The organism is Brachybacterium sp. HMSC06H03, from assembly GCF_001807385.1.
GTDB lineage: Bacteria > Actinomycetota > Actinomycetes > Actinomycetales > Dermabacteraceae > Brachybacterium > Brachybacterium conglomeratum.
In genome coordinates, this window is record NZ_KV788678.1 from 1 (window position 1) to 41,577 (window position 41,577).

The following is a 41,577-nucleotide window of genomic DNA, read 5'->3' on the forward strand; positions in this document are numbered from 1 at the left end:
GCACGCCGCTTGACATAGGAGATACCCATGAGCGTCATCGCCGAGGAGCTGCTGCCCGACTCCCTGCTGGAGACCTTCCGCGAGCGCGCGGTGGTCCACGACCGGGAGAACACCTTCCCCGACCAGGACCTCGCCGACCTGCGCGAGCGCGGATACCTGCGCCTGCTGGTCCCCCGCGAGCTCGGCGGACTCGGCGGGAGCCTGCTGGAGGCCGCGCGCGTCCAGCGCCGCCTGGCCGGCGCCGCCCCCGCCACGGCGCTGTCGATGAACATGCACCTCGTCGTCACCGGCGCCGCGCTGCACGCCCACCGCCTCGGCGCGGAGCCCGTGCGCAGCATCCTCGAGGACGCCGCCGCGGAGAAGCTGTTCGCCTTCGGGATCTCCGAAGCGGGCAACGACGCGATGCTCTTCGACTCCGCCACCCGCGCCGTCCCCGACGGCGACGGCTTCCGCCTCACCGGCACCAAGATCTTCACCTCCCTCGCCCCCGTCTGGGACCGCCTGGTCGTGCACGGCCGGGTCGCCGTCGCGCGGGAGGACGACCCCCGGCTCGTGTTCGGGGTGATCGAGCGCGACGAGCACGTCGAGACCCTCGACGACTGGGACACCCACGGCATGCGCCCCTCCCAGTCCCGCACGACGCGTCTGGACGGCGCGGCCGTCACGGAGGAGCGGGTGCTGACCACCACCCCCGTCGGCCCGAACACCGACCCCTTCGTGATGGGGATCTTCGGCGCCTTCGAGCTGCTGATCGCCTCGGTGTACACCGGGGTCGCGCAGCGCGCCGTGGAGGTGGGCAGCTCGATCGCGACCACCCGCCGCAACGCCACCAAGGGCATCGTCCACGCCGACGACCCCGACATCCGCTGGCGCCTCGCCGACGCCGCGATCCGCCTCGACGGCGCGGTGCTGCAGGCCGAGAAGGTCCTCGCCGACCTCGACGCGCTCGGGACCGGGGAGAGCGGCCCGGGCACGAGCGACCACGGGCCGCGCTGGTTCCTGCACTTCTCCGGGGTGAAATCCCGCGCCACCGAGGCCGCGATCGCCGCGGTCGACCAGGTGCTGCGCGCCAGCGGCGGCGCCCAGTACTTCCGCCGCAGCGAGCTCGAGCGCCTCTCCCGCGACGTGCGCGCCGGGCTCTACCATCCCTCCGACGAGGAATCCGTCCATGCCGCCTACGCCAAGGCGCTGCTGGGGGAGATCGGCTCCCCGCGCTGACTGTCAAGGTCCGCTGGAACGGCGACTCGAGGACGGTGCCGACCGCGATTGCCTCTGACCCGCGCCCGACCGTCCGTGACAGGCGGCGGCTCAGCCGAAGAGCACCTCGGCCTCGTGCCAGCGCGACTCCGGCACCGTCTTCAGGCTGTCGATCGCCTCGGTCAGCGGCACGTCCACGATGTCGGTGCCGCGCAGCGCGACCATCCGTCCGAAGCCGCCGCCGTGCACCAGGTCGACCGCCGCGGTGCCCAGACGGGTAGCGAGTACCCGGTCGTAGCCGGTCGGCTCGCCGCCGCGCTGGATGTGCCCCAGCACCGTCGCGCGCGACTCGATGCCCAGCCGCTCCTCGATCAGCGGCGCGAGCGCCGCGGCGACCCCGCCGAAGCGCGGCCGTCCGAACTCGTCGAGGTCGTAGTCCATGAAGCCCTCGGGCGCGTCGGAGGGCACGAACCCCTCGGCGACCACCACCAGCGGGGCGCGACCGCGATCGTGGGCCGCCTTCACGTAGCCGCAGATCTCCTCGATGCTCAGCGGGAACTCGGGCAGGCAGATCACGTGCGCGCCGGCGGCCATGCCCGAGTGCAGCGCGATCCACCCCACCGAGCGGCCCATCACCTCCGCCACCATGCAGCGGTGGTGGGAGTCGCCCGTCATCCGCAGCCGGTCGAGCGACTCGGTCGCGATCTCGACCGCCGTGTGGAAGCCGAAGGTGTAGTCGGTCGCGTCGAGGTCGTTGTCGACCGTCTTGGGCACGCCGACCACCGGGACCCCCGCCTCGGACAAACGGTTAGCGGTGAACAGCGTGCCGTCGCCGCCGATCGCGATGATCGCGTCGACCTCCTGCTCGTCCATGTGGCGCCGGACGATCTCGGCGCCGTCGGCCCCGTCGTGGAAGGGGTTCGCGCGGGAGGTGCCCAGGATCGTGCCGCCGATCCGGCCGATGCCGCGCACGCGACGGCGGGGGAGGGTCATCCAGTCCCCCTCGATCACGCCGCGCCAGCCGTCCCGGTAGCCGATGAACTCGTCCTCGAAGAGGCGATCGCCCTTGATCACCGCTCCGCGGATCACGGCGTTCAGGCCGGGGCAGTCGCCGCCGGAGGTCAGGATTCCGATCTTCATGACGGGCTGGCTCTCTTCTCTCGGGCGTCGGGGCGGAGCCGCTCCTCGGCGTGCTCCGCCTCCACCCTAGGCGGGCCGGGAAGCTTCTGCGCGGGTCCTCGGTCCCCGGATCGTCGCAGCTGGACGACGGATGAACGGTGTCCTGACGGGGGATGACGCAGCGGCGCCCCGCCTCCTCCGCAGAGGGGACGGGGCGCCGCAGAGGCGGGGGAGAGGCCTCAGGCCTCGCCCTCTGCCTCGTCGGCGGTGGGGTCCGCGGCGGGGGAGAGGCCCTCGCCACGGGTCTGCTCGGACTGCTCGCGCACCGCGCGACCGCCCTCGGCGGCCCGCTGGAGCGTGTCCTGGAAGTCCACGCCGGTGGTGGACTTGACCATGTCGAGCACCTGGGCGAGGCCCACGGAGATGTTCTGCCCGATCTTCGCCTCGCCGTCGGTGGAGAACACCGAGAGGTTGGAGATGTTCGAGTACGGGGAGGCGAGCTCGCCGGCGACCTCCGGCAGCACCTCGAGCACCTGGGCCAGGACCGCGGCGTCGTTGAACTGCTTGTACGCCTCGGCGCGGGCACGGGTGGTCTCCGCCTCGGCGTCGCCCTTGGCACGGATCGCCGCCGCCTCGGCCTCGCCCTTGGCGCGCAGCGAGTCGGCCTCGGCCTGGCCCTCGAGCCGGACCGCCTCGGCGTCCTTCGAGCGGCGCTGAAGCTCGACCTCGGCCTCGGCCCGACCGCGGGCCTCGATCGCGTGCGCCTCGGCGTCCGCGGTGACCTTGCGGGACTCGGCGCGGTTGCGCTCGTCGGTCAGCTGCGCCTCGGAGTCCGCGACACGGGCGTACTTCTTGGAGTCCGCGTCCTGCTGCTCGGCGTAGCGCTTGGCCTCGGCCGGCTTGTGGACCTCGGCGATGAGCTGCTTCTCGCGCAGGTCGTTGTTGCGGACCGCGATGAGCTCCTCCTGCTCGATGATCTTCTGCTGCTGCGCGGCGCGGGCGAGGGGACCGGCGGCGTCGGCGACGGCCTGACGCGCATCGGTCTCCTCCTTGATCTCCGCGTTGCGGATGTCGAAGGCCTGCTTCGACTCCGCCTCCTGCTGGAGGTTGAGATTCTTCGCCTGGGTCGACTCGCGGTTCGCGTCCGACTCGGCGATCGCGGCGCGCTTGGCGACCAGCGCCGCCTCGGGACGGCCCCAGTCGCGCAGGTAGGAGCCGTCGTCCTCGATGGCCGAGATCTGGAAGGTGTCGATCACCAGGCCCTGGTTGTTCATCGAGTGCTCGGCCTCGGCCTGCACCTGCGAGGCGAAGGAGGCGCGGTCGCGGATGATCTGCTCCACCGTCAGCGTGCCGACGACGGCGCGCAGGGTGCCCGAGAGGATCTCCTGGGTGTAGTGGTCGATCTGCTGCTGCTGATCGAGGAAGCGCTGCGAGGCCTTGCGGACGTCCTCGACGTTGCCGCCCACCTTCACCTGCGCCACCCCGCGCAGACGGAGGAAGATGCCGTTCATCGAGTAGCCCTCGACCTCGACCGGGATCTGGCGCGAGGACAGGCTGAGCACGAAGGCGCGGTCCACGATCGGACGCACGATCGCGCGCCCGCCGATCACGACCCGGGCGCTGCCCGACTCCAGGTCGATGTCCCCGGTGGGGCTCGCCTTCGCGTTGCGGCCCGTGATGATCAGGGCCTCGTTCGGTGCGGCGATGCGGTAGCTGCGCAGCAGCACCAGCAGCAGGATGAGCAGGACGACCACCACGACGACGCCGCCGCCGATGATCGGTGTCAAGGCTTCCATGGGTTCCCCTCGGTCAGTTCAGGCATGCCGTCGATGATTCTTCCATCGACGGCCGTCGCAAGGGAGGCCGATCTGCCACCGGAGACCCGCTCGTGACCGGCGGCGAGCGGCACCCGCCAGCGCAAGCGTGATCTCAGGATCCGGCCTGAGGGTCCGCATGGTGGACCTCCGGGTCTAGGGTCGCCCGTCGTGAACACCGTCCCCGCCCCGACCTCCTCCACCGCCCCGCCGCCGGCCGCACCGGCCAACACCCGCGGCCGGGTCATCACGGCCTCGATGGTGGGCACCACCATCGAGTTCTTCGACTTCTACGCCTACGCGACCGCCGCCTCGCTCGTGTTCCCGGCGCTGTTCTTCCCCACGCAGACCCCGGCGAACCAGCTGCTGAGCTCCTTTGCGGTGTTCGGTGTCGCCTTCGTCGCGAGGCCGCTGGGCTCGCTGATCTTCGGCCACTACGGCGACCGCGTGGGCCGCAAGGCCACGCTCGTGGCGAGCCTGCTGGTGATGGGCATCGCCACCTTCCTCATCGGCGTGCTGCCCACCGCCTCGACCCCGGGCTTCTCGTTCATCGCCCCCGCGATCCTGGTGCTGCTGCGCTTCTGCCAGGGCATCGGACTGGGCGGCGAATGGTCCGGCGCCGCGCTGCTGGCGACCGAGAACGCCCCGCCCGGCAAGCGCGCCCTGTACGGCACCTTCCCGCAGCTCGGCGCGCCCGTCGGCTTCATCCTCTCGAACCTGCTGTTCGTGCTGCTGAGCGTGCAGCTCACACCGGAGCAGTTCATGGCCTGGGGCTGGCGCGTGCCCTTCCTGCTGTCCTCGGTCCTGGTGGTCGTGGGGCTGTGGGTGCGGCTGAAGCTCATGGAGTCCCCGGCCTTCCAGAAGGTGCTGGACGAGCAGCGGGTCGCCTCCGTGCCGATCGCGCGCGTGTTCCGCACTGCGTGGAAGCCGCTGGTCCTCGCGACCGTCGCGATGGTCGCCACCTACGTCCTCTTCTACCTCATGACCGCCTTCCTCATGGTGGTGGGCACCACCGCGGCCGACGAGGCCTCCGCCCGCGCCGCCGCCGAGGCGGCCGGCAAGGCGTTCGATCCGGCGACCTTCGCCCCGGGCCTCGGGTACGAGCGCACCGACTTCCTCACGATGCTGATCATCGGCGTGGTCTTCTTCGGGATCTTCACCGTGGTCTCCGGTCCGCTCGCCGACCGGCTGGGCCGCAGGCGCCTGCTGCTCGGCGTGACCGCGGGGATCGGCGTGTTCGGGCTGGTGCTCGATGTGCTGATGCATGCCGGGACGGTCGGGGTGATGGCCGCGCTGATCCTCGGCTTCACCCTGATGGGCATGACGTTCGGGCCGATGGCCGCGTTCCTGCCGGAGATGTTCACGGCCGACGTGCGCTACACCGGCAGCGCCGTCAGCTACAACATGGCCTCGGTGATCGGCGCGGCCCCGGCCCCCTACGCGATGATCGCGCTGTGGCAGGCGCAGGGCGGCTCGCTGCTGCTGGTGGGCGGCTATCTCGCCGTCGCCGCGGTCGTCACGATCCTCGCCCTCGTCCTCGGCGGCGAGACCAAGGACGTGGACTACCTGGCCTGATCGACGTGCTGCGAGGGACGAGCGGCAGGAGATCGGGCGGTGGAGTGCTGCCTGATCGACGTGCTGCGAGGGACGAGCGGCAGGAGATCGGGCGGGAGGGTGCTGTCCTGATCAGGCGGAGGGCACCCGCAGAAAGGGGACGTGAGCGGCACGGCGGAGCGCTGAGCTCCGCGGCGTGCCGCTCACGTCCCCTTCCTGCAGGCGCATGAGCGGAGGGCGCTGATCAGCCCTCGCGGTGCTCGCGGTAGTAGCGGATCAGGCCCTCGGTCGAGGCGTCCTCCGCGGAGATCTTCTCCTCGTCGCCCGCGACGGCGCCGGCGAGGTCCTTCGCCAGCTGCTTGCCGAGCTCCACGCCCCACTGGTCGAAGGAGTTGATGCCCCACACGACGCCCTGCACGAAGGTGATGTGCTCGTACAGCGCGATCAGCTGGCCCAGCACCGACGGGGTCAGCTTCGGGGCCATGATCGAGGTGGTGGGCCGGTCCCCGGAGAACTCGCGGGCGGCGACGAGCGCGCCCTCGGTCCCCTCGGCGCGGACCTCCTCGGCGGTCTTGCCGAAGGCGAGCGCCTTGGTCTGGGCGAAGAAGTTCGCCAGGAACAGCTCGTGCACGTCCTGCTCCCCGTCGACCAGCGCGTGGTCCGGGGTGGCGAAGGCGATGAAGTCCGCCGGGATCACGCGGGTGCCCTGGTGGATCAGCTGGTAGAAGGCGTGCTGGCCGTTGGTGCCGGGCTCGCCCCAGAACACCTCGCCGGTCTCGGTGGTCGCGAGCGAGCCGTCCCAGCGCACGCCCTTGCCGTTGGACTCCATGGTGAGCTGCTGGAGGTAGGCGGGGAAGCGGTGGAGGTACTGGGAGTAGGGGAGGACCGCATGGGTCTCCGCCTCCAGGAAGTTCACGTTCCAGATGTTCAGCAGCCCCATCAGCAGCGGCACGTTCTGCTCCGCGGGCGCGGTGGCGAAGTGCTCGTCCATCGCGCGGAAGCCGGCCAGGAACTCCTCGAACACGTCCGGGCCCAGCACGGTGGCGAGCACGGTGCCGATCGCGGAGTCGACGCTGTAGCGGCCGCCCACCCAGTTCCAGAAGCCGAAGGCGTTCCGGGGATCGATCCCGAACTCCTCGACCTTGTCCAGCGCGGTGGAGACGGCCACGAAGTGCTTCGCGACGGCCTCCTTCTCCTGCTCGGCGGTCAGGCCCGCGCTCTCGCGCAGCCCCTCCAGCAGCCAGCTGCGCACCAGGCGCGCGTTGGTGAGGGTCTCCAGGGTGGTGAAGGTCTTCGAGGCGACGATGACGAGCGTCGTCTCGGGGTCGAGACCGCGCGTGGTCTCGTACGCGTCGGTGGGATCGATGTTGGACAGGAAGCGGGCCTCGAGGCCGTCCTGGGCGAGGGGCTTCAGCGCCTCGTACACCATGACGGGGCCGAGGTCGCTGCCGCCGATGCCGATGTTCACGACGGTCTCGATGCGCTTGCCGGTCACGCCGGTCCACTCGCCGGAGCGGACCTTCTCGGCGAACTCGTAGACGCGGTGGAGCGTGCCGCGCACGTCCTCGTCGATGTTCTGCCCGTCCACGGCCAGGGCGGGGGAGGAGCCGGCGGGGCGGCGCAGCGCGGTGTGCAGCACGGCGCGGTCCTCGGTGGTGTTGATGTGGGCGCCGGCGTACATCGCGTCGCGGCGCTCCTCGACCCCGACCTCGCGGGCCAGCTTCAGCAGCAGGCGCATGGTCTCGGGGGTCAGGAGGTTCTTCGAGAGGTCGACGTGGAGGTCGGCGGCGTCGTGCGTGAAGCGGGCGGCGCGCTCGGGATCCGCGGCGAACCATTCGCGCAGGGAGCCCTCGAGCGCGAGGTCGTGCGCCTCGAGCTCGGCCCAGGCCGCGGTCGTGGTGGGGTCGACAGGAGCAGTGGTGGGATCGAGAGAAGTCATATGGCCATTCAACACCCAGGCACGCTGGGAGGGGACTTCCTGCCACGGGTTCCGCCCCTGGTCCGTCCCGGGTTCGCTCATGGTTGAAAAATCGTCGAGACCGAAGCGTTACCGACAGATGGAATGCAGTTGACATCGGAGGGTGCACACTAGGTGCGGTACCGCACAACGATGGTGCGGTGCACGACCACGAGCCATCCAGGAGAACCCATGGCCATCTCGCGCCGATCCATGATGCTGGGCACCGCCGCCGGAGGCGCGGCCGCCCTCACCCTCGCCGCCTGCGGCGGAGACGAAGGCGGCGCCGGAGCCGGCGGCAGCGATGCCGGCGGCGGCACCGGAGAGCCGATCTACGCGAACACCACCGAGCCCGAGAACCCCCTGCTGCCCGCCAACACCGGCGAGGTCGGCGGCGGCCGCATCATCACGATGATCTTCGCGGGCCTGGTCTACTACAAGGCCGACGGCAGCATCGAGAACGACATCGCCGAGTCGATCGAGTCCGAGGACAACCAGAACTGGACCATCAAGATCCGTTCGGGCCTCACCTACTCCGACGGCTCCACCCCGATCACCGCGCAGGACTTCGTCGACTCCTGGAACTACGGCGCGAACGCCGCCAACGCTCAGATCGGCCAGTACTTCTTCGAGCCCTTCGAGGGCTACGAGGAGCTCTCGGCCGAGGACGTCGCCCCCGACGCGACCCTCTCCGGCCTCGAGGTCGTCGACGAGACCACCTTCACCGCGCGCCTGGTCACCCCTCAGTCGGACTTCCCGACCCGCCTGGGCTACTCGGCCTACATGCCGATGCCGCCCTCGGCCTTCGACGACATGGAGGCCTACGGCGAGGCGCCGCTGGCGAACGGCCCGTACAAGCTCGAGACCTGGACCCACGACCAGGAACTGGTGCTGGTCCCCAATGAGTCCTACGACGGTCCCCGCACCCCGAAGAACTCCGGCATCACCTTCACGGTCTACCAGGACCCGGAGACGATGTACCTCGACCTGCAGTCGGACAACGTCGACGTCGTCGACCAGCTGCCCGGCTCGGCGCTGGCGACCTTCGAGGACGACCTCGGCGAGCGGGCCGTCAACGCCCCCGGCGCCGTGTTCCAGTCGATCACCCTGCCCGGCTACGACCCGAACTTCGAGGGCGAGGCCGGAGCGATCCGTCGCAGGGCGCTCTCGCGCGCGATCGACCGCCAGTCGATCTGCGACAACCTCTTCTTCGGCACCCGCACCCCGGCCACGGACTTCGTCTCCCCGGTGATCCCCGGCGGCGGCGCGACCGACATCCCCGGCGCCGAGGTGCTCGAGTTCGACGAGGCCGAGGCGAAGAAGCTGTGGGAGGAGGCCGAGGCGATCACCCCGTTCAAGGGCCCGCTCACCCTCGCCTACAACGCCGACGGTCCGCACGCGGACTGGGTCGAGGCGGTCTGCAACTCGCTCGCGAACGTGCTCGGCATCGAGGCGAAGCCCACGCCGTTCCCGGCCTTCGGCGAGATGCGCGAGCAGATCCGCGCCCGTGACCTCATGGGCACCTGGCGCTCCGGCTGGCAGGCGGACTACCCGTCGGCCTACAACTTCCTCGGCCCGCTCTACGGCTCCTCCGCGGCCGACGGCAACGGCTCCAACGACGGCGACTACAAGAACCCCGAGTTCGACCAGCTCCTGGCCGACGGCCTCGCCGCCGAGACCGAGGAGGACGCCATCAAGATCTGGAAGGAGGCGGAGGCCCTGCTCATGCGCGACCTCCCCGTCCTCCCGCTCTGGTACCAGAACACCATCGGCGGCTACTCGACGCTCGTCTCCGACGTGGAGTACGGCTGGGACACCGTGCCGCTGTACCACAACATCACCAAGTGATCTGCTGATCTCCCCGTGACAGCGGGAACCGGCTGCGTCCGGTTCCCGCTGTTCCACGCCCGGCCCCCGGCCGGGCCGTTCCACCGGGCCGCAAGGCCCCTCCTCCATCGAAAGGGAACGACGTGCTCTGGTACATCGGGCGGCGACTGCTGCAGATGGTCCCCGTCTTCCTCGGCGCCACCCTGATCGTCTACCTGCTGGCGTTCTACACCTCCGGCGACCCGATCCTCACCCTGGCCGGTGACAAGCCGATCTCCCCGGCGGTCGAGCAGCGGCTGCGCGAGCAGTACAACCTCGACCAGCCCGTGCTCGTCCAGTGGCTGCTCTACCTCAAGAGCGTGCTGACCTTCGACCTGGGCGTCGGCTTCAACGGCCGCCCCCTGTGGGACCAGATCGCCGCGGCCTTCCCGACCACGTTCCGCCTCGCGATCATCGCCGTGGTCGTCGAGACGGTCTTCGGCGTCGCCGCCGGCGTGATCTCGGGCCTGCGCAAGGGCAAGCTGATCGACACCACGCTGCTGATGCTCTCGCTGCTGCTGATCGCCACGCCCACCTTCGTGCTGGGCTTCCTCGCGCAGTTCGTCTTCGGCCTGCAGCTGGGGATCGCGCCGATCAACGTGGGCCGCGACCCCTCCTGGCAGAACCTGATGCTGCCCGGCTTCGTGCTCGGCGGCGTCTCCTTCGCCTATGTGCTGCGCCTTACCCGCACCTCGATCGCGGAGACGGCGGGCGCCGACCACGTGCGCACCGCGACCGCGAAGGGCCTCTCCCGCGGCGGCGTGGTCTCCAAGCACGTCCTGCGCAACTCCCTGATCCCCGTGGTCACCTTCATCGGCGCGGACCTGGGCGCCCTGATGGGCGGCGCGATCGTCACCGAGCGCGTCTTCAACGTCCCGGGCATCGGCACGCTGCTGTTCAACTCGATCAATGCCGGCGAGGCCCCGATGATCGTGTCGCTGGTGACGCTGCTGGTGATCATCTTCCTGCTCTCCAACCTCGTCGTGGACCTGCTCTACGGCGTGCTCGACCCGAGGATCCGCTATGCGAAGTGATGCTCAGAACTCCCGCCGGCCCCGTACGGAGCACTGGGTCGCGCCGCTCGCGGAGACCCCGCTGCAGGAGGTCGACGCGGTCGACACCTCCGGCACCCCGCGCTCGCTGTGGGCCGAGGCCGGGCGCAGCCTGGTCCGCAACCCCGTGTTCGTGATCTCCGCGCTGCTGATCCTGTTCGTGCTCTTCGTCGCCGCCTTCCCGCAGGTGTTCACCTCGCAGGACCCGGGCTTCGGCGACCTCGGCCGCGCCAACCAGCCGCCCGGTCCCGAGCACCCCTTCGGCACCTCCCGCCAGGGCTACGACATCATGGCCCGGACCTTCTGGGGCGCCCGCACCTCGGTGATCATCGGCTTCTTCGCCATGATCGGCTCGACGCTCATCGGCGGAACGATCGGCGCCCTCGCGGGCTACATCGGCGGCTGGTTCGACGAGGTCATCTCCCGCGTCACCGACATCTTCTTCGCGGTGCCGATGATCCTCGGCGCGATCGTGGTCGCGACCCGCGTGGGCGAGATGAGCATGTGGACCGTGATCGCGGTGCTGAGCATCTTCGGCTGGACCAACGTGGCCCGCATCATGCGCGGTGCCGTGATCTCCACGAAGAGCCAGGACTACGTCACCTCCTCGGTCGCGCTCGGTGCCGGGAGCGGGACGGTGCTGCTGAAGCACGTGCTCCCCAACGCGATCGCCCCGGTGATCGTCACCGCAACCGTCAACCTCGGCGTGTTCATCGTCGCCGAAGCGACGCTGTCCTTCCTCGGCGTGGGACTGCCCACCTCCGCCGTCTCCTGGGGCGGGGACATCTCCGACGCCCGTGACGCGCTGCGCACGCAGCCGTCCATGCTGTTCTACCCGTCCCTGGCGCTGGCCATCACCGTGCTGAGCTTCATCATGCTCGGCGACGCGGTGCGCGACGCGCTGGACCCGAAGGCGAGGAAGCGATGACCACGACCTCCGTGAACCCCACCCCGGCCGCCTCCCCGGCCGGCTCCGCGCAGCCGCTGCTGGAGATCAAGGACCTCGAGATCACGTTCACCACCTCGAGCGGACCGGTCAAGGGCGTGCGCAATGCGAACCTCGAGGTGTACCCCGGGGAGACCGTCGCGATCGTGGGCGAGTCCGGCTCGGGCAAGTCCACGACCGCCATGGCGATCGCGCACCTGCTGGCCAAGAACGGCTCGATCACCGGCGGGCAGATCCTCTTCGAGGGCCGCGACATCACCCACGTCTCCGAGAAGGAGATCCGGGTGCTGCGCGGCGACCAGGTGGGACTGGTCCCGCAGGACCCGATGAGCAACCTCAACCCCATGTGGAAGGTCGGCGCCCAGATCCGCGAGACCCTCGCCGCCAACGGCGTCGCCAAGGGCGCCGAGGCGAGGAAGCGCACCGTCCAGCTGCTCGAGGAGGCGGGGCTCTCCGACGCGGAGCGCCGCGCCGAGCAGTTCCCGCACGAGTTCTCCGGCGGCATGAAGCAGCGCGCCCTGATCGCGATGGGCCTGGCCGCCCGGCCGAAGCTGCTGGTCGCGGACGAGCCGACCAGCGCCCTGGACGTCACCGTCCAGCAGCAGATCCTCGACCACCTCGACCACCTCACCGGTGAGCTCGGCGTGGCGGTGCTGCTGATCACCCACGACCTGGGCCTGGCCGCCGAGCGCGCCCAGCACCTGGTGGTGATGTACAAGGGTCAGGTCGTCGAGTCCGGTCCTGCGCTGCAGCTGCTGCAGGACCCGCAGCACCCGTACACCAAGCGGCTCATCAGCGCCGCGCCGTCGCTCGCCTCGCGGCGCCTGGTCTCCTCCTCCCAGCGGGCGGAGATCCGGGAGCAGGCGCAGGAGAACGCGCCGGTGCACGCCGAGGACCGCCTCACCTCCCCGGCGCCGGTGCCCGACACGATGGCGCCCGAGTTCGGCTACGCCGAGCCGGACGCCGACGCGGTGATCGAGGTGCAGAGCCTGACGAAGTCCTTCCCGATCCGCGGGAAGGTGCCGTGGAGGTCGACCCCGTTCCTCGCGGTCGACGAGGTCTCCTTCGCGCTGCGCCGCGGCACCACCACGGCGATCGTGGGGGAGTCCGGCTCGGGCAAGTCCACCGTCGCCCAGATGGTGCTGAAGCTGCTCGAGCCCACCTCGGGCCGGGTGCTCTTCGAGGGGGAGGACGTGGCGGACCTGCGGGGCGGCCGGCTGAAGGCGCTGCGCCGTCGCGTGCAGCCGATCTTCCAGAACCCCTACGGCACCCTCGACCCGATGTACTCGATCTTCCGCACGATCGAGGAGCCGATGCGCCTGCACGGCATCGGGGATCCGAAGAGCCGCGAGGCGAAGGTCCGCGACCTGCTGGACAAGGTCGCGCTGCCCGCGGCGATGATGCGTCGCTACCCCAACGAGCTCTCGGGCGGCCAGCGCCAGCGCGTCGCGATCGCCCGCGCGCTCGCGCTGGACCCCGAGGTCGTGATCTGCGACGAGGCCGTCTCGGCGCTGGACGTGCTGGTCCAGGCCCAGGTGCTCGAGCTGCTCAACGACCTGCAGGCCGAGCTGGGGCTGAGCTACCTGTTCATCACCCACGACCTCGCCGTGGTGCGGCAGATCGCGGACCACACCCTCGTGATGGAGAAGGGGAAGGTCGTCGAGCAGGGCACCACCGACGACGTCTTCCACGCCCCGCAGCAGGACTACACCAAGCGCCTGCTCGCCGCGATCCCCGGCGGCTCCATCCCACTGGCGGGCTCGGAGACGATCGACGTCGAGGCCCCGGAGGGTTCGGCCGACGAGACCGGCGGCGAGGGCGACGGCGGGCCGGACGACATCATCGATCCCTTCGCCCAGGCCGGGCACGTCTGAGCCGGTGGCCGGGGGCCGATGACGTCGGACCGATGACAGGGGCGAGGCCCGCGCGGAGAGGATCCGTGCGGGTCTCGCCCTCGTCGATCCGAGAGGTGACGCCTCGCCTCGGCCCTCCCCGCCGGGAACAGCGCGTCGAAGCTCTCATCCCCGCACCCGTCGCAGAGCGCCCCGGCCCGATAGACTCGGCGCGGCCCTGGAGCGGGTCGCACCCGCCGTGCGACCGGGCGCTGCTCGGTCCTCGCCCCGCCGCGCTATCTGAATCGAGCACCTGCGTATGACCATCCAGCACCGCACCGACCTGCGAAACGTCGCCATCGTCGCCCACGTGGACCACGGCAAGACCACCCTGGTCGACGCCATGCTCACCCAGGGCGGAGCCTTCGGCGACCGTGACAAGCACGACGAGCGGGCGATGGACTCCGGCGAGCTCGAGCGCGAGAAGGGCATCACGATCCTCGCCAAGAACACGGCGATCCGCTACGTCGGCCCCTCGGCCGCGGCGGTCGGCGAGCCCGACGGCATCACCATCAACGTCATCGACACCCCCGGCCACGCCGACTTCGGCGGAGAGGTCGAGCGCGGCCTGTCGATGGTCGACGGCGTCGTGCTGCTGGTGGACTCCTCCGAGGGCCCGCTGCCGCAGACCCGCTTCGTGCTGCGCAAGGCGCTGGCCGCGAAGCTGCCCGTCATCCTCGTGGTCAACAAGGTCGACCGCCCCGACGCCCGCATCGAGGAGGTCGTCGGCGAGGCCACCGACCTGCTGCTGGGCCTGGCCTCCGACCTCGCCGAGGAGATCGACGACATCGACCTCGACGCGGTGCTGGACGTGCCGGTCGTCTACGCCTCCGGCAAGGCGGGCCGCGCCTCCACCACCCAGCCCGCCGACGGCACCCTCCCCGAGGAGGAGACCGTCGAGCCGCTGTTCAGGACCATCCTCGAGTCGATCCCGGCCCCGAGCTACGACGACGAGGTGCCGCTGCAGGCCCACGTCACGAACCTCGACGCCTCCCCGTTCCTGGGCCGTCTCGCGCTGCTGCGCATCAAGAACGGCGAGCTCACCAAGGGCCAGCAGGTCGCCTGGTGCACCCAGGACGGCACCACGAAGACGGTGAAGATCACCGAGCTGCTGGAGACCAAGGGCCTGTCCCGCGAGCCGATGACCCGCGCCGCCCGCCCGGGCGACATCGTCGCCGTCGCCGGCATCCCGGAGATCATGATCGGCGAGACCCTCGCCGACGTGAACGATCCGCGCCCGCTGCCGCTGATCACCATCGACGACCCCGCGATCTCGATGACCATCGGCATCAACACCTCGCCGCTCGCGGGCAAGAACGGCAAGGGCCACAAGCTCACCGCCCGCCAGGTGAAGGACCGCCTGGACTCCGAGCTGGTCGGCAACGTGTCCCTGAAGGTGTTGCCCACCGAGCGCCCCGACGCCTGGGAGGTGCAGGGCCGCGGCGAGCTGGCTCTGTCGATCCTGGTCGAGCAGATGCGCCGCGAGGGCTTCGAGCTCACCGTCGGCAAGCCGAAGGTCCTCACCCGCGAGATCGACGGCAAGGTCCACGAGCCCGTCGAGCGGATGACCATCGACGTGCCCGACGAGTACCTCGGCACCGTCACCCAGCTGATGGCCTCGCGCAAGGGCCGCATGGAGACCATGAGCAACCACGGCTCGGGCTGGGTGCGCATGGAGTTCGTGGTCCCCTCCCGCGGCCTGATCGGCTTCCGCACCCGGTTCATGAACGAGACCCGCGGCAACGGCATCGCCTCCTCCTACGCCGACGGCTTCGAGCCGTGGATGGGCGAGATCGAGTTCCGCGCGACCGGCTCGCTGGTCGCCGACCGCCCCGGGAACGTCACGCCCTTCGCGATGATCAACCTGCAGGAGCGCGGCTCCTTCTTCGTCGAGCCGACCTCGGAGGTGTACGCCGGCCAGATCGTGGGGGAGAACTCCCGCAACGAGGACATGGACGTGAACATCACCAAGGAGAAGAAGCTGACGAACATGCGCGCGGCGTCGTCGGACTCCTTCGAGAACCTGGTGCCGCCGCGGAAGCTGACCCTCGAGGAGTCCCTCGAGTTCACCGGCGAGGACGAGTGCGTCGAGGTGACCCCGGAGATCGTGCGCATCCGCAAGGTGATCCTGGACGCGACCGAGCGCCGTCGCGCCCAGTCCAAGGCGAAGTCCGGGAAGTGACGCGGTGACCAGCACGCAGCGGAGGCCGACGACGGTCGACACGACCTCCCTCGCCGCCCGGCTCGGCCAGGCCGCGATGGCGATCGTGCTCGCGATCGTCTCGGTGCTGCTGCTGGTCACCACCCACCGGTTCGAGCTGACCGTGCTCGGCGCCGACCTCCCGGCCGGGCTCCTGTTCGGCGCCGTCTTCCAGGCCGTGGTGTGCCTGTTCCTGTGGTCCGCGACGGGGACCCGCTTCCCGCTCCTGGTGCTTGGCTCGCTCTGGGGCCTGCTGGCCGGGCCTTTCCTCGGCGAGGGGGCGGGAGGCGGCGTGCTCCTGCCCGCCGAGATCGCCGGGCAGGCGCAGTTCTCCGGCTGGATCGTCCAGGGGATCGGGATCCTGATCCCCTTCGCCCTCGCCCTGGTGATCACGGTCGCGGGACGTGGCCGGTCCCGGGCGCGCTGAGGCCATGAGCGCCGCCGACCGCCCCGACTGGGCGACGATCCCGAACCTCGTCACCCTCGTCCGTCTCGCGCTGCTGTTGCCGGTGTGCCTGCGCCTGGCGGACGGGCCGGACACCCTCGGCGTGGTGCTGCTGCTCGTCTGGGCCTCGACCGACTGGATCGACGGGATGCTCGCCCGCGCCCTGGACCAGACCAGCCGCACCGGCCAGATCATGGACCCGATCGCGGACCGTCTGGGCCTCGTCGCGATCGTGCTGACCCTGGCCCTCGCCGACCTGCTGCCCTGGGCGGCGCTCGCCGTGATCGTCGTCGTCGACGCGGCGATGGCCGTCCTCGCCACGCGCGCCGCGCTCGGCGGGCGGATCTCGGTCTCCTGGCTCGGCAAGATCCGCACCTTCGTGCTGATGGCCTCGGTGTTCCTGCTGGTCGCCGTCGCCGCGTGGGCGCCCTCGCTGGTGCCGGCCGCGCAGGCGCTGGTGTGGGTCGGGGCCGTGCTGCACGTCGGCTCCGGCGTGGACTACATCGTCAGGGCGCGGCGGGCCCCTGCCGCCGCACCGGCGGAGGCGGGACCTCCTTCGCGGCGATGACCAGGGCCCGCGGCACGCGCACCTCGCCGCGCCGCGTCATCACCTGCACCACCGCCTCGTCGACCAGCGTGATCGTGCCCAGCGCATCGGTCATCGACTCGCCGTGCGGGGAGCGCTCGCGGTCGATCGCATAGCGCAGCACCACCCGTCGCCCCTCCGCGAGGAAGGGCGCCCAGCCTGCGCGGACCCGGTGACCCTCGTGCATCGTCATCCGGGCAGGCTATCCCCGTGCCCGTCGGCCCGGCGCGGGGGCCGCCCCAGGCAGGCTGTGCATCCTGTCACCTCCTGCTCCGGCACGTCCCGGCGGCGCTCCCGGGCGGGGCCGGGATGAGATGATGGAGGGCGCCCCGGACGGAAGGAAGCCGCACATGACGTACGTCATCGCCCTGCCCTGCGTCGACGTGAAGGATCGTGCCTGCGTCGACGAGTGCCCCGTGGACTGCATCTACGAGGGCAATCGGATGCTGTACATCCAGCCCGACGAGTGCGTGGACTGCGGCGCGTGCGAGCCCGTCTGCCCCGTCGAGGCGATCTTCTACGAGGACGACACCCCCGACGAGTGGGCCGACTACTACAAGGCCAACGTCGAGTTCTTCGACGAGCTCGGCGCACCGGGCGGCGCCGCGAAGATGGGCGTGATCGACAAGGACCACCCCCTCGTCGAGGCCCTGCCCCCGCAAGAGAACCCCCTGGCCTGAGCCGTGGCGCCGACGCACTCCGCCACCCGCCCCATCGCGCGCGAGGGCCTCGCCGCGCGCCTGCCCGCCTTCCCCTGGGACGCGATCGTGCCCGCCCGCGAGCGGGCCGCGCAGCACCCGGACGGGCTCGTCGACCTCTCCGTCGGCACCCCCGTGGACCCGACGCCCGCCACTGTGCAGCAGGCGCTGGCCGACGCGGCCGACAGCTCCGGCTACCCGACCACGGTCGGCACGCCCGCCCTGCGCGAGGCGCTGGTGGACTTCGTCCGCCGCCACCGTGCGGCCCCCGCCGTGCTGGGCGTCGACGCGGTGCTGCCCACCGTCGGCTCGAAGGAGCTCGTCGCGCATCTGCCCTTCCAGCTGGGCCTCGGCGCGGGCGACGCGATCGCGTTCCCGCACATCGCCTATCCGACCTACGACATGGGTGCCCGCTTCGTCGGCGCGAGGCCGCTGCCGGTGGACATGGCGCGCCTGGCCGCCGAGGGCGACGCCGCGCTGCCGGACCCGTCCGCCGCGAGCAGGATCCGGCTGCTGTGGCTGAACTCCCCCTCGAACCCGACCGGCGAGGTGTTGGATGTCGACCAGCTCGCCGCGCTGCTGGCCTGGGCACGCGAGCGCGGTATCGTCGTCGCCTCCGACGAGTGCTACGCGCTGCTGCCCTGGACCGTGGACGAGGTCCCCTCGATCCTGGACCCGCGGGTGAACGGCGGCTCCCTCGAGGGTCTGCTGTGCGTGTACTCCCTGTCCAAGCAGTCCAACCTCGCCGGCTACCGCGCCGCCTTCGTCGCCGGGGACCCGTCGCTCGTGGCCGAGCTCGTCGCGGTGCGCAAGCAGGCCGGGATGATGCTGCCCGGCCCCGTCCAGGCGGCCTTCGCCGCAGCGCTCGCCGATGACGCGGCCCCCGCCGCGCAGCGGGAGGTCTACCGGGCCCGTCGCGCGCAGCTAGCCCCCGCGCTCGAGTCCGCGGGCGGCACGATCCACGGTTCGCAGGCGGGCCTGTACCTGTGGACCACCTTCGGCGAGGACTCGATGGTCACGGTCGATCGCTTCGCAGACCTCGGTGTGCTGGTCGCACCAGGGATGTTCTATGGTGAGGGGGGAGCGCGGTTCGTGCGCGTCGCCCTCACCGCGACCGACGAGCGGATCGCCGCCGCCGCCCAGCGCCTCGAGCGCTCCTGACACCTCCGGCCCCGCGCCGGGACCGATCCGACCACGCACAACGGAGAGCCCATGGATCACGCCACGACGTCTGCCCACCTCACCCTCGGGGAGAAGTCCCTCGACCTTCCGGTCGTCCCTGCCGTGGAGGGCAACTCCGGCATCACGATCGGTCCGCTCCGCAAGGAGACCGGCCAGGTCACCTACGACCCCGGCTTCATGAACACCGCGAACGCGAAGTCCTCGATCACCTACATCGACGGCGACGAGGGCATCCTGCGCTACCGCGGCTACCCCATCGAGCAGCTCGCGGAGAAGTCCAGCTACCTCGAGGTGGCCTACCTCCTGATCAACGGCGAGCTGCCCACCAAGGGCCAGCTCGACAACTTCGAGGCCCAGGTCGAGCGCCGCACCCTGCTCGACGAGCGCTTCAAGCACCTCTTCGACGGCTACCCGCGCGACGCCCACCCGATGGCGGTGCTGCAGGCCGGGGTGTCGGGCCTGTCGACCTTCTACCAGGACTCCCTGGACCCCTTCGACGAGGAGCAGGTGCGGATCTCCTCCGTGCGCCTGCTGGCGAAGATGCCGACGATGGCCGCCTACGCGCACCGCATCGCGCAGGGCCATGCGCTGCTCTACCCCGACAACCGGCTCTCCCTCATCGAGAACTTCCTGCGCCTGACCTTCGGCTTCCCGGTCGAGGAGTTCATCGCGGACCCGGTGATCGTGCGCGCGATGGAGCAGCTGCTGATCCTCCACGCCGACCACGAGCAGAACTGCTCCACCTCCGCGGTGCGCCTGGTCGGCTCCGCGCAGGCGAACCTGTTCACCTCGATCTCCGCCGGCATCGGCGCCCTCTCCGGCCCCGCCCACGGCGGCGCGAACGCCGCCGTGATGGAGATGCTCGACGAGATCCAGGCCCGCGACATGGATCCCCGCGACTTCATGGAGAAGGTGAAGAACAAGGAGGACGGGATCCGCCTGATGGGCTTCGGCCACCGGGTGTACAAGAACTACGATCCCCGCGCCCGCATCGTCAAGAAGATCGCCGACGACGTCCTCGAGCGCCTCGGCGTGCAGGACGAGCGGCTCGAGCTCGCGATGAAGCTCGAGGAGATCGCGCTGAAGGACGACTACTTCGTCGAGCGCAAGCTCTACCCGAACGTCGACTTCTACACCGGCATCATCTACAAGGCCATCGGCTTCCCCACCGAGATGTTCACGGTGCTCTTCGCCATCGGCCGCCTCCCGGGCTGGATCGCCCAGTGGCAGGAGATGATCCACGACCCGGAGACGAAGATCGGCCGCCCGCGCCAGATCTACACCGGCGAGGCCGAGCGCCCGTACACCGCGATGCAGGACCGCACCGGCACCAGCGAGCTGCGCCTCGCGGAGCTGAAGGCGGAGATGGACAAGCAGCGCAGCTGAGCGCTCCGGCGGCCCGTCGGCACCGTCCTGAGGACCCGCGAGGGCCCGTGCGATCACCGATCGTGCGGGCCCTCCGTCATGCCGGCGGGGTCGTGTCAGGCGGGAACCCCGCCGCGTCGCTCGGGCCCGCTGTCGCGTCCGGCAGGTCCGGTGCTCCGTCCGGCGGGCTCGATGCCGCGGTCGGCAGGCCCTTGGTCCCGGCGGCGATGGACCGACGTCCTGCGGCGGGCCGGCTCGGATCGTGCGGGGACCTTCGACCCCGGTCGGGGGCCTCGGCGGTGCCTAGCGTGGAGTCATCCACGAAGGGCCCCGCGCCGCGGGCCCGCGCCGCGAACAGGAGCCGCCATGAGCACCGCCACCACCGACCGTCCCGCCGCCGCGACCGCCCCGGGCGACGCCTGGGCCGGGTTCGCCCCCGGCCCGTGGCAGGAGACGATCGACGTGCGCGACTTCATCCTGCGCAACTACACCCCCTACTCGGGCGACGCCTCCTTCCTCGCCGGCCCCACCGAGAAGACCCTCCGTCTCTGGGACCACCTCGAGCGCACCTACCTCTCGGAGGAGCGCAGGCGGCGCGTCTACGACGTCGACACCGAGACCCCCGCCGACATCGACGCCTTCCCCGCCGGGTACATCAGCGAGGACGACGACGTGATCGTCGGCCTCCAGACCGACGTGCCGCTCAAGCGCGCCATGATGCCCAACGGTGGCTGGCGGATGGTCGAGACCGCGATCCGGGAGGCGGGCAAGGAGCCCGATCCGCGGATCAAGGAGATCTTCACCAAGCACCGCAAGACCCACAACGACGGCGTCTTCGACATCTACACCCCGCGGATCCGCGCCGCCCGCTCCAGCCACATCATCACCGGCCTGCCCGACGCCTACGGCCGCGGTCGCATCATCGGCGACTACCGCCGCCTCGCCCTCTACGGCGCGGACTTCCTGATCGCCGAGAAGAAGGCCGCGAAGGACGCCATCGCGGACCAGGGGTTCTCCGAGCACTGGGCGCGCTATCGGGAGGAGCACGCCGAGCAGATCAAGGCGCTGGCGAAGCTCGTGCGGCTCGGCGAGATCTACGAGCTGGACCTGCGCCGCCCGGCCGCGACCGCACAGGAGGCCGTGCAGTGGACCTACATGGCCTATCTCGCCTCGGTGAAGAGCCAGGACGGCGCCGCGATGTCCATCGGCCGCCTCTCGGGCTTCCTGGACGTGTACATCCAACGGGACCTCGCCGCCGGCACCCTCACCGAGTCCGAGGCGCAGGAGATCATCGACGCGCTCGTGATCAAGCTGCGGATCGTCCGCTTCCTGCGCACCGTCGACTACGACCAGATCTTCTCCGGCGACCCCTACTGGGCGACCTGGTCCGATGCCGGCTTCGCCGAGGACGGCCGGCCGCTGGTCACCAGGACCTCCTTCCGCCTGCTGCAGACCCTGCGGAACCTCGGCCCCGCCCCGGAGCCGAACATCACGATCTTCTGGGACCCGGAGCTGCCCGAGGGCTACAAGGAGTTCTGCTCCGCGATCTCGATCGAGACCTCCTCGATCCAGTACGAGTCCGACGCGCAGATCCGTGAGCGCTGGGGCGACGACGCCGCGATCGCCTGCTGCGTCTCCCCGATGCGGGTGGGCAAGCAGATGCAGTTCTTCGGCGCCCGCGTCAACGCCGCCAAGGCGCTGCTCTACGCGATCAACGGCGGCCGCGACGAGGTCACCGGGAAGCAGGTCACCGAGCCCGGGCTGCACACCCCGATCACGGGCGAGGGCCCGCTGGACTTCGACGAGGTCTGGCAGCGCTACGAGGAGATGCTCGACTGGGTGGTGGGCACCTACGTCGAGGCGCTGAACATCATCCACTACAGCCACGACCGCTACGCCTACGAGTCGATCGAGATGGCGCTGCACGACAGCGAGATCGTGCGCACCATGGGCTGCGGCATCGCGGGCCTGTCGATCGTCGCGGACTCCCTCTCCGCGATCCGCTACGCCACGGTGACCCCGGTGCGGGACGAGACCGGCCTGGTCGTCGACTACGTGACCGAGGGGGAGTTCCCCCGCTACGGGAACGACGACGACCGCGCCGACGACATCGCGGCGACGATCGTGCACACCGTGATGCAGAAGATCAAGGCGATCCCGATGTACCGCGACGCCATCCCGACCCAGTCGGTCCTGACGATCACCTCGAACGTCGTCTACGGGAAGGCGACCGGCTCCTTCCCCTCCGGGCACCGGGCCGGCACCCCCTTCTCCCCGGGCGCGAACCCGGAGAACGGCGCCGACACCCACGGCATGGTCGCCTCCATGCTCTCGGTCGGCAAGCTCGACTACGAGGACGCCCTGGACGGCATCTCGCTGACCAACACGATCACCCCGCAGGGGCTCGGCCGCACCAAGGACGAGCAGGTGACGAACCTCGTCGGGATCCTCGACGCCGGCTTCATGATCGACGACGAGTGAGCCTCGCACCGGCCGGCCGACGTGGCCCGTCGGCCGGCCGGCACCCGGCGGCCCCGCCGGACCAGCCCCTCCACCCCCGAACCCGCACCGTACACCCCGAGGAGAACCCCATGACCACCCCCACCTTCGACCAGCGCCTCGCCTCCATGACGGCGAGCCGGGCCGCGAACAACGCCGAGACCGGCCTGTTCCACGCCAACATCAACGTGCTGAACAAGGACACCCTCGTCGACGCGATGGAGAACCCGGAGGACTACCCGAACCTCACCGTGCGCGTCTCCGGCTACGCGGTGAACTTCGTCAAGCTCACCCGCGAGCAGCAGCTGGACGTCCTGGACCGCACGTTCCACCAGGGCGCCTGAGCGGCGCATCGGCACGGGACGCGCAGGGACCACAGGGACGGGAGCGCAGATGACGCAGAGCATCGACCTGCTGGGCCGGCCCGTCGAGAACCGGCGGGCCGGTGCGGGGATCGACGGGATGGCCGAGGCGGAGCTGGACCGCAGCGGCCGCCTCGCCGCGATCCGGGAGGGCCGCCTCGCCTCGGTCCACTCCTGGGAGCTGGTCACCGCGGTCGACGGCCCCGGCACACGGCTCACCATCTTCTTCGCGGGCTGCCCGCTGCGCTGCGTCTACTGCCACAACCCCGACACCATGGAGATGCGGCGCGGCCAGGACGTCGAGCTCGAGGAGATCGAGCGGCTCCTGCGCCGCTACCGCCGCGTGTTCCGCGCGACCGGTGGCGGGATCACGCTCTCCGGCGGCGAGGTGCTCATGCAGCCCGCCTTCGCCCGCAACGTGCTGCGCACCGCGAAGGAGCTCGGCATCCACACCGCGATCGACACCTCCGGGTATCTCGGCGCGGTCGCGAAGGACGAGCTGCTCGCCGACGTCGACCTCGTGCTGCTGGACGTCAAGAGCGGCGACGAGGCGAGCTACAAGCGCCTCACCGGCCGGGAGCTGCAGCCCACGATCGACTTCGGCGACCGGCTCGCCCGCGCCGGCATCGCGATCTGGATCCGCTTCGTAGTCGTGCCGGAGTGGACCGACGCGGCGGAGAACGTCGAGAAGGTCGCGGACATCGTCGAGCGCTGGCGGGACGTGGTCGAGCGGGTCGAGGTGCTGCCCTTCCACAACATGGGCCAGGACAAGTGGGACGCGCTCGGGACGCAGTACCGGCTGCGGGACGCGCTGCCGCCGTCCACGGAGATCGTCGAGCGGGTGCGCGGGCAGTTCCGCGCCCGCGGCCTCACCGTGCACTGAGCCCGAGCGAGCGTCGGACCGGGGCGAGCGCTCAGTGCGCCGGGTCCTGATGCGCGGCGCTCAGCGCCCGCTGACCAGCACGACCACCCGCTCGGGAGCGCCGCCCTCGGCGCTGCCCCAGGCTCCGGCCTCCTCGCCGTGGGCGGTGCGGTCCCAGACCCTGCCGCGGTAGCTGACCTGCACCACCCCGTCGTCGGCCGCACGGGCCACGGCCCAGTTCGCGAGCGACCAGCCCAGCGACTCGTCGCCGCCCGGGTCGAGCACGAGCGCCGTCGCGCCCGCGCCCTCAGGCACCTGCGGCGCGGCCCCGGTGGCGGAGTCGAGCGAGGCGGTGATGCGCCCGGACTCCATCGCGCGGGGGAACTGCCGCGCGAGCTCGCCGCGCAGCTGCTCGGGGGAGGCGGTCGCACCGACCTCGTCGAGGGTGCACAGCAGGTTCGCGCCGGACTGGCCGGTGAGGGCCGAGGCGTACAGCCGACCCTCGGTCTCGTGGTCGCGATACGCCTCGGGATGCCCGGAGCGCTGCACCTGCTGGGCGATGTCGTTGATGTCGGCGCTGGTGTAGTCGGGGTAGGTCTCGAGCACGTCGAAGAAGGCGTTGGAGGCGTAGACCGGGTCCATGATCTGCTCCTCGGTGCCCCAGCCCTGCGAGGGCCGCTGCTGGAACAGGCCCAGCGAGTCCCGGTCGCCGTAGTCGATGTTCTGCAGCTGCGACTCCTGGTACGCGGTCGCCAGCGCGATCGACGCCGCCCGCGGCGGCATGCCCCGATCCACCGCCGTCGCGCTGATCAGCGCCGCGTTCGCGACCCGATCGGTGGTGTAGCGGTGGCTGGTGCCGAGCCCCGAGGCGACGCAGGTGCCCTCGTGGGCGGGGGAGCCGTAGCGCTCCAGGGCGAGATAGCTGCCGCCCGCGATTCCGCCGAAGACCAGCACCATGACCAGAGGGACCGCGAGGTGACGGCCGATGCGGCCGCGCGCACGGGAGCCTGCTGCCACCCTCGCGGTCCTCCGTCCCTCAGATGCTTCGTCTCAGTTGCTGTGCAGGGCGGCGTTGAGCTCGACGGTCTGGCCCGCGCGGGCCACCGCCTGCACCGCGCCGGTCAGCGAGTTGCGGCGGAAGAGCAGGTTCGGCACCCCGGAGAGCTCCCGCGCCTTCACCACGTGCGGGCCCTGGGCCTCGGCGCCGGGCTCGCCGAGCAGCTCGACCTTCGTGCCGGCGGTGACGTACAGCCCCGCCTCGACCACGCAGTCGTCCCCGAGGGCGATGCCGATCCCGGCCTCGGCACCGACGAGGGAGCGTCGGCCGATGCTGACGCGCTCGGTGCCGCCGCCGGAGAGGGTGCCCATGGTGGAGGCGCCGCCGCCCACGTCGGAGCCGTCCCCGACCACGACGCCCTGGGAGATGCGGCCCTCGATCATCGAGGCGCCGAGGGTGCCGGCATTGAAGTTCACGAAGCCCTCGTGCATCACGGTGGTGCCCTCGGCGAGATGCGCGCCGAGCCGCACGCGATCCGCGTCGCCGATGCGCACGCCGGCGGGCAGCACGTAGTCGACCATGCGCGGGAACTTGTCCACCGAGAGGACCGTCGGGGTGCGGCCCGCGGCGCGCAAGCGCAGGCGCGTCTCCTCGAAGCCGGCGACCGCGCAGGGCCCCTCGGTGGTCCACACGACGTTGGTGAGGGTGCCGAAGAGTCCCTCGAGGTTCTGCTCGTTCGGGCGGACCAGGCGGTGGGAGAGGAGGTGGAGGCGCAGGTAGGCGTCGGCGGCATCGGCCGGGGCGGCCGTCAGGTCGATCGCGCGGACCACGACCTCCTGGGTGGTGCCGCGCACCTCGTCGGTCTGCGCGGCGGCGGCCAGCTGCGCGTGGAGGGGATGGCCGGCGGGGTCAGCGGGAGCCTCGCCGAGCTGCGGCGAGGGGTACCATGCATCGAGGACGGAACCGTCGGCCGCGAGTGTCGTGAGGGCGATGCCCCAGGCGGCGGTGACGGAGGACTCGGATGTCGAGGATGTCATGGGCCGAGTCTACGAATCCTGACCCAGCAGGGGAGCATGCGCCCGCCCGGGCGCGGCGAAGAGCACACCGCGGGGCACGAGGACGCCCCGAGCGGGAGGGACCGCGACGTCCGGGGGAGCGGTGAGTGGATGACCGACGGCGACGACGCGCACGCGGGGCCTCATCCCCGGCGGCCTGCTCGCCGACCGGATCGAGCGTCGCCGGTTGCGCCTGCTCGCCGGGATCACCGGCGCGGTCGTCCAGCTCGCACTGGTCATGGTGCTGCTGGGCGGATGGGCCGGTCCCGTGCTGCTGGCCTCGCTCGCCTTCCTGGACCGTCTGCGGGAGACGGCGCTGGGCAGCGCCTCCAACGCCATGCTCAAGCAGATCGTGCCCGTGACGCAGCTGCCGCGGGCCGTGTCGGTGAACCAGGGCCGCGAGGCCGCGGTCGAGATGGCCTCCGGGCCCGTGGGCGGTGCGCTGCTGGGACTGTCGATCGTGTTCCCGCCGCTCGTGCACCTGCTGGGGTACGTCGGCTCGGTCCTCGCGACGCTGAGCATGCGCGGACGCTACCGGCCGAGGGCCGAGGGCTCCCCGCCCACGAAGGCGGTCGACGACCTCCGCGAGGCGTTCGCCTGGATCCGCACCCAGCCGATCCGGCTGCAGATGCTCGCCGTCTCCTCCGCCGTGAACCTCGGCGCCAACGGACTGCTGTTCACGGTGATGCTGGACCTCGCGGACCAGGGGGTGCCCGCCTCCCGCCTCGGCCTGCTGAACACGGCGCTGGCCGCCTCGATCCTGCTCGGCGCCTTCCTCGCCCCGCGCCTGGTGGACACGGTGCCGACGGGAGCGCTCGCGATCGCGCCCGTCGCCCTGATGGCCCTGGTCGGCGTGCTGCTGCCCGTGGCGCCCTCGACGGTGTGGATCGGGCTGTGCTACACGGCGATCGGGATCGGCCTGCCCGCCTTCAACGCCTCCGGGCAGGGGTTCTTCACCCACATCACGCCGGTGGCGATGCAGGGCCGGATCAGCTCGCTGATGCGTCTGGTGTCCCTCGGCGTGATGACCTTCGCGCCCGCGCTCGCCGGCTGGGGCCTCGAGATCGCCGGCAGCACGACCACGCTGCTGCTCTTCGCCGCGGTGCTCGCGCTCGGCGTGGTGATCGGTCTGCTCGCCCGCGACCTGCGCCGCCTGCCACCCGTCCCGCTGGGAGCGTCACGCCCGGGAGAGGGGCTACTCCGTGCCGGAGTGAGGGGCGGGGGGCTGCTGGCTGACAGCGGCCCACAGCACTTGATACGTGTGCGTCTCGTCTCCGTCGATCGGGTCGGGCAGATCCGCACCGGACTCGTCGCGGTGGCGGACCCTGGCCTTTTGCAGGATCTCCGATACTGCCCCGTGCACCTCCTGCATCTCCGCTTCTGTCAGACGGACCGTGGTCGCGAACAGGTTCCCCGACCCCTCCTCGGAGAGCGGGTTCCGGCCCTCGGGACGTGCGAGCTCCGCGGACCATGCCGCCCGCATCCAGTCTAAGACGGCGAGGGAGGCGGCATCGGAGGCCGCGGAGTACTCCGTGGCCGAAGCCGTCCCGTCGTCGGAGACGGTCCCCTCCTCGCGCCCGAAGTAGTAGGAGAGCTGCGAGAGGCGCCACACCCGGTCCCGACGGTCCCGCGCCGCCTCCGGCGCCTCCTCGATCACGCCTCCGCGGGCGAGGATCCGCAGGTGATAGCTCACTGAGTTCGCAGGGATCCCCAGATCCGCGGCGAGATCCGTTGCACGGGCCGTGCCCCGGCGGCCAATCCGTTCCATCAGCTCCAGGCGCAGGGGATGGGCCATCGCCCGCAGCTGATCGCGGCTCGCGTGCTCGGCCGACGAAGCGTCGCCGTCGAGTGACTGCGTGACGCTCGCCCTGCGATCAGCCGAGGTCTCGCCTGTTCGCCGCCCGCGCTCGTTCTCCACGTCGTCCATGCGGGCAGTGTAGGAACACACCTCCTTTCGCACCAGACCATGCGCACAGAACATTGTGCAATAGATAGTGCGCAATGTGTCGTGCGGATCTACGATGCGATCCATGAAGACCCTTGACGACGCCGCCGAGACCTCACTTCGGAGGAACTCCGAGTACCGTCGTTGGCTCCTCGGCGACCTTTGCCTCGACCTCGGCGCCGGCATCGGTGCCTTCGCCTTCCCGCTCATCACGCTCCAGGTCACCGGATCCCTCGGAGCGACGGGCCTCGTCGGCCTCGTGCAGGGGATCGGCGCCCTGGCCGGCCTCGTCCCCGGGGGGCTGCTCGCCGACCGCTGCGAGAGGCGTCGACTCCGCCTGCTCGCCGCGGCGACCGGGATGCTCGTACAAGCCGTGCTGATCACCGTCCTCGCGCTCGGCGGGGGAAGCCTTCTCGCCCTCGCCGTGCTCGCCTTCGTCGACCGGCTGCGCGCCGGACTGCTGGGCAGTGCCTCGAACGCCATGCTCAAGCAGATCGTCCCACCCGCCCTGCTCGCGCGCGCCTTCTCCGTCAACGAAGGACGGGAGGCCGCGGTCGAGATGGCCGCCGGCCCTCTCGGTGGAGCTCTGCTGGGACTGTCGATCCTCTTCCCGCCGCTGGCACAGTTTCTCGGCAACGCGGGCTCCCTCCTCGCGACGCTCTCGATGCGCGGACGCTACCGACCTCGCGCGGGGGACGCCGCCCCCACCCGGGTGAGGGACGACCTCCGGGCGGCGGTCACCTGGTCCCTCTCGCAGCCGATCCGGCTGCAGCTGATGGGGGTTGCCGTGGCGGTGAATCTCGGGAGCAACGGGCTGATCCTGACAGTGCTGCTCGCGCTCGCCGCGGACGGAGTGCCCGCCGCTCGTCTCGGCTTGCTGAACACAGTGCTCGCCGCGGCGATCCTCGCGGGGGCCCTCGCCGCTCCGCGGCTGGTGGACGCGGTGCCCACGGGTGTCCTCACGCTCCTCCCGGTGCTCGTGCTCGCCGTGCTCGGGGCTCTTATTCCCTTCGCGCCCGGGATGGCGTGGATCGCTCTCGCCTACGCGTTCATGGGCCTCGGTCTCGCACCGCTGAACGCCGGGACGCAAGGATTCTTCATGCACATCACGCCGGTCGGGATGCAGGGCCGCCTCGGTGCGCTCATGGGGGTCGTGACCATGGGGCTGATGCCGCTCGGGCCGATGCTCGCCGGGTGGGGGCTCGAGCTGGTCGGCCCGCGACCCACCATGTGGCTCTTCGCCACTGTCACTGCACTCGGCGCGTTGTGTGCACTGCTCTCCCGCGACCTGCGCAGGGTGCCCGTCGCCGCGGGATGGGAGCGCTACGCCGACGAGCAGGGCCTGGCCGCCGAGGAATGAGCAGCCGCGCCACGGCTCACACCGCCGGCGGCTCCTCGTCCAGAGGTGACGGTCCGATCCATTCGCTCGCCCGCACCCGTCGCGCCCTCCGCTCCCGGCGCCGCCCGCCGAGGTACACCGCCGCGGTCGCGGCGACCAGGGCGATGACCCCGCCGATCAGCAGCGCCGGGGCCTGCTCGGTCGCGACGATCTCGGCGCGCAGCATGAGCGAGAGCAGCAGCACCGCGGCGCCGGCGACGATCGCGAGGACTCCCGCGCCGAGCAGGAGAGCCGGGCCCAGGGATCCGAGGACCACCGGCCCCGCGGACTCGCCCTGCAGCGGCCTGCGCAGCGGCAGCCCGCGCCCCAGCTGACCGGGACGGGAGACCGCCCAGTCCAGCAGCGCCCGGTCCCGGCGGCGCGTCGCGACCGCGCCGACGACCGCGGCGAGCACCAGGCACGCCAGCATCCCGCCGAGCAGCGGACCCGCCTCCGCGGCCAGGTGCCCGGGGAGATCCGCGGCGTCCAGGCTCCGCAGCACGGTGAGCACCACGCAGACGAGCGCGCCGAGCAGCAGCGCCCCCTCGAGGAGCCGCAGCGGGATCTGCCGTGCTCCTCGCTCCGCCTCGTCCGCGGCGCCGACCTCGTCCGCGACCGGGCCCGCGCCCTCCTCGAGCACCACGCGGCGCTCGTCGGCCAGGCGCTCGGCGAACTCCTCGACGGAGCCCGGGGCGCGGAGGGAGGGCGCATAGCGCTCGCGCTGGGCGGCATTGAGCCAGGCGGTGAGCACGAGCGCATCCGCCGCGGCGCGCTCACGCGGCAGCAGATCGGCGTTGACCACCGCGCGCAGCCGCGCGGCCTGACCGAAGAGGTTCCCGGTGAGGGGTCCGGAGCTCGCGCGCGGCGGAAGGTGTCTCGGCGACGTCGACGACATGGGGACATGGTCCCAGACGGCGCGCACGGACCGAAGGCTCCGCGCCGCGCCGCATACTGGGGGGATGATCCACGCCGCCGACCCTGTCCGCACCGTCGTCGTCATCGGGGCGGGCCCCCGGGGCACCGCGATCGTGGAGCGGCTGGTCGCGGCGTCGACCACCGAGGCGTGGCAGGGGCCGCTGACCGTGCACCTGGTCGACCCGCAGGTGGGGCGCGGCGGGGCCGTGTGGCGCCATGACCAGCCCGAGGTGCTGCTCATGAACACCACCACCTGCCAGACCACCCTGTACCCGGACGAGTCCTGCCATCCGCTGCTGCCCGTCCCGCACCGCGAGAGCCTCGCCGACCACCTGGCAGCGGAGGGGCTCGGCCCCTCCGACTTCGCCTCCCGCGCCGCGCACGGCCGCTATCTCGCGCACGTGCTCGAGACCGCGCTCGCCGACGCGGACCCAGAGCGGCTGCGGATCGTGCTGCACCCCGCCGAGGCCGTGGACGTCACCGGCCCGGCCGACGGACCCCAGCGGATCCGCCTCTCGGACGGTCGGGTGCTGCGCGCCGACGCGGTCGCGCTCGCGCTCGGCCACCTGCCCACCGCGCTCGGCCCCCGCTCCCAGCAGCTGGCCGACGCCGCCGAGCGGCACGGCCTGGTCCACCTCGGCCCCGCCAACCCGCTCGAGGTCGACTACGCCGCCCTGCTCGGCCGCGAGGCGGTCGCCGTGCAGGGGATGGGCCTGAACTTCTACGACGCGATCGGGATGCTCACCACCGCCGCGGGCGGACGCTTCGAGGAGGCCCCGGAGACGCAGGCGGGGCTGCGCTACGTGCCCGGCGGCGCCGAGCCCGTGCTCGTGATCGGCTCCCGCTCCGGCATGGTCTACCGCCCCAAGCCCGACCTGCCGCAGGAGCAGCTGAGCCCCTACCCGCTGCAGGTCCTCACCAGCGAGCGCGTCCTCGAGCTCGCGGTGCGCTCGGCCGGCGTGGACCACGAGGGGGAGGTGATGCCGCTGATGCTCGCCGAGCTGCGCCGCGCCCTGCGCGGGGCCGGGCACGCCGAGCTCGCGAGCGACGAGGCGCTGATCCGCCTGCTGTTCCCCTTCGGCCGCCGCGGCGGGGACAGCGCCGACGCCCACCGTCGCACCCGCGAGGTGCTCGCCTCCGCGCTCGCCGCCGCGACCGCGCCCGATCCCGCCTGGGTGCTGATCCACCGAGTGCTCATCGCGCTGCGGATGCAGGTCAACCGCCTCATCGACCTCGGCGCGTACACCACCGAGTCGGTGCGCCGCGACATCGACGGCCACCTCCGCAACGCCTTCGCCTCCTGGGCCTCGGGCCCGCCCGTGCTGCGCGCCCGGCAGGTGCTCGCGCTCGAGGCGGCGGGGCTGGTGCGCTTCACCGGCCCGCGCATGCACCTGGACATCGACGAGGAGGCGGGACGCTTCGCGGTGCGCGGCGGGGACGGGCCCGTGACCCTGTGCGACGGGGTGCTCGAGGCGCATCTGCCGCCCGTGGACCTGCCGGCCTACCGCTCCGCCCTGCTCGGCGCCTGGCGCGAGCGCGGCGAGGCGCAGAAGGACCACTGGGCCTCCCGCGGCTCCCGCCGCCGCATGCTCACCGGCTCCATCGCGGTCGACGGGCTCTACGCCCCGATCGGCACCGACGACACCGTCTACGAGCGGCGCCTGCTCGTGGGAGTCCCCGTCTCCACCGCCCAGCCGGGCTCCGCGATCACCGCCGAGCCGGGCACCTCCCCGCAGCTGCTGCGCCATGCCGAGGCGGTCGCGGTGCGCCTCGCCCGAGCCGGGGGAGCGCTCGCCGCGGAATGAGCCGCCACCCGGGCGTGGCACGATGGCGCCCATGAGCACGCGCACCGCCCCCGCCCTGGACCCGTCGGCCGACATCGTCGACCTCACCGCCGCGATCGTCGACATCGAGTCGGTCTCCGGGAACGAGCAGGCGCTCGCCGACGCCGTCGAGCAGGCGCTGCGCACGCACGCCCCGCACCTCGAGGTGCTGCGCGACGGGGACACCGTCATCGCCCGCACCCATCACGGTCGGGACCGGCGCGTGCTGCTGGCCGGCCATCTCGACACCGTCCCGGTCGCCGCGAACCTCCCCTCCTCGAGGCGTCTCCGCGAGGACCGCGAGGAGCTCGTCGGCCGCGGCAGCTGCGACATGAAGGGCGGGGTCGCGGTGATGCTGAAGCTCGCCGTCGAGGCGGCCGACGCGCCGATGGACCTCACCTGGCTGTTCTACGACCACGAGGAGGTCGCCGCGGCCGACAACTCCCTCACCCGCCTCGCCGCCGAACACCCCGAACTCCTCGAGGCCGACTTCGCGATCCTCGGGGAGCCCACCTCCGCCGGGGTCGAGGGCGGCTGCAAGGGCACCATGAAGCTCGAGGTCACCGCCCGCGGCGTCGCCGCGCACTCCGCCCGCGACTGGGTGGGAGAGAACGCGATCCACCACCTCGCCCCGGTGCTCGAGCGGCTCGCCGCCTATGAGGCGCGCCGCGCGGTGATCGACGGGCTCGAGTACCGCGAGTGCCTCAACGCCGTCGCGATCACCGGCGGGATCGCCGGGAACGTGATCCCCGACCGGGCGAGCGTCACCCTGAACTACCGCTTCGCCCCGGACACCAGCGTCGAGCAGGCCGAGGCGCACGTGCGCGAGGTCCTCGCGGGCCTGGACCTCGAGATCGAGGTGACCGACGCGGCGCCCGGCGCCCTGCCGGGCCTGGACACCGCCGCCGCCCGCGACTTCCTCGCCGCGCTCGGGGGAGAGGTCCCCCTGGCCGCGAAGCAGGGATGGACAGACGTCTCCCGCTTCTCGGCCCTCGGCACCCCGGCGGTGAACTTCGGGCCCGGCGACCCGCTGCTGGCCCATACCGACGACGAGCACGTCCCGGTCGACGACCTCGCCCGCGCGCTCGAGGGGCTGCGGCGATTCCTGCTGGGGGCCTGAGCCCGGCGGTCCGACGCCCGCCAGCCCGGGCCGTTACGATCGCGGCATGACACCGGAGGAACGAGAGCACCACCGCAAGGGCCCCGTCACGCTGCGCGGCGCCCAGCGGCCCGACCGCACCACCGACCAGCGTCTGCTCGAGGAGTCCGCCTCGGGAGCCTGGGTGCACTCCGATCCGTGGCGGGTGCTGCGGATCCAGTCGGAGTTCGTCGAGGGCTTCGGGGCGCTGTCCGAGCTGGGCCCGGCGATCTCGATCTTCGGCTCCGCACGACTCGGCGAGGGACACCCCGATTACGAGTGCGCGCGGCGGATCGGCGCGGGCATCGCCGAGCGCGGCTATGCCGTGATCACCGGCGGCGGCCCCGGCATCATGGAGGCCGCCAACCGCGGGGCGCAGGAGGCGGGCGGCGTCTCCGTCGGCCTCGGCATCGAGCTGCCGCACGAGCAGGGGCTGAACCCCTACGTCGACCTCGGCGTCGACTTCCGCTACTTCTTCGCGCGCAAGACCATGTTCGTGAAGTACTCCAGCGGCTTCGTGGTGATGCCCGGCGGCTTCGGCACCTTCGACGAGCTGTTCGAGGCGCTGTGCCTGATGCAGACCCACAAGATCGACATGTTCCCCGTGATCCTGGTGGGCCGCGACTACTGGCAGGGCCTGCTGGACTGGGTGAGCTCGGCGGTCGTGGACCGCGGGATGATCAGCCTGGCCGACCTGGACCTCGTGCGCGTGGTGGAGACCGCCGAGGAGGCCCTGGCCGCGCTCGGCGAGGCGATCCGCGGCGACGACGAGGGGCCGGCGGCGGGGGAAAACCGCACCTCCGCGCAGGACGAGGTCGTGGACGCCTCGTGACCGCCGTCGGCCCGATGGTGCTGCTCCTGCTGCTGGTGGCGCTCGTGGTCGCGGTGCTCATGGTGGGTGTGGCGACGGGCCGCCTGGGCGGCGGGATCGGGCTTCCGCAGAGGCCTCGTCGGACGACTCGTCGGACGCGGCGTGCGAGCACTCCCGAAGACCTGAGATAATGGCCACCGTACGCGCGCTGCCAGAGGCCCCGTCCGGGGGAGCGACTCAGGGGCAGCGACACATCTAGGAGGCACGCCATGGCTGCTATGAAGCCGCGCACCGGTGACGGTCCGCTCGAGGTCGTGGAGGAGGGGCGCAGCATCATCATGCGGGTCCCGCTCGAGGGGGGCGGCCGTCTGGTCGTCGAGATCGCCGCATCGGAAGCCGTGGAGCTGCGGGACGCCCTGGAGGGCGTGATCGAGTAAGCAGCTCGCCGCCGGCATCGGCCCCGCACCCGCTGGACGGGTGCGGGGCCGATGCTGTCGGAGCGCCGGCTCTCAGCCCCGGCGGGGGCGGTGCACCGCGGCGAGCACGCCGTCGCCGCTGCCGGTGAGCGCGGGGACGAGGTCCTCCGCCTCGGAGACCGCGCGGAGCAGGCCCCGCACCGCCCGGGTGGTGGCATCGCGCGCGGCCGGGTCCGCGACCCGGTCGTGGAAGAGCGCGTGGGGGATGACCAGCACGCCGCCCGGGCGCAGCAGGCGCCGGGCGTGCTCGAGCAGCTCCTCCGCGTGCGGGGCGTGGGCGGGGAAGGCGACCAGGTCGTAGGCGTGATCGGTGAGCCGGCCGACGACGTCGCGCGGCTGACCGGCGATGGTCCGCACGCGCGGCGTGCGGATCCGCGCCTCGGCGAACGCCTCGCGCGCCGCGCGCTGGTTCTCGACCTCGGGATCGATCGTGGTGAGCACCCCGTCGGGGTGCATCCCGGCGAGCAGGTACAGGGAGCCGACGCCGCTGCCGGTGCCGATCTCGACCGCGGAGCGGGCCTGCACCGCCGCGGCGAGCAGGCGCATCAGCGCGCCCGCTCCCGGCAGCACGGGCGGCGCGCCGAGCTCGTTGCCGCGCTCGCGGGCGCGGGCCAGGACGCCGTCGTCGGCGAAGAGGTCCGCCTCGTCGACGAACTCCTCGCCGTGGGCCCAGGAGGCCACCTTTCCCGACGACATCTCCGCTTCCTCTCGCCGCATGCCTGTGAACGGGCCGATCCTACGACAGCCGCGCGGGCGACGCGCAGTCCGTGCGCCGTTCCCCGGGGGCGCGATGCAATAATGGGCCCGCAGCAGCGGACCTCGAGACGTTTAGGTGGACAATGGGCGGCACCGGCTTTATGGGCCTCGGCGGGTGGGAGATCGTCGTCCTGCTCATCGTGTTCCTCGTGATCGTGGGCCCGCAGCGGCTGCCCGAGGTCACCCGTTCGCTGGTCCAGTGGGTGCGCAAGGCGCGCCGCTGGGTGGACGACTCGCGCTCGACGGTCGAGGACGAGATGGGCATCGCCATCGAGGACCTCAAGAAGTACGACCCGCGCCAGTACGATCCGCGCCGCATCATCCGCGAGGCCTGGGGCGACACCGACATCGAGGAGCTGCTGCCCAGCAAGGAGGCCATGTCCGTGGCCGGCGGCGCGGCCGCGGCGGGCGCCGCGAAGGGCGCGAAGAAGCGCTCGGGCTCGGCCGCGAAGGACGAGGGCCCGAAGCGGGCACCCTTCGACGACGAGGCCACCTGAGCCACGCGCTCGCCGGCCGGCGCCGCTGAGCGTCCGGCCTCGACGTCGATGCCCGACGGCATGGGGGCGCGACGGGACTCCGTGTGATGTTTTGGACGGCTCAGCGCCGCGCGACCGACAGCGGCAGCTTCATCCCGCCCAGGCCCCGCGGGGACCGCGTCAGCGAGCGCGCCACGGCCGTGAGCGCCTGCGCGGTGGGGGAGTCGGGATCGGAGACCACCAGCGGCACGCCCCGGTCCGCGCCCTCGCGCAGCGCCGGGTCCAGGCCCACGCGGCCCAGCACCGGCACCTGCTCGCCGACGGCCTCGGCGAGGGTCGCGGCGACCCGGTCGCCGCCGCCGCTGCCGAAGACGTCCATCACGGAGCCGTCGGGCAGGGTCAGGCCCGCCATGTTCTCCACGACCCCGGCGATCTCCTGCTCGGTGGAGGCGGCGAGGGAGCCGACCCGCTCGGCGACGGAGGCGGCGGACTGCTGGGGCGTGGTCACCACGACCATCTTCGCGCCGGGCAGCAGCTGCGCGACCGAGATCGCGACGTCGCCGGTGCCGGGCGGGAGGTCCAGCAGCAGCACGTCGAGGTCGCCCCAGAACACGTCGGAGGCGAACTGCTCGATCGCGCGGTGCATCTTCGGGCCGCGCCACACCACGGCCTGCCCCTCGGGCACGAACATGCCGATGCTCATCACGGCCACGCCGTGCCCGACCGGCGGCATCAGCAGGTCGGAGACCTTCGTGGGCTGCTCGGTGATCCCGAACATGCCCGGCATCGAGAAGCCGTGGATGTCCGCGTCGATCACGCCGACGCGCAGCCCGTCGGCCGCCATCGCGGCGGCGAGGTTCGCGGTGACGGTGGACTTGCCCACCCCGCCCTTGCCGGAGGAGATCGCATAGATGCGGGTGAGGGAGCCTGGCTGGTTGAAGGGGATCTGGCGGCGCCCCTGGCGGAGCCGGTTCGTGAGCTCGCGGCGCTGCTCCTCGGTCATCGCGGAGGTGGTGACCTCGACGCGGGACAGGCCCGGCACGGTCGCGGTCGCCTCGGCGGTCTCGCGCTCGATCCGGTCCCGCATGGGGCAGCCCTCGATCGTGACGAGCACGTGCACTCGGGCGATGCCCTCGGCGTCCACGTCCACGGCCCCGACCATGCCGAGCTCGGTGATGGGGCGATGGATCTCGGGGTCGATGACCCCGCTCAGCGCCTCATGGATGCGCTCCACGCGCTCGTCGGAGGGGGCCTCGGTCGCGCCCTGGGCGGGCGTCTCCGGTGTCGTCACTGGGGGTCCTGCTCCTTCCCGGTGCGGCGCTCGAGCGCCGCCTCGACCTCCTCGCGCAGGATCGCGCGGAGGCTCTGGTCGTCCAGCGCGGGCGCCTCGGGGCGGTCCGTCTCCGGCCCGGCCTCCTCGAGCTCCTGGAGGAGGTCGCGCAGCTCGCCGCGCACGAAGTCGCGCGTGGCGACGTCGTTGAGGGCGAGGCGCAGCGAGGCGATCTCGCGCGTGATGAAGTCGGTGGTGGCGTGGTTGCGCTCGTTGGACTGGCGGTCCTGCTCGGCCTGGACGCGGTCGCGGTCGTCCTGCCGGTTCTGCGCGAGCAGCAGCAGGGGAGCGGCGTAGGAGGCCTGCAGCGACAGGATCAGGGTGAGCAGGGTGAAGTTCAGGGCGCGCGGGTCGAACTGCGCGGACTCCGGGGCGAGCGAGTTCCAGGTCAGCCACACCGCGCAGAAAAGGGTCATGCCCACCAGGAAGGCGGGCGTGCCCATCATGCGCGCGAAGCCCTCCGCACCGCGTCCGAAGGCGTCGCCGCGCAGGGGGTTGCGCAGGCGGCCGCGACGACGGGGCGCCGGGTCGTCGAGAGGGTCGATGTTCTTCTCCACCATCCTCAGCCCTCCTCACCGCTGTCGCGCGCGGTGGCCCGCGCGATCTCGGACAGGTCGATCTGCCCGGTCGTCGCGGGGGGCTCGTCGTCCTGCTCGCGCCAGTCGTCGGGCAGCACGTGGTCGAGCACGTCGTCGACGGTGACCGCGCCGAGCAGGCGTCCGTCGTCGTCGACCACCGGGATGGAGACGAGGTTGTAGGTCGCCATCTCACGGGTCACGGTCGACAGCGGCACCGTCGGGGAGACGGCGACCCGGTCCTGGTCGATGATCTCGCCGACGGGACGGTCGGGCCGCTCCCGCAGCAGCTGCTGGAAGTGCACGATCCCGAGCAGGCGGCCGGTCGGGGTCTCGAGCGGGGAGCGGCACACGTGCACGGTCGAGGCGAGCGCGGCGTGGATCGCCTCGCGGCTGATCATCGCCAGGCAGTGCGCCACCGGCGTCTCGGGCGAGACGATCAGCGGCTCGGTGGTCATCATGCCGCCGGCGGTGTACTCGTCGTACGCCATCAGGCGGCGCACGTCCTCCGCCTCCTCGGGCTCCATCAGGTTCAGCAGCTGGGAGGCGACCTCATCGGGCAGCTCCTGGACGAGGTCCGCCGCGTCGTCGGGGTCCATCACGTCCAGCACGTCGGCGGCGCGCTTGGCGTCCAGGCCCGTGACGACCTCGACGCGGATGTCCTCGGGCAGCTCCTCGAGCACGTCGGCGAGGCGTTCGTCGGCCAGCTCCCCGGCCAGCTCTATCCGGCGCTTGGTCTCCAGCTCCTGGATGATCTCGGCGAGATCGGCGGGGTTGAGGTCCTGGTAGGAGGCGGCGAGCAGGTGGGCGGACTGCTCCGCCTGCGTGCCGAACAGGCCCGTCACCTCGCGCAGGTCGACGGTGAGCGTCTCGCCGCGCGAGACCAGCCGGCCCAGCGACCCGCCCGCGCGGCGCCGGCGCACATGCAGGCGCGAGATCGTCCAGTCGCGGTGGCGGTCCTGGTCCAGGGCGATGTCCAGCACGGTCGCCTCGCCGGAACCGTCGGAGAGGGTCACCACCCGGTCCAGCAGGTCCCCGAGCACCAGCAGCTCGCCGGTGCGCTTCTCGAAGCGGCGCACGTTCAGCACCCCGGTGGAGATCACCTGGCCGGGGGAGATGGAGGTGACCCGGGTGATCGGCAGGAACACGCGCCGCTTCGCCGCGACCTCGACCACGAACCCGACGGCGCGGGCGCTGCTGCGGGTCTGCGGCACCACGACCACGTCGCGGACCGTCGCCACCGCGTCCCCGATCGGGTCGAAGACGGAGGTGCCGACGAGCCTCGCGGCGTAGAAGCGGGGCGGCGCGGAGGTGCTCACGAGCGCAGCTCGGCGATCCAGGCCTCGACGTCCTCGGCACGTCGGGGCGCTCCGGCGGAGAGGTTCTCGACCCCGTCCTGGGTGACGAGGACGTCGTCCTCGATGCGCACGCCGATCCCGCGCAGCTCCTCGGGGACCAGCAGGTCGTTCTCCTTGAAGTACAGGCCCGGCTCGATCGTGAAGACCATCCCGGGCACCAGCTCCGCGTCGAGATACATCTCGCGGCGGGCCTGGGCGCAGTCGTGCACATCCATGCCGAGGTGGTGACTGGTGCCGTGCGGCATCCAGCGCCGGTGCCACTGGCCCTCGGGGGCGAGGGACTCCTCGGCGGTGCCGGGCAGCAGGCCCCACTCCTCGAGGCGGGCGGCGAGGACCTTCATCGCGGCGGTGTGCAGCTCGCGGAAGCGCAGCCCGGGGCGCGCGACCGCGAACGCTGCATCAGAGGCCTCGAGCACCGCGTCGTAGACCTTGCGCTGCACGGGCGAGAAGGTGCCCGAGACGGGGAGGGTGCGGGTGACGTCAGCGGTGTACAGCGAGTCGATCTCGACACCCGCGTCGACGAGCACCAGCTCATCGGGCCGCACGGCGCCGTCGTTGCGGGTCCAGTGGAGGGTGCAGGCGTGGTCGCCGGCCGCGGCGATCGTGTCGTAGCCGACGCCGTTGCCGTCGGCGCGGGCGGTCGCCGCGAAGACGCCCTCGATGACCCGCTCGCCGCGAGGATGGCCGACGGCCTGGGGGAGGTTGCGGATGACGTCCTCGAAGCCGCGCAGAGTCGCCTCGACGGCCAGACGCATCTGGCGCACCTCGTACTCGTCCTTGACCAGCCGGGCCTCGCTGGCCGCCTCGCGCAGGGCGGCGTTCTCGGCGGCGGCCTCCTCCCCGCCGGGCAGACCGTTCTGGGAGCGGATCTCCTGGACCATCGCCTCGATCGACGCGTCGACCTCGGGCACGACCGACAGCGACAGCTGGGCGCCGACGTCCTTGGCGAGGTGGTCGCGCAGCTCGTCGATGTGGCGCACCTCGATCCCGAGCCGCTGGGAGGCCTCGGTGAGGGTGAGGCGGCGGCCCACCCACATCTCGCCGTAGCGGGAGTCGGCGTAGAACTCGCTGGAGTCGAAGCCGGCGCGGGGCCGGAAGAAGTAGGTCGCGATGGAGGCCGTGGGGTCCTCCGCCGACGGCTCGACGACGAGCACGCTGTCGGGCTCCTCGTCGGTGCCGAGCCCCGAGTAGTACGCGAAGGCGGTGTCGGGGCGGAAGGGGTAGTCGGTGTCGTTCGAGCGCACCTTCAGCACACCGGCGGGCAGCACCAGCCGCGTCGCCGGCAGGCGGCGCACCAGCGCGTCACGGCGCTCCGGCGTGAAGTCCGCGGACTCGCGCCGCTCGGCGTCCGGCACCGTCTCGTCCCAGCCGGAGGCGATGAACTCGCGGAACGCCGCGCTGTCGGGGCGCTGCGAGCGGGAGTCACCGCGGGAGGCGAGGTCCTTCATCCGGTCTTCGCTGGAGGTGGCGTCGGTGCTGGTGTCGGTGTTCTCGGTGCTCACCCTACGATGTTCTCACGCCTCGGTCTACCCTGGGCGCATGAGTGAGCGGTCCTACTCCGGCGCGAGGCAGCGCATCGATCTCCACGGGCACAGCACGTGCTCGGACGGGACGACGTCGGTGCCGGACCTCTTCGCGCAAGCCCAGGCGGTCGGGCTGGACGTGCTGGCCCTGACCGACCACGACACCGTCGAGGGCTGGCCGCAGCTGCCCGCCGCGGTCGCCGCCACCGGTGTCGCGGCCGTGCCAGGGATCGAGGTCTCCTCCGAGCACGGGCACCGCAGCGTGCACCTGCTGGCCCTGCTCGTCGACCCCTCCGAGGGCACGGCGCTGGCCGCCGAGATGGCGGAGGCGCGCTCCTCCCGCATCGAGCGGGCCCGGCGGATGGTCGAGCTGATCGGCCGCGACCACCCCGTCACCTGGGACGACGTGCTCGCTCAGGTGGCGGGGGAGGAGACCGTGATCGGCCGGCCCCACATCGCCGACGCCCTCGTCGCGGCCGGGGTGGTGCCCGACCGGTCGGCGGCGTTCGCGGAGATCCTGCGCGGCTCCGGCCCGTACTACGTGCCCTACTACGCGCCCTCCCCGCTCGAGGCGGTCGCCGCGATCCGGGAGGCCGGCGGCGTCTCCGTGATCGCACATCCCGGCTCGGTCACCCGCGACGACGACCTGCCGGTCGAGCTGCTCGAGGAGCTCGTGGAGGCAGGGCTCGACGGCGTGGAGGTGCACCACCGCGAGCACGACGACGCGGAGCGGGAGCGGTTGCAGAGCTTCGCCGAGCGGCACGACCTGCTGATCACCGGCGGCAGCGACTTCCACGGCACGGGCAAGCCGAACCTGCTCGCCGAGAACCTCACCGACCCGGCGGTGCTCGCGGAGATCGAGCGTCGCGCGACGAGCGGGACCCGCGTCATCAGGCCGTGAGCGGACGCGGCACCGCGGCGGCGGCCCGGGCCGCTCGGTGCCTTCCCGCGTGGCCAACGCGGCTCGGACATGACGCGCACTGCAACGCCGACGGGCCCCGACACGATCGATCGTGTCGGGGCCCGTCGGTCAGGTCGGAGGGCTCAGCTCTCGGAGCTGCCGTTCGAGGAACCGCCGTCCGAGGAACCGCCGCGGCTGCGACCGCGACCGCCGCGCGAGCGACGACGACGATTCGAGGAGCCGCCGGCCGACTCGGAGGAGGAGCCTTTGTCCTCGGGACCGGTCGACGAGGACTCGGCACCGGTGCTCTGCTCGGCGACGACCTCGCCGTTCACGCGGCGGGTGCGGGAGCGCGAGCGGGTGCGGCGGGGCTTCTCGCTGCCCTGCTCGCCACGAGTGCGGCCGCCGCTCTCGGTGTCGGCCGTCTGCTCGTGGGACTCCTCGTCCCGGCTGCGGCGCTCGCCCCGGGAACGGCCCTCGCCGCGCCCACGGCCCTCGCCACGGCCTCCGTCGCGACCGCCGCG

35 protein-coding genes and 2 pseudogenes are annotated in these 41,577 nt (G+C 71.9%); 23 read left to right on the plus strand and 14 right to left on the minus strand.

Annotation, left to right across the window (positions count from 1 at the left end):
- Positions 1–27 precede the first annotated feature (27 nt).
- Positions 28–1,218 carry an acyl-CoA dehydrogenase family protein gene (locus HMPREF3159_RS02680; RefSeq protein ID WP_070499554.1) on the plus strand — a complete coding sequence of 397 codons (1,191 nt, stop codon included), beginning with the start codon at positions 28–30 and terminating at the stop codon, positions 1,216–1,218.
- 90 nt (positions 1,219–1,308) lie between these two features.
- Here HMPREF3159_RS02680 and HMPREF3159_RS02685 read toward each other — a convergent pair whose 3' ends face one another.
- Together HMPREF3159_RS02685 and HMPREF3159_RS02690 are read right to left on the minus strand one after the other, a co-directional pair.
- Complete coding sequence (locus HMPREF3159_RS02685) at positions 1,309–2,337, minus strand: ATP-dependent 6-phosphofructokinase (RefSeq protein ID WP_070499555.1); 1,029 nt, start codon at positions 2,335–2,337, stop codon at positions 1,309–1,311.
- A gap of 218 nt (positions 2,338–2,555) precedes the next feature.
- A complete protein-coding gene (locus HMPREF3159_RS02690; protein WP_070499556.1) occupies positions 2,556–4,112 on the minus strand; it encodes a flotillin family protein in 1,557 nt (518 codons plus the stop codon).
- A 189-nt stretch (positions 4,113–4,301) separates the two neighbouring features.
- Here HMPREF3159_RS02690 and HMPREF3159_RS02695 point away from each other — a divergent pair, with 189 nt between their 5' ends.
- Complete coding sequence (locus HMPREF3159_RS02695) at positions 4,302–5,705, plus strand: MFS transporter (protein WP_070499557.1); 1,404 nt, start codon at positions 4,302–4,304, stop codon at positions 5,703–5,705.
- A 223-nt stretch (positions 5,706–5,928) separates the two neighbouring features.
- Here the strand turns inward: HMPREF3159_RS02695 and pgi are convergent, their stop codons facing one another.
- Positions 5,929–7,623 (minus strand): glucose-6-phosphate isomerase, encoded by a 1,695-nt coding sequence (gene pgi, locus HMPREF3159_RS02700; RefSeq protein WP_070499558.1) that lies wholly within the window; start codon positions 7,621–7,623, stop codon positions 5,929–5,931.
- Between the two features lie 210 nt (positions 7,624–7,833).
- Here pgi and HMPREF3159_RS02705 point away from each other — a divergent pair, with 210 nt between their 5' ends.
- From HMPREF3159_RS02705 to HMPREF3159_RS02735, 7 genes are all read left to right on the plus strand, one after another.
- Positions 7,834–9,489, plus strand: coding sequence for a peptide ABC transporter substrate-binding protein (locus tag HMPREF3159_RS02705; protein WP_083305756.1), 1,656 nt, complete (start codon positions 7,834–7,836; stop codon positions 9,487–9,489).
- 122 nt (positions 9,490–9,611) lie between these two features.
- Positions 9,612–10,541 (plus strand): ABC transporter permease, encoded by a 930-nt coding sequence (locus HMPREF3159_RS02710; protein ID WP_070499559.1) that lies wholly within the window; start codon positions 9,612–9,614, stop codon positions 10,539–10,541.
- On the plus strand, positions 10,531–11,487 hold the full coding sequence (locus HMPREF3159_RS02715) for an ABC transporter permease (protein WP_070499560.1): 957 nt from the start codon (positions 10,531–10,533) through the stop codon (positions 11,485–11,487). The genes HMPREF3159_RS02710 and HMPREF3159_RS02715 overlap by 11 nt, the downstream gene beginning before the upstream one ends.
- Entirely contained in the window at positions 11,484–13,379 is a 1,896-nt protein-coding gene (locus tag HMPREF3159_RS02720) for a dipeptide ABC transporter ATP-binding protein (RefSeq protein ID WP_070499561.1), read from the plus strand. The genes HMPREF3159_RS02715 and HMPREF3159_RS02720 overlap by 4 nt, the downstream gene beginning before the upstream one ends.
- Positions 13,380–13,656: 277 nt before the next feature.
- Positions 13,657–15,579, plus strand: coding sequence for a translational GTPase TypA (gene typA, locus HMPREF3159_RS02725; protein ID WP_070499562.1), 1,923 nt, complete (start codon positions 13,657–13,659; stop codon positions 15,577–15,579).
- Positions 15,580–15,583: 4 nt separating this feature from the next.
- Positions 15,584–16,024 (plus strand): hypothetical protein, encoded by a 441-nt coding sequence (locus tag HMPREF3159_RS02730; RefSeq protein WP_070499563.1) that lies wholly within the window; start codon positions 15,584–15,586, stop codon positions 16,022–16,024.
- Positions 16,025–16,028: 4 nt separating this feature from the next.
- Positions 16,029–16,610: a CDP-alcohol phosphatidyltransferase family protein gene (locus tag HMPREF3159_RS02735; RefSeq protein ID WP_010551452.1), complete on the plus strand. Its 582-nt coding sequence runs from the start codon at positions 16,029–16,031 to the stop codon at positions 16,608–16,610.
- Here HMPREF3159_RS02735 and HMPREF3159_RS02740 read toward each other — a convergent pair.
- The gene (locus tag HMPREF3159_RS02740; protein WP_070499564.1) at positions 16,549–16,821 is read right to left on the minus strand and encodes a putative acetyltransferase; all 273 of its coding nucleotides are present in this window, start codon (positions 16,819–16,821) and stop codon (positions 16,549–16,551) included. The genes HMPREF3159_RS02735 and HMPREF3159_RS02740 overlap by 62 nt on opposite strands.
- Before the next feature lie 157 nt (positions 16,822–16,978).
- Here HMPREF3159_RS02740 and fdxA point away from each other — a divergent pair, with 157 nt between their 5' ends.
- The 6 genes from fdxA (at position 16,979) to pflA (ending at position 23,617) form a co-directional block, all read left to right on the plus strand.
- Entirely contained in the window at positions 16,979–17,308 is a 330-nt protein-coding gene (gene fdxA, locus HMPREF3159_RS02745; RefSeq protein WP_010551454.1) for a ferredoxin, read from the plus strand.
- 3 nt (positions 17,309–17,311) lie between these two features.
- A complete protein-coding gene (dapC, locus tag HMPREF3159_RS02750; protein ID WP_070499565.1) occupies positions 17,312–18,487 on the plus strand; it encodes a succinyldiaminopimelate transaminase in 1,176 nt (391 codons plus the stop codon).
- Positions 18,488–18,538: 51 nt separating this feature from the next.
- A complete protein-coding gene (locus tag HMPREF3159_RS02755) occupies positions 18,539–19,894 on the plus strand; it encodes a citrate synthase (RefSeq protein ID WP_070499566.1) in 1,356 nt (451 codons plus the stop codon).
- A 345-nt stretch (positions 19,895–20,239) separates the two neighbouring features.
- A complete protein-coding gene (locus tag HMPREF3159_RS02760; RefSeq protein ID WP_070499567.1) occupies positions 20,240–22,354 on the plus strand; it encodes a pyruvate formate lyase family protein in 2,115 nt (704 codons plus the stop codon).
- A gap of 110 nt (positions 22,355–22,464) precedes the next feature.
- Positions 22,465–22,716: an autonomous glycyl radical cofactor GrcA2 gene (gene grcA2 / locus HMPREF3159_RS02765; protein ID WP_062949332.1), complete on the plus strand. Its 252-nt coding sequence runs from the start codon at positions 22,465–22,467 to the stop codon at positions 22,714–22,716.
- Between the two features lie 49 nt (positions 22,717–22,765).
- A complete protein-coding gene (gene pflA, locus HMPREF3159_RS02770) occupies positions 22,766–23,617 on the plus strand; it encodes a pyruvate formate-lyase-activating protein (protein ID WP_070499568.1) in 852 nt (283 codons plus the stop codon).
- A 60-nt stretch (positions 23,618–23,677) separates the two neighbouring features.
- Here pflA and HMPREF3159_RS02775 read toward each other — a convergent pair whose 3' ends face one another.
- Entirely contained in the window at positions 23,678–24,613 is a 936-nt protein-coding gene (locus HMPREF3159_RS02775; RefSeq protein WP_083305757.1) for a hypothetical protein, read from the minus strand.
- 33 nt (positions 24,614–24,646) lie between these two features.
- Complete coding sequence (dapD, locus tag HMPREF3159_RS02780; RefSeq protein WP_070499569.1) at positions 24,647–25,630, minus strand: 2,3,4,5-tetrahydropyridine-2,6-dicarboxylate N-succinyltransferase; 984 nt, start codon at positions 25,628–25,630, stop codon at positions 24,647–24,649.
- 175 nt (positions 25,631–25,805) lie between these two features.
- Here dapD and HMPREF3159_RS02785 point away from each other — a divergent pair, with 175 nt between their 5' ends.
- A complete protein-coding gene (locus HMPREF3159_RS02785) occupies positions 25,806–27,140 on the plus strand; it encodes an MFS transporter (RefSeq protein WP_371441688.1) in 1,335 nt (444 codons plus the stop codon).
- 165 nt (positions 27,141–27,305) lie between these two features.
- On the opposite strand, the pseudogene HMPREF3159_RS18160 reads toward HMPREF3159_RS02785, so the two are convergent.
- Positions 27,306–27,779, minus strand: a pseudogene (locus tag HMPREF3159_RS18160) (winged helix-turn-helix domain-containing protein); the annotation flags it as partial.
- Here HMPREF3159_RS18160 and HMPREF3159_RS02790 point away from each other — a divergent pair.
- Positions 27,679–28,953, plus strand: coding sequence for an MFS transporter (locus HMPREF3159_RS02790; protein ID WP_070499571.1), 1,275 nt, complete (start codon positions 27,679–27,681; stop codon positions 28,951–28,953). The pseudogene HMPREF3159_RS18160 and the gene HMPREF3159_RS02790 sit on opposite strands and share 101 nt — an antisense overlap.
- 16 nt (positions 28,954–28,969) lie before the next feature.
- Here HMPREF3159_RS02790 and HMPREF3159_RS02795 read toward each other — a convergent pair whose 3' ends face one another.
- Positions 28,970–29,866, minus strand: a complete 897-nt coding sequence (locus tag HMPREF3159_RS02795) for a hypothetical protein (RefSeq protein ID WP_246821439.1) — start codon at positions 29,864–29,866, stop codon at positions 28,970–28,972.
- 64 nt (positions 29,867–29,930) lie between these two features.
- Between HMPREF3159_RS02795 and HMPREF3159_RS02800 the strand changes: the two genes are divergently transcribed.
- The 4 genes from HMPREF3159_RS02800 to HMPREF3159_RS02815 all read left to right on the plus strand — a co-directional run bounded on the left by HMPREF3159_RS02800 (position 29,931) and on the right by HMPREF3159_RS02815 (position 34,095).
- Complete coding sequence (locus HMPREF3159_RS02800; protein WP_070499573.1) at positions 29,931–31,691, plus strand: FAD/NAD(P)-binding protein; 1,761 nt, start codon at positions 29,931–29,933, stop codon at positions 31,689–31,691.
- 31 nt (positions 31,692–31,722) lie between these two features.
- On the plus strand, positions 31,723–32,829 hold the full coding sequence (gene dapE / locus HMPREF3159_RS02805; RefSeq protein WP_070499574.1) for a succinyl-diaminopimelate desuccinylase: 1,107 nt from the start codon (positions 31,723–31,725) through the stop codon (positions 32,827–32,829).
- Positions 32,830–32,875: 46 nt separating this feature from the next.
- A complete protein-coding gene (locus HMPREF3159_RS02810) occupies positions 32,876–33,679 on the plus strand; it encodes an LOG family protein (protein WP_070499575.1) in 804 nt (267 codons plus the stop codon).
- Between the two features lie 248 nt (positions 33,680–33,927).
- Entirely contained in the window at positions 33,928–34,095 is a 168-nt protein-coding gene (locus HMPREF3159_RS02815; protein WP_070499576.1) for a DUF3117 domain-containing protein, read from the plus strand.
- A 72-nt stretch (positions 34,096–34,167) separates the two neighbouring features.
- On the opposite strand, the gene HMPREF3159_RS02820 is transcribed toward HMPREF3159_RS02815, so the two are convergent.
- Positions 34,168–34,830: an O-methyltransferase gene (locus HMPREF3159_RS02820; RefSeq protein WP_070499577.1), complete on the minus strand. Its 663-nt coding sequence runs from the start codon at positions 34,828–34,830 to the stop codon at positions 34,168–34,170.
- 143 nt (positions 34,831–34,973) lie between these two features.
- Between HMPREF3159_RS02820 and HMPREF3159_RS02825 the strand changes: the two genes are divergently transcribed.
- Complete coding sequence (locus tag HMPREF3159_RS02825; RefSeq protein ID WP_010551469.1) at positions 34,974–35,387, plus strand: twin-arginine translocase TatA/TatE family subunit; 414 nt, start codon at positions 34,974–34,976, stop codon at positions 35,385–35,387.
- Between the two features lie 100 nt (positions 35,388–35,487).
- Here HMPREF3159_RS02825 and HMPREF3159_RS02830 read toward each other — a convergent pair whose 3' ends face one another.
- Genes HMPREF3159_RS02830 through HMPREF3159_RS02845 form a run of 4 tightly spaced genes read right to left on the minus strand, consistent with a single transcriptional unit; the run spans position 35,488 to position 40,131 of the window.
- The gene (locus HMPREF3159_RS02830) at positions 35,488–36,657 is read right to left on the minus strand and encodes a P-loop NTPase (RefSeq protein WP_083305760.1); all 1,170 of its coding nucleotides are present in this window, start codon (positions 36,655–36,657) and stop codon (positions 35,488–35,490) included.
- Entirely contained in the window at positions 36,654–37,256 is a 603-nt protein-coding gene (locus HMPREF3159_RS02835) for a DUF1003 domain-containing protein (protein WP_070499578.1), read from the minus strand. The genes HMPREF3159_RS02830 and HMPREF3159_RS02835 overlap by 4 nt, the downstream gene beginning before the upstream one ends.
- Before the next feature lie 2 nt (positions 37,257–37,258).
- On the minus strand, positions 37,259–38,590 hold the full coding sequence (locus tag HMPREF3159_RS02840) for a magnesium transporter MgtE N-terminal domain-containing protein (protein ID WP_070499579.1): 1,332 nt from the start codon (positions 38,588–38,590) through the stop codon (positions 37,259–37,261).
- A complete protein-coding gene (locus tag HMPREF3159_RS02845; protein WP_070499580.1) occupies positions 38,587–40,131 on the minus strand; it encodes an aminopeptidase P family protein in 1,545 nt (514 codons plus the stop codon). The genes HMPREF3159_RS02840 and HMPREF3159_RS02845 overlap by 4 nt, the downstream gene beginning before the upstream one ends.
- A 37-nt stretch (positions 40,132–40,168) precedes the next feature.
- Here HMPREF3159_RS02845 and HMPREF3159_RS02850 point away from each other — a divergent pair, with 37 nt between their 5' ends.
- Positions 40,169–41,053, plus strand: a complete 885-nt coding sequence (locus HMPREF3159_RS02850; protein WP_070499581.1) for a PHP domain-containing protein — start codon at positions 40,169–40,171, stop codon at positions 41,051–41,053.
- Positions 41,054–41,196: 143 nt separating this feature from the next.
- On the opposite strand, the pseudogene HMPREF3159_RS02855 reads toward HMPREF3159_RS02850, so the two are convergent.
- A pseudogene (locus HMPREF3159_RS02855) lies at positions 41,197–41,577 on the minus strand (ATP-dependent helicase); the annotation flags it as partial.

Bases quoted from the DNA above. Each gene is read 5' to 3' on its own strand.
- pflA (WP_070499568.1), top strand. From the start codon at position 22,766: ATGACGCAGAGCATCGACCTGCTGGGCCGGCCCGTCGAGAACCGGCGG.
- grcA2 (WP_062949332.1), top strand. From the start codon at position 22,465: ATGACCACCCCCACCTTCGACCAGCGCCTCGCCTCCATGACGGCGAGC.
- pgi (WP_070499558.1), bottom strand. From the start codon at position 7,623: ATGACTTCTCTCGATCCCACCACTGCTCCTGTCGACCCCACCACGACC.
- HMPREF3159_RS02720 (WP_070499561.1), top strand. From the start codon at position 11,484: ATGACCACGACCTCCGTGAACCCCACCCCGGCCGCCTCCCCGGCCGGC.
- dapE (WP_070499574.1), top strand. From the start codon at position 31,723: ATGAGCACGCGCACCGCCCCCGCCCTGGACCCGTCGGCCGACATCGTC.
- HMPREF3159_RS02740 (WP_070499564.1), bottom strand. From the start codon at position 16,821: ATGACGATGCACGAGGGTCACCGGGTCCGCGCAGGCTGGGCGCCCTTC.
- HMPREF3159_RS02815 (WP_070499576.1), top strand. From the start codon at position 33,928: ATGGCTGCTATGAAGCCGCGCACCGGTGACGGTCCGCTCGAGGTCGTG.
- HMPREF3159_RS02735 (WP_010551452.1), top strand. From the start codon at position 16,029: ATGAGCGCCGCCGACCGCCCCGACTGGGCGACGATCCCGAACCTCGTC.
- HMPREF3159_RS02685 (WP_070499555.1), bottom strand. From the start codon at position 2,337: ATGAAGATCGGAATCCTGACCTCCGGCGGCGACTGCCCCGGCCTGAAC.
- HMPREF3159_RS02680 (WP_070499554.1), top strand. From the start codon at position 28: ATGAGCGTCATCGCCGAGGAGCTGCTGCCCGACTCCCTGCTGGAGACC.
- HMPREF3159_RS02760 (WP_070499567.1), top strand. From the start codon at position 20,240: ATGAGCACCGCCACCACCGACCGTCCCGCCGCCGCGACCGCCCCGGGC.
- HMPREF3159_RS02825 (WP_010551469.1), top strand. From the start codon at position 34,974: ATGGGCGGCACCGGCTTTATGGGCCTCGGCGGGTGGGAGATCGTCGTC.
- HMPREF3159_RS02690 (WP_070499556.1), bottom strand. From the start codon at position 4,112: ATGGAAGCCTTGACACCGATCATCGGCGGCGGCGTCGTCGTGGTGGTC.
- HMPREF3159_RS02790 (WP_070499571.1), top strand. From the start codon at position 27,679: ATGAAGACCCTTGACGACGCCGCCGAGACCTCACTTCGGAGGAACTCC.
- dapD (WP_070499569.1), bottom strand. From the start codon at position 25,630: ATGACATCCTCGACATCCGAGTCCTCCGTCACCGCCGCCTGGGGCATC.
- HMPREF3159_RS02810 (WP_070499575.1), top strand. From the start codon at position 32,876: ATGACACCGGAGGAACGAGAGCACCACCGCAAGGGCCCCGTCACGCTG.
- HMPREF3159_RS02820 (WP_070499577.1), bottom strand. From the start codon at position 34,830: ATGTCGTCGGGAAAGGTGGCCTCCTGGGCCCACGGCGAGGAGTTCGTC.
- typA (WP_070499562.1), top strand. From the start codon at position 13,657: ATGACCATCCAGCACCGCACCGACCTGCGAAACGTCGCCATCGTCGCC.
- fdxA (WP_010551454.1), top strand. From the start codon at position 16,979: ATGACGTACGTCATCGCCCTGCCCTGCGTCGACGTGAAGGATCGTGCC.
- HMPREF3159_RS02705 (WP_083305756.1), top strand. From the start codon at position 7,834: ATGGCCATCTCGCGCCGATCCATGATGCTGGGCACCGCCGCCGGAGGC.
- HMPREF3159_RS02795 (WP_246821439.1), bottom strand. From the start codon at position 29,866: ATGTCGTCGACGTCGCCGAGACACCTTCCGCCGCGCGCGAGCTCCGGA.
- HMPREF3159_RS02800 (WP_070499573.1), top strand. From the start codon at position 29,931: ATGATCCACGCCGCCGACCCTGTCCGCACCGTCGTCGTCATCGGGGCG.
- HMPREF3159_RS02715 (WP_070499560.1), top strand. From the start codon at position 10,531: ATGCGAAGTGATGCTCAGAACTCCCGCCGGCCCCGTACGGAGCACTGG.
- HMPREF3159_RS02835 (WP_070499578.1), bottom strand. From the start codon at position 37,256: ATGGTGGAGAAGAACATCGACCCTCTCGACGACCCGGCGCCCCGTCGT.
- HMPREF3159_RS02850 (WP_070499581.1), top strand. From the start codon at position 40,169: ATGAGTGAGCGGTCCTACTCCGGCGCGAGGCAGCGCATCGATCTCCAC.
- HMPREF3159_RS02755 (WP_070499566.1), top strand. From the start codon at position 18,539: ATGGATCACGCCACGACGTCTGCCCACCTCACCCTCGGGGAGAAGTCC.